This window comes from Xanthomonas sp. CFBP 8151, assembly GCF_011761885.1.
Lineage (GTDB): Bacteria > Pseudomonadota > Gammaproteobacteria > Xanthomonadales > Xanthomonadaceae > Xanthomonas > Xanthomonas arboricola_B.
Genome location: NZ_JAASQZ010000001.1, coordinates 1,497,334 through 1,555,004, shown reverse-complemented (window position 1 = coordinate 1,555,004; position 57,671 = coordinate 1,497,334). Strand labels below are relative to the sequence as shown.

Annotated in this window: 35 protein-coding genes and 1 pseudogene (2 of these 36 only partly in view); 18 read left to right on the top strand and 18 right to left on the bottom strand. The window is 66.6% G+C overall.

Going from position 1 to position 57,671, the window contains the following annotated elements:
• The 4 genes from FHT08_RS06520 to FHT08_RS06505 all read left to right on the top strand — a co-directional run.
• Nucleotides 1-613, top strand: the 3' end of a protein-coding gene (locus tag FHT08_RS06520; protein WP_166774606.1) for a glutamine synthetase family protein. It extends 767 nt beyond the left edge of the window; only the last 613 of its 1,380 coding nucleotides appear in the window; its start codon lies off the left edge, out of view; it ends in the stop codon at nt 611-613.
• Nucleotides 613-1,929 carry an FAD-binding oxidoreductase gene (locus FHT08_RS06515; protein ID WP_166774605.1) on the top strand — a complete coding sequence of 439 codons (1,317 nt, stop codon included), beginning with the start codon at nt 613-615 and terminating at the stop codon, nt 1,927-1,929. The genes FHT08_RS06520 and FHT08_RS06515 overlap by 1 nt, the downstream gene beginning before the upstream one ends.
• 96 nt (nt 1,930-2,025) lie before the next feature.
• Entirely contained in the window at nt 2,026-3,324 is a 1,299-nt protein-coding gene (locus FHT08_RS06510) for a diguanylate cyclase (RefSeq protein WP_166774604.1), read from the top strand.
• Nucleotides 3,325-3,506: 182 nt separating this feature from the next.
• The gene (locus FHT08_RS06505) at nt 3,507-3,968 is read left to right on the top strand and encodes a bacteriohemerythrin (RefSeq protein WP_166774603.1); all 462 of its coding nucleotides are present in this window, start codon (nt 3,507-3,509) and stop codon (nt 3,966-3,968) included.
• A gap of 234 nt (nt 3,969-4,202) precedes the next feature.
• On the opposite strand, the gene FHT08_RS06500 is transcribed toward FHT08_RS06505, so the two are convergent.
• The 5 genes from FHT08_RS06500 to FHT08_RS06480 form a co-directional block, all read right to left on the bottom strand.
• A complete protein-coding gene (locus FHT08_RS06500; RefSeq protein WP_166774602.1) occupies nt 4,203-5,495 on the bottom strand; it encodes an MFS transporter in 1,293 nt (430 codons plus the stop codon).
• A gap of 965 nt (nt 5,496-6,460) precedes the next feature.
• The gene (locus FHT08_RS06495; RefSeq protein WP_166774601.1) at nt 6,461-6,739 is read right to left on the bottom strand and encodes a hypothetical protein; all 279 of its coding nucleotides are present in this window, start codon (nt 6,737-6,739) and stop codon (nt 6,461-6,463) included.
• The gene (locus tag FHT08_RS06490; RefSeq protein WP_104604875.1) at nt 6,729-9,077 is read right to left on the bottom strand and encodes an FdhF/YdeP family oxidoreductase; all 2,349 of its coding nucleotides are present in this window, start codon (nt 9,075-9,077) and stop codon (nt 6,729-6,731) included. Before FHT08_RS06490 ends, FHT08_RS06495 begins: the two co-directional genes overlap by 11 nt.
• On the bottom strand, nt 9,074-9,919 hold the full coding sequence (gene fdhD / locus FHT08_RS06485) for a formate dehydrogenase accessory sulfurtransferase FdhD (RefSeq protein ID WP_104604877.1): 846 nt from the start codon (nt 9,917-9,919) through the stop codon (nt 9,074-9,076). Before fdhD ends, FHT08_RS06490 begins: the two co-directional genes overlap by 4 nt.
• Before the next feature lie 19 nt (nt 9,920-9,938).
• Entirely contained in the window at nt 9,939-11,618 is a 1,680-nt protein-coding gene (locus tag FHT08_RS06480) for an OFA family MFS transporter (protein ID WP_166774600.1), read from the bottom strand.
• 738 nt (nt 11,619-12,356) lie between these two features.
• Here FHT08_RS06480 and FHT08_RS06475 point away from each other — a divergent pair.
• The 5 genes and pseudogenes from FHT08_RS06475 (at nt 12,357) to FHT08_RS06455 (ending at nt 21,046) form a co-directional block, all read left to right on the top strand.
• Complete coding sequence (locus tag FHT08_RS06475) at nt 12,357-13,214, top strand: plasmid replication/partition related protein (RefSeq protein ID WP_104537029.1); 858 nt, start codon at nt 12,357-12,359, stop codon at nt 13,212-13,214.
• A gap of 256 nt (nt 13,215-13,470) precedes the next feature.
• Complete coding sequence (locus FHT08_RS06470; protein ID WP_166774599.1) at nt 13,471-14,775, top strand: DUF445 family protein; 1,305 nt, start codon at nt 13,471-13,473, stop codon at nt 14,773-14,775.
• A gap of 152 nt (nt 14,776-14,927) precedes the next feature.
• Nucleotides 14,928-19,022, top strand: coding sequence for a response regulator (locus FHT08_RS06465; protein ID WP_166774598.1), 4,095 nt, complete (start codon nt 14,928-14,930; stop codon nt 19,020-19,022).
• A 95-nt stretch (nt 19,023-19,117) separates the two neighbouring features.
• Nucleotides 19,118-19,399, top strand: a pseudogene (locus FHT08_RS06460) (response regulator); the annotation flags it as partial.
• 219 nt (nt 19,400-19,618) lie between these two features.
• Nucleotides 19,619-21,046: a DHA2 family efflux MFS transporter permease subunit gene (locus tag FHT08_RS06455; protein WP_166774597.1), complete on the top strand. Its 1,428-nt coding sequence runs from the start codon at nt 19,619-19,621 to the stop codon at nt 21,044-21,046.
• 288 nt (nt 21,047-21,334) lie between these two features.
• Here the strand turns inward: FHT08_RS06455 and FHT08_RS06450 are convergent, their stop codons facing one another.
• Nucleotides 21,335-26,344, bottom strand: coding sequence for an NAD-glutamate dehydrogenase domain-containing protein (locus FHT08_RS06450; RefSeq protein WP_104604889.1), 5,010 nt, complete (start codon nt 26,342-26,344; stop codon nt 21,335-21,337).
• 288 nt (nt 26,345-26,632) lie between these two features.
• On the opposite strand from FHT08_RS06450, the gene FHT08_RS06445 reads away from it, so the two are divergent.
• From FHT08_RS06445 to FHT08_RS06435, 3 genes are read left to right on the top strand one after another with little or no spacing between them, the layout of a single operon-like run.
• A complete protein-coding gene (locus FHT08_RS06445) occupies nt 26,633-27,292 on the top strand; it encodes a TetR/AcrR family transcriptional regulator (protein ID WP_104537024.1) in 660 nt (219 codons plus the stop codon).
• 14 nt (nt 27,293-27,306) lie between these two features.
• Nucleotides 27,307-28,614: an efflux RND transporter periplasmic adaptor subunit gene (locus FHT08_RS06440; protein ID WP_166774596.1), complete on the top strand. Its 1,308-nt coding sequence runs from the start codon at nt 27,307-27,309 to the stop codon at nt 28,612-28,614.
• 12 nt (nt 28,615-28,626) lie between these two features.
• Nucleotides 28,627-31,797, top strand: coding sequence for a multidrug efflux RND transporter permease subunit (locus FHT08_RS06435; RefSeq protein ID WP_166774595.1), 3,171 nt, complete (start codon nt 28,627-28,629; stop codon nt 31,795-31,797).
• A 315-nt stretch (nt 31,798-32,112) separates the two neighbouring features.
• Here the strand turns inward: FHT08_RS06435 and FHT08_RS06430 are convergent, their stop codons facing one another.
• Nucleotides 32,113-33,102 (bottom strand): LacI family DNA-binding transcriptional regulator, encoded by a 990-nt coding sequence (locus FHT08_RS06430; protein WP_166774594.1) that lies wholly within the window; start codon nt 33,100-33,102, stop codon nt 32,113-32,115.
• Nucleotides 33,103-33,262: 160 nt separating this feature from the next.
• On the opposite strand from FHT08_RS06430, the gene ptsP reads away from it, so the two are divergent.
• The 4 genes from ptsP to FHT08_RS06410 all read left to right on the top strand — a co-directional run bounded on the left by ptsP (nt 33,263) and on the right by FHT08_RS06410 (nt 40,045).
• Nucleotides 33,263-35,779, top strand: a complete 2,517-nt coding sequence (gene ptsP / locus FHT08_RS06425) for a phosphoenolpyruvate--protein phosphotransferase (protein WP_166774593.1) — start codon at nt 33,263-33,265, stop codon at nt 35,777-35,779.
• Complete coding sequence (pfkB, locus tag FHT08_RS06420) at nt 35,776-36,732, top strand: 1-phosphofructokinase (RefSeq protein ID WP_104537014.1); 957 nt, start codon at nt 35,776-35,778, stop codon at nt 36,730-36,732. Before ptsP ends, pfkB begins: the two co-directional genes overlap by 4 nt.
• A gap of 113 nt (nt 36,733-36,845) precedes the next feature.
• A complete protein-coding gene (locus FHT08_RS06415) occupies nt 36,846-38,582 on the top strand; it encodes a fructose-specific PTS transporter subunit EIIC (RefSeq protein WP_166774592.1) in 1,737 nt (578 codons plus the stop codon).
• Nucleotides 38,583-38,767: 185 nt separating this feature from the next.
• Nucleotides 38,768-40,045 (top strand): carbohydrate porin, encoded by a 1,278-nt coding sequence (locus tag FHT08_RS06410; RefSeq protein ID WP_166774591.1) that lies wholly within the window; start codon nt 38,768-38,770, stop codon nt 40,043-40,045.
• Nucleotides 40,046-40,642: 597 nt separating this feature from the next.
• Here the strand turns inward: FHT08_RS06410 and secF are convergent.
• From secF to FHT08_RS06380, 6 genes are all read right to left on the bottom strand, one after another.
• Entirely contained in the window at nt 40,643-41,611 is a 969-nt protein-coding gene (gene secF, locus FHT08_RS06405) for a protein translocase subunit SecF (RefSeq protein ID WP_104537010.1), read from the bottom strand.
• Nucleotides 41,612-41,724: 113 nt separating this feature from the next.
• Complete coding sequence (gene secD, locus FHT08_RS06400) at nt 41,725-43,569, bottom strand: protein translocase subunit SecD (RefSeq protein ID WP_166774590.1); 1,845 nt, start codon at nt 43,567-43,569, stop codon at nt 41,725-41,727.
• A 186-nt stretch (nt 43,570-43,755) separates the two neighbouring features.
• Nucleotides 43,756-44,109, bottom strand: a complete 354-nt coding sequence (gene yajC, locus FHT08_RS06395) for a preprotein translocase subunit YajC (RefSeq protein WP_104606451.1) — start codon at nt 44,107-44,109, stop codon at nt 43,756-43,758.
• 131 nt (nt 44,110-44,240) lie between these two features.
• Nucleotides 44,241-45,386, bottom strand: coding sequence for a tRNA guanosine(34) transglycosylase Tgt (gene tgt, locus FHT08_RS06390; protein WP_104537004.1), 1,146 nt, complete (start codon nt 45,384-45,386; stop codon nt 44,241-44,243).
• An 81-nt stretch (nt 45,387-45,467) separates the two neighbouring features.
• Complete coding sequence (gene queA / locus FHT08_RS06385) at nt 45,468-46,538, bottom strand: tRNA preQ1(34) S-adenosylmethionine ribosyltransferase-isomerase QueA (protein WP_166774589.1); 1,071 nt, start codon at nt 46,536-46,538, stop codon at nt 45,468-45,470.
• A gap of 188 nt (nt 46,539-46,726) precedes the next feature.
• The gene (locus tag FHT08_RS06380; RefSeq protein ID WP_016903291.1) at nt 46,727-47,158 is read right to left on the bottom strand and encodes an Lrp/AsnC family transcriptional regulator; all 432 of its coding nucleotides are present in this window, start codon (nt 47,156-47,158) and stop codon (nt 46,727-46,729) included.
• A 121-nt stretch (nt 47,159-47,279) separates the two neighbouring features.
• Between FHT08_RS06380 and FHT08_RS06375 the strand changes: the two genes are divergently transcribed.
• The gene (locus tag FHT08_RS06375; protein ID WP_166774588.1) at nt 47,280-48,776 is read left to right on the top strand and encodes an aminotransferase class III-fold pyridoxal phosphate-dependent enzyme; all 1,497 of its coding nucleotides are present in this window, start codon (nt 47,280-47,282) and stop codon (nt 48,774-48,776) included.
• A gap of 252 nt (nt 48,777-49,028) precedes the next feature.
• On the opposite strand, the gene FHT08_RS06370 is transcribed toward FHT08_RS06375, so the two are convergent.
• From FHT08_RS06370 to FHT08_RS06355, 4 genes are all read right to left on the bottom strand, one after another.
• Nucleotides 49,029-49,736: a glycosyltransferase gene (locus FHT08_RS06370; RefSeq protein ID WP_104536998.1), complete on the bottom strand. Its 708-nt coding sequence runs from the start codon at nt 49,734-49,736 to the stop codon at nt 49,029-49,031.
• 241 nt (nt 49,737-49,977) lie between these two features.
• Entirely contained in the window at nt 49,978-51,357 is a 1,380-nt protein-coding gene (locus FHT08_RS06365) for a metallophosphoesterase family protein (protein WP_166774587.1), read from the bottom strand.
• On the bottom strand, nt 51,354-52,490 hold the full coding sequence (locus FHT08_RS06360) for a phytase (protein ID WP_166774586.1): 1,137 nt from the start codon (nt 52,488-52,490) through the stop codon (nt 51,354-51,356). Before FHT08_RS06360 ends, FHT08_RS06365 begins: the two co-directional genes overlap by 4 nt.
• A complete protein-coding gene (locus FHT08_RS06355; protein ID WP_166774585.1) occupies nt 52,487-55,048 on the bottom strand; it encodes a TonB-dependent receptor in 2,562 nt (853 codons plus the stop codon). The genes FHT08_RS06360 and FHT08_RS06355 overlap by 4 nt, the downstream gene beginning before the upstream one ends.
• Nucleotides 55,049-55,199: 151 nt before the next feature.
• Between FHT08_RS06355 and upp the strand changes: the two genes are divergently transcribed.
• On the top strand, nt 55,200-55,832 hold the full coding sequence (upp, locus tag FHT08_RS06350) for a uracil phosphoribosyltransferase (RefSeq protein ID WP_024940024.1): 633 nt from the start codon (nt 55,200-55,202) through the stop codon (nt 55,830-55,832).
• Nucleotides 55,833-56,138: 306 nt separating this feature from the next.
• On the opposite strand, the gene FHT08_RS06345 is transcribed toward upp, so the two are convergent.
• A protein-coding gene (locus FHT08_RS06345; RefSeq protein WP_166774584.1) for a glycoside hydrolase family 9 protein crosses the window boundary here: on the bottom strand, nt 56,139-57,671 show its 3' portion. The gene runs 225 nt beyond the window's last position; only the last 1,533 of its 1,758 coding nucleotides appear in the window; the start codon falls outside the window, past its right edge; its stop codon occupies nt 56,139-56,141.

The following is a 57,671-nucleotide window of genomic DNA, read 5'->3' as shown; positions in this document are numbered from 1 at the left end:
CATGGCCAAGCCGTTTCCCGGCCAGGCCGGCAGCGGCCTGCACCTGCACGTGAGCCTGCTCGATATCGACGGGCACAATGTATTTGCCGGCAGCGTCGATGCACCCGCCAACCGCCTGCGCCATGCCATCGCCGGCCTGCAGCGGCACGCCGATGCCTCGCTGCTGCTGTTCGCGCCGCACGCCAACAGTTACCGCAGGTTCGTCAGCAACGCCTTCGTGCCGCTGGATGCGAGCTGGGGTTTCAACAACCGCACCGTGGCGCTGCGCATCCCGCATAGCGATGCCCGCAATATCCGCATCGAACATCGCATCGCCGGCGCCGATGCCAACCCGTACCTGGCCGCCGCTGCCGTGCTCGCCGCCCTGCTGGACGGCCTGCAACATCCCGGCGAGCCTAGCGCGCCAGTCACCGGCAATGCCTACGCGCAATCGGTCTTCCGGCCGCGTACCTGGCAGGCCGCGGTGGATGCATTCGGCGCCAGCGACTTTGTCGGCACGCAGTTCGGCAGCCAGTTCCAGCACGTGTTCGGACGGCAGAAACAACGCGAGCTGCTCGATTACCAGGCGCTGGTGCCGGATCTGGACTACGCCCGGTACCTGCGGATCGTGTGATGAACGGCGCGGCCACATCGCTACGGCCTGCCGATCCGCGGGGCAATGGCTATCCCGACAGCTGGTACGCTCGCAGCACGCCGGCCTTGCCGGAGCAACCGCACCTGCAGGGCGCCCAACGTGCCGATGTCTGCATCCTCGGCGCCGGCTACACCGGCCTCACCGCCGCGCTTGCCCTGGCCGAGGCCGGTTACCAGGTCATCGTGCTGGAAGCCAGGCGCGTCGGCTGGGGCGCCTCCGGACGCAATGGCGGCCAGGCCATCGTCGGCTACGGCTGCGAGCAGGAAACCCTGGAAGCGCTGGTCGGCGATGCCGACGCGCGGCTGCTGTTCGACTTCTCGCGCGACGGCATGCGCTTGCTGCGCGCGCGCATCGCACGCCACGCCATCGCCTGCGACTGGCGTGACGGCCACGCCCACGTGCCACTGAAACCGCGCCAGGTGCGGGCCCTGCAGCACGGCATCGTGCGCATGGCCGAGCGCTACGACTATCGGTTGGAATGGTGGGACCGCGCGCAGACGCGGCAAGTGCTGGACAGCCCGCTCTACCTGGGTGCGATGTTCGACCCGGCCAGCGGCCATCTGCATCCGCTGGCCTATGCACTGGGCCTGGCACGCGCAGCGCTGGCGGCAGGCGTACGCATCCACGAGGGCTCGGCGGTTACCCGGCTGGAACACGGCGAGCGCGTGACGATGCAGACCGACCAGGGCAGCGTCAGTGCCGAGTTCGGCGTGATCGCCGGAAACGCCCTGCTGCACGACGTTGCCACAGCGCTGGAACGCCGCATCATGCCGGTCGGCACCTATGTCGGCGCGACGCCGCCGTTGGGCCAGGCCCGCGCGCGCGCGCTGATCGCCAACGGCATGGCGGTCGCCGACACCAACCGGGCACTGGACTATTACCGGCTCAGCGCCGACCACCGGCTGCTGTTCGGCGGACGCGCCAGTTATTCCGCGCGTCCGCCGCCCGGCCTGGATCGGCTGATGACCCGACGCATGCACACGGTCTTCCCGCAGCTGCACGACGTGCCGCTGGAAACACTGTGGGGCGGCGACGTGGACATCTCGCGCAATCGCGCCCCGCATTGGGGCCGGCTGGCGTCCAACGTCTATTTCGCCCAGGGATTCTCCGGGCATGGCGTCGCCGCCACCGGCCTGGCCGGCCAGGTCATCGCCGAGGCCATCGCCGGCCAGAGCCGACGGCTGGATGTGTTCGCGCGCATTCGGCATCGGCCTTTTCCCGGTGGGCGCCTGCTGCGCACGCCGCTGCTGGTGGCCGCGATGAGCTGGTACCGGTTACGCGATGCGTTGTGGTGAACCAACTGCTGTCTTGGACACGTTGAGACGCGGCGCTCAAGTTTTGGCGAGCAGGGCCGTTAGCGGGTAGGACGGTTCGATCCGCACGGCCAGCCGATGCCCCCAGGTACCCTACATCGCAATAGTGAAAGCGCAGTCCTGCCGCAACGCGTGTTGCTGGTGGAGAATTCGCGCACCTTCACCAGCATGCTGCGCGAAGCCATCGAGCAACGCGTGGAGCTGCCGGTCACGGTCGTGTCGACCCTGGCAGAAGCCGCCCGTGTGCTCGACGAAGAAGACGGCTGGTTTCTGGTTCTGACCGGCCTGGTGTTGGTGGATGGCGACCGCGACAAGGTCGTGGAATTTTTCCTCTCGCGCAAACTGCCCACCGTGGTGGTCAGCGGCGTCTACGACGAGGATCTGCGCCAGCGCGTGCTGCAGAAGCAGATCATCGACTACGTCCTCAAGAACGCGCCCGGCAGCATCGAATATCTGGCGTGGCTGGTGCAGCGCCTGGAGCGCAACCGCCGCATCGCGGCGCTGGTGGTGGACGATTCCTTGTCCGCCCGCACCTATGCGGCCGCGTTGCTGTCGATGTACGGCTACCGCGTGGTGCTGGCAGCGGACGGTGCAGCCGGCCTGCAGGCGATCGAGCGCGATCCCGATATCCGCCTGACCATCGTCGACCAGGAAATGCCCGGCATGGAAGGGGTGGAATTCACCCGCAGGCTGCGTGCGGTCCGTTCGCGCGACAAGGTCGCCGTGATCGGCATCTCCGGCAACAGCGACTCGTCGCTGATCCCGCGCTTCCTGAAAAATGGCGCCAACGATTTCCTGCGCAAGCCGTTTTCGCGCGAAGAGTTCTTCTGCCGCGTGTCGCAGAATGTGGACCAGCTGGAATTGATTGGCACGCTGCAGGACCTGGCCACTCGCGATTTCCTGACCGGCTTGCCCAACCGGCGCTATTTCCTCGAACAAAGCCAGCGGGTGATCCCGACCTTGATGTCGCAGGACCAGACGGTCACTGCGGCAATGCTGGACATCGACCATTTCAAGCACATCAACGACACCTGGGGCCACGAAGCTGGCGACCAGGCGCTGCGGGCAGTGGCCGCATCAGTCTCCAGTCACGCGCGGCCACAGGATCTGGTGGCACGTTTCGGCGGCGAAGAATTCTGCCTGCTGGTCCCTGGGCTGGATGCCGACAACGCCGCCAGTTACTTCGAAACCCTGCGCGAACGCATCAGCGCGCTGCGCGTGCGGATCGGCGACGAAACCCTCAGCATGACGGTGAGCATCGGCGTGTGCATCGCCACCGAAGACGGCCAGTCGCTGCACCATCTGCTGGGCGAAGCGGACAAGTATCTGTACCTGGCCAAGGCCGGTGGTCGCAACCAGGTACGTCTGGCCAACTGACTGCCGCAGGCTCGCGCGCTGCACGGCTGGCAGCGTGCCCGATCCGGCGCTATCGCCGGCAACACCGCATCGCCCAGCAGCGCGGACGCCGCCCGCGCGCCGCGGCCGGATTTGATCCAGATCAACGCGCTGGCGAGCGCGCGCGCCTATCGTGCCCTCATCGTAGGGAACAAGGGCGAACGATGGCTTTGCTGGTCTGGCAGGACGACCTCAACACCGGGATCGAAGTCATCGATCACCAACACCGGCGCATCGTGGAAATGATCAATCATCTGCATGCAGCGCAAGCCAGCCTGCAACGCCTGGCAGTGGCCGAGGTGATCGACGAATTGATCGACTACACGCTGTCGCACTTTGCCTTCGAAGAAGAACTGATGGAGGAAGCCGGCTACCCCTTCAGCCTGGCGCACAAGCGCGTGCACGAGGTCTTCGGCAAACGCGTCGGCGATTACCGGCTGCGGTTCCAGGCCGGCGAAGACGTCAGCGACGAACTCCGCAGCATGCTCTCGCGCTGGTTGTTCAACCACATCCGCGGCGACGACCAGGCCTATGCGCCGCAGGTGATCGCGCATCTGGACCAGTTCGCGCGCAGCCACCAGCACGGCAACTGGCTGGGACGCACGCTCAGGCGCCTGTTCCGCTAGCGCTCACGCCGGCACAGGCGCGTGCTTGCGCGCGACAGGCAGTGCCGGTAGCGCTCCATCGCGCAGGCACGTTCCCATGGATCGGCAGACCGGCACCGCCAACACGACGGTGCGTCAATGCACGCACGACCTGGACCAGGGCCCGAGCACCTCGTTCCGCGCAGACGCAGGCAGTTTCGTGGAAGCGCACCCGGGCGCGATCTGCCGTAGCGATGACGCGGTCCGCGCGTGCCTTCAAACGCCAGCTCGGCGACGCGATCTGCGGGCCACTACCAACGCCAGCAGGCTCAGCACCGCCGCACCGCCCAGGTAGTGCCCCACCGCCTGCACACCGTAGCGCGCGGCCAGTTGCGTGGCCACGTACGGCGCCGGTGCCGCGCCCAGAATGCTGGCCAGGTTGAACGACAGCGAGGCACCGGTGTAGCGCACTTCGGTGGGATACAACTCGGCCAGCAACGTGCCGCATGGGCCGTAGGTCAGGCCCATGAAGAAGAATCCCAGCCCCAAAAATGCCAGTACCTGCAGCGGGTGATTGGCCTGAAACAGCGGCGCGAATGCCAACCCGAACGCGACGATCGCAACACTGGCCAGCATCATCGCCAGCGGCGCGCCATGTCGGTCGCCGAACCTGGCCGAGAGCGGGATACCGATTGCGAAAAACACGATACCGGCCATCTGCAACAACAAGAACTGCTCCTTGTCGTAGCCCAAGGCCTTGGTGCCGTAGCCCAGCGCGAACACCGTCATCAGGTAGAACAGCACGAAGGTGGCGAACGCGCCCAGCGTGCCGCTGATCAGCGCCGGCCAGTGCTGCGAGATCACCGTACCCAAGGGCAGGCGCACACGCGTTTTGTGGTCCAGGGTCTTCTGGAAATCCGGCGTCTCGGTGATGCTCAGGCGCACCCACAGGCCGGTCAGCACCAGCAACGCGCTGGCCAGAAACGGTACCCGCCAGCCCCATTGCATGAACTGCGCATCGTCGAGTACCGCACCCATGCCGAGAAAGGTGCCGGTGGACAGCAGAAAGCCCAGCGGCGCACCCAGCTGCGGAAACATGCCGTACCACACGCGCTTGCCGGGCGGTGCATTTTCGGTGGCAAGCAGCACGGCCCCGCCCCACTCGCCGCCCAGGCCCAGGCCCTGGCCAAAGCGGCACAGCGCCAGCAGCGCAGGGGCGAACACGCCGATCTGGGCGTAGCTGGGCAGCAAGCCGATCGCCACGGTGGACAGGCCCATCGTCAGCAGCGCGGCCACCAGGGTGGCCTTGCGTCCGATCCGGTCGCCGAAATGGCCGAACACCGCCGAGCCCACCGGGCGCGCGACAAAGGCCACCGCAAAGGTCGCCAGCGACTGCAGCATCGCCGCACTGCCATCGCCCGCCGGAAAGAACAGCGTGGGGAACACCAGCACCGCAGCGGTGGCGTAGATATAGAAATCGAAGAACTCGATGGTGGTGCCGATCAGACTGGCGAACAGCACGCGCGCAGGCGAATTGATGGGAGCAGCAAGCGGCGCGGCGGCAGTCATCGTTGATCGGTATCCAGACAAGACAAGACGGCCGATTCTGGCAGATTGCAGCAACGGTTTGCGCAGACCAATCGACCTGCAAAAAGTTACAACCGTGACTGCTTGCCTTTGCAGGTATGACAGCCTCATGTCTTTCGGAATCTCGGTTGCTTTGGAGTCGCCGGACAGTGTTGATAGATTATTTGTAGAGCGAATGATCTGCGGCTTGGTTGCAGAGCCCTCGTCCGCCCACCACCGCAGGACACGCCGCAAGTACGTCCTTGTAGGCTCTTACGCGGCATCCATGCCGCGTAAGGTCCCGCGACGGTGGGCGGACAAGGACCAGTCGAGATGGTCGGTGTGCGCAATTAAGAGCAGTGCGGGATACGCGTTGTTCGGATCACGTTGCGCCCGATCAGCTTCTGATGCAGGCCGAGCAACAGGCAGGCTTTCAACACGCGACCTGCAAACGTCTCATCTTCCCACCGCAAGCCGAGAAGTAAGCTTTGAGGAGAACAGCCGACCAACTCTCTGGTGCGGTGTCCTTGCCGGTTGCGGGACCCTTGGCGGCATGGATGCTGCCAAGGAGCCTCCACGGACGGATTCACGGCGTGTCCCGCAAGCGGTGAGGACACCGCACGCTCGACCAACCAGGCTTTTGACTCAAGCGTTCGACTGCCTCCACAACAGCGCCACGATTCAAGAGCTCGGCCGGTCTTGGAGTGGCTGATAGATTGCTTGCAGAGCGTCGGGTCTGCGGCTTTGCTGCAAGGCTCTTGCCCGCCCACCATCGCAGGACACGCCGCAAGTACGTCCTTGTAGCATCCATGCCGCGTAAGAGCCCCGCGACGGTGGGCGGGCAAGGAGCCATCGAGATCGTCGGTGTATGTGGTTGCGAGTAGCGCATGGCGCGTGTCGTTCGGATCACGGTGCGTCCGACCAGCTTCCGGTGGGAGTGAAGCAGCCGGGAAGAACCAGCAAGTTGCTCAGTCGCCTTGGGGCGTTTGCGTCATTGCATGTTGCGCATGTGCTGCCAGCCCGACATCCGTCAGCACCGCGAGTTGGCGCTCGCCGCGGTCTTCCACCCGGATCCAGCCCGGACCAGGCTGACCGTCCAGACTGGCACTGCCCAGCCACGCCAGGGTGCGCAGCAGCACACTCATGCGCACGCCCAGTTGCTTGCACAGGCGCGCCAGCGACACGCCTTCGGGCGTATCGGCCAACGTGTGAAGCAACAACGCGGTGAGCTGCGGATCAGCGGACAAGCACTGCTCCGATGTCGCGCGGCGCCACATCTGCGGTTTCGGCGCGATGCGGCAGCACGATTACCGGAATCGACTTGGACGTCGGCGTACGCGCTTCGTCGGCAAAGCTGGACAGCGGCACCAACGCATTGGTTTCCGGGTAATACGCCGCCAGACAGCCGCGCGGAATGTTGTAGTCCACCAGCAGGAAGCGGCGCGCCTGGCGATGCACGCCGTCCTCGCACAGACTCTCCAGATCCACCCAATCGCCAGGCTTCATGTTCAACGCGGCGATGTCCGCACCATTGATGAAGAGCACCCGGCGCTCGCCGAACACGCCGCGATAGCGGTCGTCCAACCCGTAGATGGTGGTGTTGTATTGATCGTGCGAGCGTGTGGTGGCCAGCGTAAACACCATCTGCCCGGCGTGGCTGCGGCGTGCGCGATGGATCGGGTTGTCGGTCGGCACCGCGTGCGGTTTGAACACCGCGCGCTTTTCGGGCGTCACCCATTGCCGATCGCGCGCGGTGTTGGACAGGCGGAATCCGCCCGGCACGCGCACGCGCTGGTTGAAGTCGGCAAAATCGGGGAACACCTGAGCGATCAGGTCGCGAATGCGGTCGTAATCGCCCACCAGCCAACGCCAGCGGATCGCACTGCGCGTACCCAGCGTCGCCTCGGCCAGGCGCGCCACGATCGCCGGTTCGGACAGCAGCTCCGGCGAGGCCGGCGGGTTGATGCCGGCCGACAGGTGCACCATGCTCATCGAATCTTCCACCGTCACGCCTTGCGAGCCGGCGTGCTGGATGTCGATTTCGGTACGGCCCAGGCACGGCAGGATGAGCGCAGCGCGCCCATGCACCAGATGGCTGCGATTGAGTTTAGTGGTGACGTGCACGGTCAATTGGCAATTGCGCAGCGCGCGATGCGTGGCATCCGTATCCGGCGTGGCGGCGGCAAAGTTGCCGCCCATCGCAAAGAACACCTTGCCGCGCCCGTCCAGCATCGCCTCGATCGCACCGACGGTGTCGAAACCGTCTTCGCGCGGCGGCGCAAACCCGAACAGCGTCTGCAACTTGTCCAGGAAGGCGGCCGGCGGTTTTTCGTAGATCATCATCGTACGGTCGCCCTGCACGTTGCTGTGTCCGCGCACCGGGCACACGCCCGCACCGGGACGGCCCAGATGGCCGCGCAGCAACAGCAGGTTGGTGATCATGTGGATGGTGGCCACCGAATGCTTGTGCTGGGTGATGCCCATGCCCCAACAGGCGATCACGCGCCCGGCGTTGAGATAGAGTTCGCCGGCCTTGCGCAATGCCGCCTCGTCCAGCCCGGACTCTTCGACGATGGTGTCCCAGGATTCGCCGTGCACCTCGGCAGCAAAGGCGTCGAAGTTGGCGGTGTGGGCGTCGATGAATTCTAGATCCAGCAGGCGTGGCGTGCCATCGCGCTGGGCCTGTGCATCCCGCTCGAGCACATGCTTGATGATGCCCTTGACCGCGGCCAGATCGCCGCCGATCTTGAGCTGAAAATAATCCGAGGCGATGCGGGTGGAGCCGTTGTGCAGCATCTCCAGCTTGTCCTGCGGGTCGGCGAACTTTTCCAGGCCGCGCTCGCGCAGCGGATTGAATACCGCGATCGCCGCGCCGCGCTTGGAGGCCTGACGCAACTCGCCGAGCATGCGCGGGTGATTGGTGCCCGGATTCTGACCGAAGATGAAGATCGCATCGGCCAGTTCGAAATCGTGCAGCGACACCGTGCCCTTACCTACGCCGATCTGCGAACGCAGCGCAATGCCGGACGGCTCATGGCACATGTTGGAGCAGTCGGGGAAGTTGTTGGTGCCGAACTCGCGCACGAACAGTTGATACAGAAACGCCGCTTCGTTGCTGGTGCGCCCGGACGTGTAGAAGATCGCCTCGTCCGGCGACGCCAGCCCGTTGAGGTGCGCGGCGATCTGCGCAAACGCCTCGTCCCAGCTCACCGGCACATAATGATCGGTGGCGGCGTCGTAACGCATCGGCTGGGTCAGACGGCCCTGCCCTTCCAGCCAGTAATCGCTGTACTGCGACAGCAGGCTGACGCTGTGCGAGGCAAACAGCTCCACCCCGGCGCGGCGCGCAGTGGACTCGGCCGCGACGGCTTTGGCGCCGTTCTCGCAAAACTCGAAGGTGGAGGTGTGATCGCGGTCGGGCCAGGCGCAGCCGGGGCAGTCGAAACCGTCCGGCTGGTTGGCATGCAGCAGGGTCTTGGCGCCCTGCACCGCGATGTCCTGTTCCATCAGGTGCTTGGCGACCGAGCGCAATGCGCCCCAGCCGCCGGCGGGGTTGTCGTATTGCTGGATGGTCTTCTTGCTCATGCGGGCTCTCCCACGACGGCGCCCAGGTCCAGGCGCTGCGGATGGCTGTAAACGACACAATCGTGATCGCGGGCAAACCCGATCAGGGTCAGTCCCGTACTATCGGCCAGGCTGATTGCCAGCGCGGTCGGTGCCGATATCGCTGCGAGCAGCGGAATCCGCGCCTGCGCGGCTTTCATGGCCATTTCGTAACTGGCGCGGCTGGTCACCACTGCAAACCCTCGCGATGCATCGACGCGCGCGTGCGCCAGGGCGCCGATCAGTTTGTCGAGCGCGTTATGCCGGCCTACGTCTTCGCGCACATAGCGCAATACACCTTGTGCGTCGGCCCAGCCGGCGGCATGCACCGCGCCGGTCTGCGCGGCGATCGGCTGCTGCGCATGCAGCGCGTCCAGTGCGCGGGCCAACGCCGCCACATCGATCTGCAGCGACGACTGCAGCAAGGGCGGCACACGCAGCACGGCCTCGATCGACTCGTTGCCGCACACTCCGCAACCGCTGCGGCCATCCAGATTGCGGCGCCGCCGGTCCAGTGCAGCGGCCCGGTCGGGCGGGATCTCGATCTGCAACCAGGCGCCTTCCAGAAACGTCTCCACCGCCACCACGCGCAAGTCCTGCGGATGCTCGACGATGCCCTCGCTCAGCGAGAACCCGAGTGCGAAATCCTCCAGGTCCTCCGGCGTGGCCATCATCACCGCGAACGGCACACCGTTGTAGTTGAACGCCACCGGCATTTCGGCCGCCACCAAGTCCTGCACCGTGGCGTTGCGGCCGCCGCGGTGGCGGACAACCGTGCGCACCACGCTGCCTGGGCGCACGGAACGGGAAGACGGAGTAGTCATCTCATCTCAGTGGAATAACTCAGTGGAACAACACGGAGGCTTTCTGCAGCGTGACCCAGATGCCCCAGCACATCGGCACACCGACCGCCAGCCAGGCCAGCGCGACCAGTGCCGGATTGCCGCCATGCCCGATACGCTCCATCTGCTCCGGCGGCAGCACCACCTTGCCGCCGTGGTCCGCCTTCTCGTGCGCCAGTCGCTTCTCGCGCGCCAGTTCGTCGGGCGTCATGAAGTGCCGCGCGGCCACCGGACGCACCAACAGGTTGCAGATCAGACCGAGCACCAACATGCCGGCGAGGATGTACATGGTGGTGTTGTAGACCTGTGACGGCGGGCTGCCTTGAGCCAGCTGGTACTCACGCATGTAGCCCACCACCACCGGACCAAGAATGCCGGCGGTGGCCCAGGCGGTCAGCAGGCGGCCGTGGATGGCGCCCACCATCTGGGTGCCGAACAGGTCGGCCAGATACGCCGGAACGGTGGCGAAACCGCCGCCGTACATCGACACGATGATGCAGAAGATGCCGGCGAACAGCGCGATTCCGCCCACGCCGCCGGCCGACGGCGCGGCCGCATACAGGCAGATGCCCAGCACGAAGAACAGCGTGTAGGTGTTCTTGCGGCCGAGCCTGTCGGACATGCTGGCCCAGAAGAAGCGGCCGCCGATGTTGAACAGGCTGAGCAGGCCGGTAAAGCCTGCCGCAATGGCCGCGATGCTGGTCAGCTGCGCCGCATTCAGGCTGCCGAAGCCGACCTCCACCCCGATCAACCGGCCGCCGAAGACTTCCTGCAGCATCGGCGAGGACATGCCGATCACGCCGATACCGGCCGACACGTTCAGGCACAGCACGCCCCACAGCAGCCAGAACTGCGGGATGCCCCAGACCCTGCTCACGTGCACGTGATGGGCAGTGATCATGGCGTTGTTGCTGGCCACCGGCGCGGTCCAGCCGGCCGGCGCCCAGCCGCTCGGCGGCACGCGGTAGCCGAACGCGCCAGCCATCATGAAGACGAAGTACAGCGCCGCCATCACCAGGAAGGTTTCCATCACGCCCACCGAGGTCGGCGTGGCGAAGTGGCGCATCAGCGCATCGGCCAGGGGGCTGCCGATCATCGCGCCGCCACCGAAGCCCATGATCGCCATGCCGGTCGCCATGCCGCGACGGTCCGGGAACCACTTGATCAGCGTCGACACCGGCGAAATGTAGCCCAGGCCCAGACCGATGCCGCCGATCACGCCCGAGCCCAGCCACAGCATCCAGATCTGGTGGAAGTGGATGCCGGCCGCCGAAATCACCAGCCCACCGCACCAGCACAGCGCCGAGACCACACCGGCCTTGCGCGGGCCGGCGCGTTCCAGCCAACCGCCCCAGATCGCCGCCGAGCAGCCCAGCAGCACGAAGAACAGCGTGTACATCCACTGCAGCTCGCTGATCTTCCAGTCGCAGGTGGTGGCGACCATGCGCGCGAACAGGCCCATGTCGGCCGGGCAGGCGATCGCCTCGGTGATGCCCAGCGCCTTGGACAGCGGCAACCAGAACACGCTGAAGCCGTAGGCCATGCCGATACACAGGTGGATCGCCAGTGCCGCCGGCGGTACCAACCAACGATTGAAGCCCGGACGCGCAACGATGCGCTCCTTGGACAGCAGGCCGGCGTCTGCGCCGTTGGCGCTCGCAACGGTGGACTCTTGTGTCATTCCCGTTCCCCAAAGAAGTATGAAGAAGTGTGTCCGGCGCGCCTGACAAGACGACTGTGCGCAGCAGGCTCCATGGTCCCGACTACGATTGATGGCTGCGATCGATCGACGTGTTGCGATAAGGGCAGCAGCGGCTACCAGGCGTCCCTGGCACTGTTCTGCGCATCATCGGCGATCGCTGAATCTTTGCAATGCTTTGGCGCGCCCCGCAGCCGGTCGAAAAAACCCGTCAACGCACGCGTCACCAGGCGTTTCGAGAGCTTAGCGGCCGACGCTGCGACTAATTGACTAGTCCATGCCGACCGGCATGTGCAGCTCCGCACATCGTGGTCGCCGTCGCACTTCGCCGGGGCGAGGGCCGACGCGCCGAGGCCGTACAGTCGAATGATCCCCAGCGACGAGGTCCGCCATGCACGACCCCCACCTCACGATGCCGCGTACGCGCTGCAGGCACCTACGCAACTGGACGCGTTCTGGATGCCGTTCACCGCCAACCGCCCGATTTGATCACCGCTGCCAAGAAGCTGACCAGTGGCACGGTGCCGATGGGTGCGGTGCTGGTGGCCGATGCGATCCACGATGCCTTCATGCATGGGCCGCAGAACGATCCTGCGCAGCACCGCCCGACGACGAGCGCACAGGCGCCCGCGCGTAACGCCCGCGCGCAGCGCGGTCAAGCGCGCAAAGCCGCAGCAGGCTCACTACAATGCCGGCCCCGCACTTCCCCGCAGTTGCCGCATGAACATCGTCGTCAAAGAAGAACTCCAGGCCTACATCGACCCGCTGACGCCCGACGAGCACGAGGCACTGGAACGCAGCCTGCTGGCCGAGGGCTGCCGCGATGCGCTGGTGCTGTGGGGCGATGTGCTGGTGGATGGCCACAACCGCTACGGCATCTGCCGGAAGCACGACCTGCCGTTCCAGACCGTGCAGAACCCGCGCTTCCAGTCGATGCAGGACGTGCACCTGTGGATGATCGAGCAGCACCTGGGCCGGCGCAGCGTGTCGGACTTCCAGCGTGGCGTGCTGGCGCTGCGCAAGCGCGAGATCCTGGCTGCGCGCCAGCGCAGCCAGCGCGATGCCGACGCCGCGACCGAAGCGCCGGCGCTTGCCGACGATGACCAGGCGGCCAACGGCATCGACCAGGGCCCCGCGCAGGCCGCCGTGGACAGCGACAGCCCGCCATGGGAAGAGATCTCCACTCCGGTCAGCCGCGCCGAGCTGGCGCGCGAGGCGCGCCTGAGCAACAACCAGGTGGTGATGATCGAGCGCATCCACAAACAGGCCGCCCCGGAAGTGGTGCAAGCCGTCAAGGCCGGCGAGATTTCGATCAGCGCTGCCGCTGCCGTGGCCACCTTGTCCGAGGACGAGCAACGCGCCGCCGCACAGGCCGGCAAGGCCGAGCTCAAACAGGCTGCCAGGCGCGTGCGCGACGCCAAGCGCAAACCCAAGCCCGACCAGGCCGAAGGCGGCGAAGCCGAGCGCCGCGATGTGAAAGCCCTGCAACGCCGCGTCACCGAACTGGAAAACGAAAACGCCGCACTGCAGGCCAAGGTGACCGCGCTGCAATCGCAGCTGGAGCGCCTGCGCGGCTGAGTGCCAGACGGTGCATCACCGTAGGAGCGCACCCGGGCGCGACGCGGCTGTCCCGGTAACGCCATCGCGCTCAGGCGCGCTCCTACAGAATCGATCGGCCGCCAACGGCAACCGCGATCGCTGCAACCACCCGTAGGAGCGCACGCGGGCGCGACGCGGCTGTCCCGGTAACCCCGTCGCGCTCAGGCGCGCTGCTACCGGGCCATCACGTCCGCCGTGGACATGCCCTGATCCGGTGACTGGGTACACTGCGCAGATGGAACCAAGCGTCAGCACTCCCCGTCCCGTCGATCCCCGTCGTGCCCAGCTGCAGCGCATGAAGCTGTTGGCGGTGGCCCTGTTGCTGGCCATGTTCGCCGGCTTCGTCGTCAGTCACCTGATGGGCGAACAAGGCGTCTGGGCCTGGGTTTCGGCATTCTGCGAAGCGGCCACCGTCGGCGCACTAGCCGACTGGTTCGCGGTGGTGGCCTTGTTCCGCCGCCCGATGGGCCTGCCGATTCCGCATACCGCCATCCTGCCACGCGGCAAGGACCGCCTCGCCGATGGCCTGGCGGTCTTCGTACGCGACCAGTTCCTCGCACCCGATGCGTTGATGGAAAAACTGCGTGTGTTCGACCCGGCCAGCCGCCTGGGCGAATGGCTGGCCAAACCCGAACAGGCCCGCATGCTCGCGCAGATGGCGCGCAGCTGGATGCTGCAGGCGCTGGAGCTGCTGGACGAGGCCGCAGTGCGCCGCGCGATCCAGCGCTTCGTGGTCGACCGGCTGCGCAAGTGGAATGCCGCCGCCACCGTCGGCGATGTCATGGCGCTGCTCACCACCGATGGCCGGCATCAGAAATTGCTGGACGAGGTGCTGTTGCGCCTGGGCCAGTGGTTGGATCAGGAACAGGTCAAAACGCGCGCCTCGGCATTGATCGTGCGCTATGCGCGGCGGGAGTGGCCCAAGCTGGTCGGCACGGTGAACTGGATCAAACCGATCGAAGAGATCGGCGACAGCCTGGCCGACCGTATGGCGCGTGCGGCGATCGAGGAGTTGCAGGACATCCTCAAGACGCCCGAGCATCCAATCAGGCTCGACTATGAAGCATGGCTGCAACGCTACATCGCGCGTCTGCGCGACGAGCCGGCAATGGCCGAGCGCGTGGAAGAACTCAAGCAGCGCGCGATCGAACATCCGGCCTTGCAGGACTACGTGCAAGGTCTGTGGGGCGAGATTCGCGATGCGTTGCGCAACGACCTGGCACGTGAGGAATCGTCGATGGCTGCGCACCTGGAGCGCTCCATGCAATCGCTCGGCCAGGCCCTGTCGCAGGATCCCTCGCTACGTGAAGCGCTCAACCAGCACATGCTGCAGGCTGCCGACAAACTCACCACGCGCTTGCGCGCATCGGTGACCGACCACATTGCATCGACGATGAAAAGTTGGGACGAACGTCACCTCGTCGAACAATTGGAATTGGGTGTTGGACGCGATCTGCAATACATTCGGTTCAACGGAACGTTGGTAGGTGGACTGATCGGGCTTGCTCTTCACGCATTATCGATCTGGCTGGCGTTCTGATGCATTGGCAATGACGTTGATCGCCCACCGGAAACACGTGCAGACACCGGGGAAACTGCACGCGTTCTGATGATCGTCAGGCGCCACCACGAGGCCGGCCTTGCTGTCGGCCAGCACACTGGGCACGCAACAGGCAAGGCAAAGGAACAGAAATGCCGAATGGCCGCTGGGATCTGCGCAGAAAATACGGGCGCCGTGCGTTGATTGGTGCCCTGCTGATTCTCGCCGCAGGCCTGATTGCCGCCATTTCCGCCGGCCTGTCGCTGCACCGGCATAACGAACTGGAGCGCGAACAGCGTTTCAGCTATGTCGTGCGCACGCTGGCACGCAACATCAGCGAGCGCATGTATTCCTTCGAACACGGGCTGCGCGGCGCGCGTGGTGCGGTGATCGGCGCCGGTAAAGAGATCATCAGTCGCGATCGCTTCATCTTGTACAGCCGCTCGCGCGATTACGCGCGCGAGTTTCCCGGCGTGCTGGGCTACGGCTACATCCATCGCGTCGCGCGTGCCGACGAAGAGGCCTTCCTGCAGGCCGCCCGCGCCGACGGCGCACCGGATATCAAGCGTCGGCCGCTGGAACCCTGGGACGGCGAGCGCTACATCGTGCTGTATTTCGAGCCGGAGTCCTCGGGCAACCGTCCGATCGGCCTGGATGTCGCCTCCGAACCACGTCGCCGCGCGGCCGCACTGCAGGCCGCACGCAGCGGTATGCCGATCATGACCTCGCCGATCTCGCTGTCTGGTTATCGCATTCCCAGCGAAAGCGGATTTCTGGTGCTGCTGGCGGTCTATCGCGAAGGCATGCCGCTACAGACACCGCAACAGCGCCTGGCCGCAACCAGCGGGTGGGTGTATGCGCCCTTCAGCGTCGAGCAGATGGTGGAAAGCACCTTGGGCGAGCGCGACGACGTGGCGCTGGATCTGTCCGACAGGAACGAGCCGACGCACAACTTCTTCCGCAGTGGCACCCCGTCCAGCGACAGCGCGCGTCGCCCGCCGGCAATCCAGCAGCTGCAGATCTACGGCCGCACCTGGATCATCACCGCCCACCCCACCGCCAGCTTCCTGGCGTCGCTCAACCAAACCTCGCCGTGGCTGATCGGCGGTCTGGTGCTGGGCGTGTCGGTGCTGTTTGCGGCATTGCTGGTGCTGTATTTCAGCAACGGACTACGCCGCGAGGAAGTACTGCGCAAACAGATGGAGCTGGCGGCACTGGTCAGCCATTCCAGCGAAGCCATCGTGGCCGAAACCCCGGACGGGGACATTACCCACTGGAATCCCGCTGCCGAGGCGATGTTCGGCTATCGCGCAGACGAGGCGATCGGCCAGAACCTGACGATGCTGCTGTCGCCGCAGCCGTATGCGATTCCCGACATCGAGCACGCCGATGAACAGCATTCGGTCGACACCTCGGCGGCCCAGAGCATGGGCCATCGCGATGGGCATCTGGTCCATGTGCTGGCCAGCAAGGCCCCTATCATCGAAAGCGACGCCACCCTGAGCGGGCATTCGCATTTCTTTCGCGACATCTCCGAGCGGGTGCGTTCGCACCAGCGCATCGTCGATCTCAATGCATCGCTCGAACATCAGGTCGCCGAACGCACCAGCGAACTGATGAAATTCTCCGCGCTGCATCGGGCGATCCTGGCCCACGCCGGCTTTGCCATCATCGCCACCGACTCCGGCGGATTTGTCACGCTGTTCAATCGCGCCGCGGAAAAATTGCTGGGATACAAGGCCGACGATGTGATCGGCCGCCGCAAGGCCGGCCAGTTCATCGAACCGGAGCAACTGCAGGAGCGCGCGCACCTGCTTTCCGAGCAGACCGGCGCGCCGGTGGCGCACACCCTGGAGGCGATCGCTGCGCTGACCAGCCTGGGCCGAAGCGACACTAGCGAATGGACCTACGTCAGCCAGGAAGGCCGCCGCCTGCCGGTGCTGCTGACCCTGAGCACCCTGCGCGACGATAACGATCAGGTGATCGGCTACCTGGGCATGGCGGTGGATCTGACGGAGCAGAAACTGCACGAGAAACAGCTGCGTCTGGCGATGGACGCGGCCAAGAGCGCCAACCAGTCCAAGTCCGATTTCCTGGCCAACATGAGCCATGAGATCCGCACGCCGATGAACGCGATCCTGGGCATGCTGTACCTGCTGCAGCGCAGCGAACTGCCCGGTGCCGCGCAGGACATGGTAACCAAGATCGACCGCTCCGCGCGCTCGTTGCTGGAAATCATCAACGACATCCTGGACTTCTCCAAGATCGAGGCCGGGCGCATCGATCTGGAACGCGCACCGTTCGACCTCAATCAACTGTTCGACAACATCGCCGACCTGATGCGTTCCTCGCTCAGCACCAAACCGGTGGAAATGATCGTCGAACCGCTGCCGCGCGACTGCCGCTGGTTGCTCGGCGATGCGCTGCGCATCAACCAGGTGCTGGTCAATCTGGTCGGCAACGCGATCAAGTTCACCGAAGAAGGCGAAGTGGTGCTCTCGGTACGGCGCTTCCCCAGCGGCGATCCGAACAAGCTCAAGCTGCTGTTCTCGGTGCGCGATACCGGCATCGGCATCTCCAAGGAAAAGCAGAGTCTGATCTTCTCCCCGTTCCTGCAGGCCGACACCTCCACCAGCCGGCGTTACGGCGGCAGCGGCCTGGGCCTGACCATCAGCCGGCGCCTGATTGAACTGATGGGCGGCGAGCTGGAAGTGGAGAGCGTGCCCGGCCGCGGCAGCGAATTCTATTTCGTGGTGACGCTGGAAAAGGCGGCCCCGCCCCCGGCCCAGCGCGACCTGCCGGCATTGCCGCCCGAAGCGATGCCGCGGGTGTTGATCGCCGACGACCACGATGCGGCGCTCAACAACCTGGTCCGCATCGCCACCGAACTCGGCTGGCGCGTGGACGCGGTCGCCAGCGGCCAGGCCGCCTTGCAGGCGATCGAACAGGCCAGCGAGCCCTACGACATCTTCCTGCTCGACTGGCGCATGCCCGATATCGACGGCGTGGCGATCGCGCGGCAGATCCGCGCGCGCGCCGTGCCCGGCCCGCATCCGGTGATCGTCATGGTCACCGCGTACGAGCGTCGCCTGCTCGAACAGCATCCCGAACAACAGGACCTGGATGCGGTCATGACCAAGCCGGTGACCAGTGCGGCGTTGCACCGGCTGGTGGAGCAACTGGTCGACGAACGCGCCGGCGCACGCCCCGCCGCGCCCACGTTCGTGGCGCGTCGACTGGAAGGCGCGCATCTGCTGCTGGTGGACGACAGCGAGATCAACTGCGAAGTGGCCCAGCGCATTCTCGAAGGCGAAGGCGCCATGGTCACGGTCGCCCACGATGGCGAGCAGGCCATCAATACGCTCAGGCGCGCCCCTGAGTTGTTCCAGCTGGTGTTGATGGATGTGCAGATGCCGGTGGTCGATGGCTATGAAGCCACGCGACGGCTGCGGCAGATTCCGGCGCTGGCCAGCCTGCCGGTGATCGCGCTGACTGCCGGCGCCTTCCGCCCGCAACAGGAGAAGGCGCTGGAGGCGGGCATGAACGGTTTCATCGCCAAGCCGTTCAATGTGGAGGAACTGGTCACCGCTATCGGCCACTTCCTGCAGCCCGGTGCGCGGCGCATTCCATCGCCACCGCACGACACCGACGGACATGGCGGCCCCGAGTGGGACCACACCGACCCGGATATGTTGGATGCAGCGCGTGCACGCAGCCTGTGGCGCGAGCGCGAACCGTACGAGCGCTATCTGCTCAAACTGTTGCGCGACAACCCCGACCCGGCCTGGACCGCAGCCGAGCATCTGCGCCGCAACGAGCTGCCGGCGATCGGTGCGCTGGCGCACAAGTTGCGCGGCGCGGCCGGCTCGCTGGCGTTGCCGGGCCTGGCCGGTGCCGCCAGTGACCTGGAAACCCGCATCGAGCAAGGCCACGACATCACCTCGGCGCTGATCGCCCTCAAGGACACCATGCAGCGCACCGCCGCCGCGATCCGCACCTTCCTGCAACACGACGACAGCAACCAAGACGCAAGCGATGCCGATGTCACGCTGGACACGGACAGCGTGCAGATTCTGGAAGCGGCGCTGGGCAGCGACGATGCCGACAGGATCGACCACGCGCTGCTGATCTGCGCGCCGCGTCTGCCGCGCAATCTGCAGGAGGAACTGCAGCGCGCGGTGGAAGATTTCGACTTCCGTCGCGCCGAGGCCACGTTGCGCGACTGGCAAGCCACCCACCTGCGCTGACCGGTCACGACGTCGGTTGGCAAGGAGCCTCCATGCCGCAGCGTCCCCTGCTGTGCGTCGACGACGAATCCAGCAACCTGGCCACCCTGCGCTAGCTGCTGCGCGACGAGTTCCCGCTGGTGTTCGCCAAATCCGGCGGTGAAGCGCTGGAGGCGGTGCTCCGCCACGCGCCATCGTTGATCCTGCTGGATGTCGAGCTGCCCGACATGGACGGGTATGCAGTGGCGCGCACGCTCAAGCAGCAGCCCGCCAGCATAGCCATCCCGATTCTGTTCGTGACCTCGCGCAGCAGCGAGCACGACGAACGCACAGGCCTGGAAGCAGGCGCGGCCGATTACGTCAGCAAGCCCTACCCGCCCGCGCTGTTCAAGGCCAGAGCGAGCATTCCGCCCCACTCGCAGGCCGCACGGCCCCGCTCGCGCGGGCCGGCAGTGTTATCGGCTCCGTGATGCGTACGCAGTGTTGCCTGGCGCGCGCTTGAACCCCGCGTCGCAGCGGCGGACAATGCACATGTTGCGCCGCACAACACCGTGCGACGCGGGCCGGTCCGATCGCCATCTGCGCGCCACCGATGCGGCCCCGCAACCGAGAGCCCGATGTCCTCCAGCGTGTCCGAGGCCGGCGTCACGCCGCCGCGTTATCCCGATTACCGCATCATCTCGCTGATCCTGGCCTGCGCCATCTTCATGGAGCAGATGGATGCCACCGTGCTGGCGACCGCGCTGCCGACCCTGGCACGCGACTTCGGCGTTGCCGCACCGGCGATGAGCATCGCCATGACCAGCTATCTACTGGCGCTGGCGGTGCTGATCCCGGCCAGCGGTGCGATCGCCGACCGCTTCGGCCTGCGCCGGGTGTTCGGCGCATCGATCTGGGTGTTCGTCGGCGGCTCGATCCTGTGTTCGCTGGCCGACAGCCTGCCCACCATGGTCGCCGCGCGCGTGCTGCAAGGCGCCGGCGGCGCGATGATGGCTCCGCTCGGTCGGCTGATCCTGTTGCGCACCGTGGAGCGTCGTCACTTGGTGTCGGCGATGGCCTGGACGCTGGTGCCGGCCTTTATCGGCCCGATGCTGGGCCCGCCGCTGGGCGGATTTTTCGTCTCGTATTTGGATTGGCGCTGGATCTTCTACATCAACGTGCCGATCGGCATCGCCGGCTTTGTGCTGGTGCGCCGTTTCATCCCCGACATTCCCAGCGAATCGGCCCCGGCACGCTTCGATCTGCGCGGTTTCGTGCTGTGCGGCACCGCGTTGGGTTGCCTGTTGTTCGGCCTGGAAATGGTCAGCCAGCAGGACGGCATCGGCACGGCGAGCTGGCTGCTGGCCATCGGCGGCAGCGCTGCACTGGGGTATCTGTGGCATGCACGCCACCACCCCGCTCCGCTGCTGGATCTGAGTCTGCTGCGGATCGATTCGTTCCGCTTGTCGGTGATCGGCGGGGCGCTGATGCGTATCACCCAGGGCGCGCATCCGTTCCTGCTGCCGCTGCTGTTCCAGATCGGCTTCGGCATGAGCGCTGCGCACAGCGGGCGCCTGATCCTGGCCACCGCGCTCGGCGCACTGCTGATGCGTAGCATCACTCCACAGTTGCTGCGCCGCTTCGGCTATCGCAACAGCCTGATCGGCAACGGCGTACTCGCCAGCCTGGGCTACATGGTGTGTGCGTTGTTCCGGCCCGACTGGCCGCCGGCGCTGATGTTCGGCCTGCTGCTGTGCTGCGGCGCCTTCATGTCGTTCCAGTTCGCCGCCTACAACACCATCGCCTACGAAAACGTCCCCGCATCGCGCATGAGCCGCGCCAGCAGCCTGTACACCACCCTGCAGCAACTGATGCTCTCGGTCGGCGTGTGCGCCGGCGCGATGATCCTCAAGCTGGCCATGCTGGCCGGCAGTCATCTGCAACCGCAGCAACGCGATTTCTCGCTGGCGTTCTGCGTGGTCAGCCTGATCTCGCTCAGCGCCACCTGGTGGCATGTGCGTTTCGACAAGGATGCCGGGCAGGAGATGAGCGGGCACCGCGCCTAGGCATTGGGCCCGCCCGCCTGCGCCCGACATGACTTGTCCGCCATGCCACTCGCATCCAGACATACTCACAAGAAAAGCAACGCGTGTGCTGTCGCTGATCGGATTTGGGCCTGGCGATTGGTCGATAGTCGGACGACGCATTGAGTTCGCGAATGTACGACGCAATTTCGCATGTAAACAAGGCGACCCTTGCGCCGCCTTGTGCATGGGCAGACTACTACGTAACTGCATCAGCGCAACCAAGGTGATGGCGAATCACTCGCTCCGCCATCACCTCGCTGCACATGGTTACAAGCCGTGCGCAGCCAGCTGCCCCAACCGCTGCACTGCGACCGACACGGTCGGGTAGTCCAGCGTCTTCTGCTCGGCCACATCGGCCAGCATGGCCAGGGTGAAGCGCAGGCTGGAATCGTCGCGCGCCAGCCAGGTGGCCACCTTGTCCTCGGCACTGCTGCCGGACATGGTCAGCACCTGCGCCACCAGTGCGCGCTGATGTGCGGCCAGTTCGTCGCGCAGCACGCCGCGTGCCACTGCGTGCCAGCGGCCGTTGACCTCCAGCGCGTCGATCTGCTCGAACAACCACGGTAGGCGCAGCGCTTCGCCCAGGCGGAAATGCACCTTGGACACCTCCACCGGCTTGAGCTTGCGGGTGCGCGCGGTTTCGATGATGTCGAAGGCCGGTTCCAGGTAACGCAACTCGCACAGCTGTTGCGCCAGCTGCGGCGGCAGGCCCTTGTCCTGCCATTCCTGCACGCTGGCTTCGTACTGCGGGCGCTGCGCATCCGACAGCACGCCGGAGGCGATACGGATGTCGTTGAACGGGCCGTGGTAACGCTCCACCGCCGCGGTGATGCCCGGCATCTGACCTGGACGCAACAGCAGCCAACGCACGAACGAGCGTTGCAGGCGCCAGATCACTTCCAGCGCATCGATCTGCACCGACTCGGGCACCTTGCCGTCCAATGCGTCGATCTGCGTCCACAGTGCGCGCGCATCCAGGGTCTCGCGGCTGATGGTGTAGGCCTTGGCGACCTCGGCGATGCTGCGGCCGGTGTCTTCCTGCATGCGCATCAGGAAGGTGGCGCCCATGCGGTTGATGGTGGTGTTGGTCACCGCGGTGGCGATGATTTCGCGCTTGAGGCGGTGGCGCTCCATCGCATCGGCGTATTTCTTCTGCAGCGGCTGCGGGAAGTAGCGCTGCAGTTCCTTGGACAGATACGGGTCTTCCGGAATGTCCGATTCCAGCAGCTGCTGGAACGCCACCAGCTTGGAGTACGACAGCAGCACCGACAGCTCCGGTCGCGACAGGCCCTGCCCGCGCGCCTTGCGTGCGGACAGTTCGGCATCGGAGGGCAGGAACTCGATCTGACGATCGAGCAGGCCCTGCAATTCCAGCGTGCGGATGAAGTGCTGCTTGGAGCCCAGACGCTTGACGCTCATCCGCTCCATCAGGCTGATCGCCTGGTTCTGGCGGTAGTTGTCCCACAACACCAGGTCGGCCACTTCGTCGGTCATCGAGGCGAGTAGCGTGTTGCGCGCGTCGTAGGTGAGCTTCTTGGCCTGCACCATGTCGTTGAGCAGGATCTTGATGTTCACCTCGTGATCGGAGGTGTCCACGCCGGCCGAGTTGTCGATGAAGTCGGTGTTGAGCAGCACCCCGGCCTGCGCGGCCTCGATGCGGCCGAGCTGGGTCAGGCCGAGGTTGCCGCCCTCGCCCACCACCTTGCAGCGCAATTCGCCGCCATTGACGCGCAGGCCATTGTTGGCGCGGTCGCCCACATCGGCGTGCGACTCGCTGGACGCCTTGACGTAGGTGCCGATGCCGCCATTCCAGAACAGGTCCACCGGCGCCTTGAGGATGGCGTTCATCAGCTCGTTGGGCGAGAGCTGCTTGACGCTGGATTCCAACCCCAGGACCTCGCGCACCGGCGCGCTGATGTCGATGGATTTGAGCGTGCGCGGATAGATGCCGCCGCCGGCGCTGATCAGCTTGGCCTCGTAGTCGGCCCAGCTGGAACGCGGCAGCTTGAACAGGCGCTCGCGCTCGGCGAACGAGGCGGCGGCATCGGGATTGGGATCCAGGAAGATGTGCCGATGATCGAACGCAGCCAGCAGACGGATATGGCGCGACAACAGCATGCCGTTGCCGAACACGTCGCCGGACATGTCGCCGATGCCGACCACGCTGAAATCCTGGCTCTGGCAGTCGCGCCCCATCGCACGGAAGTGGCGCTTGACCGACTCCCACGCACCGCGCGCGGTGATGCCCATGCCCTTGTGGTCGTAGCCGACCGAGCCGCCGGAGGCGAACGCATCGCCCAGCCAGAAGCCGTGGTCCAGCGCCAACCCGTTGGCGATGTCGGAGAACGTGGCAGTGCCCTTGTCGGCCGCGACTACGAGATACGGGTCGTCCAGGTCGTGACGCACCACCTGCGGCGGCGGCACGATCTTGCCGCCGACGATGTTGTCGGTGATGTCGAGCAGGCTCTGGATGAACAGCTTGTAGCAGGCGATGCCTTCGGCCTGGATCGCGTCACGGTCGCCGCCGACCGGCGAGCGCTTGACGTAGAAACCGCCCTTGGCGCCGACCGGCACGATGACGGTGTTCTTGACCATCTGCGCCTTGACCAGACCCAGCACCTCGGTGCGGAAATCCTCGCGCCGGTCCGACCAGCGCAGGCCACCACGCGCCACCGCGCCGAAGCGCAGGTGCACGCCTTCCACACGCGGGCTGTAGACGAAGATCTCGCGGTACGGGCGCGGCTTGGGCAGATCCGGCACGATCGAGGAATCCAGCTTGAAGCTGATGCAATGGCCGTGCTTGCCGCTCTTGTCGGCCTGGTAATAGTTGGTGCGTAGCGTCGCATCGATCACGCCGATGAAGCTGCGCAGGATGCGGTCCTCGTCCAGGCTGGAGACGCGATCCATCAACTTCAGCAGCGTGGCGCGCGCGGCTTCCTGCTGCGCATCGCGATCGCTGCCACGCGCCTGCAGCACCGGCTCCAGCGCCTTGAGCGTGGCCTCGTCGCCAGCTGCCAGCACCGACAACTCCTCGCGCAGGCGTTCCTGCCCGGCGAAGATCTGCGCCTTGGTCTCGTTGCCGGTGGACGGATCGAAGCGCGCCTCGAACAGTTCCACCAGCAAGCGCGCCAGCAGCGGATAACGGGTAAACGTCGCCTCGACGTAGGCCTGCGAAAACGGCACCGCGGTCTGCAGCAGGTACTTGCAATAGCCGCGCAGCAGCGCGACCTGGCGCCAGTGCAGGCCGGCGGCCAGGATCAGGCGATTGAAGCCGTCGTTCTCGGCATCGCCGTTCCAGATCCGCTCGAAGGCTTCGCCGAAACCGGCGTCGGCGTTGGCCGCATTGATCTTGCCGGAGGTCGATTCGACCTCGAAATCCTGAATGTAGACCGGCGTCTCGCCGACCTGCAGCCGGTATGGCCGCTCGGAGATCACGCGCAGGCCCATGTTTTCCATCATCGGCATTGCATCGGACAACGGAATGTCGTCGAGCTGGCGATACAGCTTCAGGCGCAGGCCTTCGCCGGCGTCCAGTCGCATGCCGTCGTCGCGACGGATTTCCTGCAGGCTCAGATGCAGATCGTCCGGGCCGTCCAGTGCGGCCAGATGTTCGACGTCGGACACCGCCGATTCAATCGACGAGTCCTCGATATAACCGGCCGGCAACGCACGCCCGAAGTTGGCGGCCATGCGCAGGCCATTGACCTCGCCATGCCGTGCCACCAGCGCCTCGCGCAGGGCATCGCGCCAGTTGCGCAGCAGATGCGCCAGCCGCGACTCGAGTTCGGTGGTATTGAATTCCAGCGCCTCGCCGCTCTTGGGCCGTACGATCAGGTGCAGCTGCGCCAGTGGCGACTCGCCCAACACCACGCTGGAATCGATGTATTCGCCGTGCAGCGCATCCTTGAGCAAGGCCTCGATGCGCAGCCGTACATCGGTGTTGAAGCGCTCGCGCGGGATGTACACCAGCGCGGAGATGAAGCGGCTGTACTTGTCGCGGCGCAGGAACATGCGGCTGCGCACGCGCTCCTGCAGGCCGAGGATGCCGATCGCGGTGCGATACAGCTCTTCCTCGTTGGACTGGAACAGCTCCTCGCGCGGCAGCGTCTCGAGGATGTGCCGCAGTGCCTTGCCGCTGTGGCTGCTCGGGGTCAGCCCGGACTTGCTCATCACGTATTCGTGGCGCTGGCGCACCAGCGGAATCTCCCACGGGCGGCGGTTGTAGGCGCTGGAGGTGAATAGGCCCAGGAAGCGCTGCTCGCCGACGATGCGGCCCTTGGCATCGAATTCCAGGATGCCGATGTAATCCATGTAGCCGACCCGATGCACGCGCGAGCGCGCGTTGGTCTTGGTCAGGATCAACGCATCCTTGAGCTTGGCCGAGGTGTTCAGGCCGTGCGCCGCCAGCGTGGTCACCGGGCGCGCCGGCGAGGTGTCGTGGCCGCGCATCAGGCCCAGGCCGGTTTCTTCCACCGGCGCCAGCACATCCTGGCCGTCCTGCTTCTCCACGCGGTATTCGCGATAGCCGAAGAAGGTGAAGTGGTCGGCCGCCGCCCAGCGCAGGAACTCCTGCGCCTCGTGGCGGCTGATGTCGTCCATCGGCAGGCGGCGGGTGGCCAGGTCGTCGGCCAGCATCACCATCTTCTCGCGCATCGACGCCCAGTCGTGCACGATCGCGCGCACTTCGGCCAGCACCTTGCGCACCGCCGCTTCCACCTTGGGCATGTCGTCGGCGGGCTGGCGGTCGATCTCCAGCACCATCATCGACTCGCTCTTGCCCTCGCCCACTGCGGTCAGCTTGCCGGCCTTGTCGCGCGCAATGCGCAGCACCGGATGGCCGAGCACGTGCACGCCGATGCCCAGATCCGACAGCGTCATGCTCACCGAGTCGACCAGGAACGGCATGTCGTCGTTGACGATCTGCAGCAGCGTGTGCGGCGACTCGTAGCCGTGGCTCTTCAGGGTCGGGTTGAACACCCGCACATTGACCGTACCGGCCTTGCGCGTGCGCGCAAATTCAAGCATGTCCGACGCCAGGGCCGCCCACTGCTCGGGCGGGTGGTTGGGGAACTCGTCCTCTTCCATGCGCCGGTAGAAGTCGGCTGCGAACAGCTGCACCTCGGACTGGCGGGCAGCCGGGTAGCGCTTGCGCAACGCGGCGAAGACCGGCTCCAGGGTGACCGCCTGCGGCGCGGCGGCAAGCACGGGGACGGCATGGTCGGCGACTGGTTTGACCGACGTCGTGGACGATTTCGAAGCAGCTTTCTTGGCTGTCATGAGAGCGCTGGGGTGCTCGGTGGAAAACCTGAATTGTACCGGCGCCGGATGAAGACGCCTTGCTGCATAGCGCAAATTTCCGGCCAGCCGCCGACCGGGTGCAGCGTCAACGCACCCTCCCCGACTGGCATTCTGCCGGCGTCGCCGGATTGGCCCCTGCACAAGCGCACGCCGGACCGCCACACCCGGCAAAGTCCGGCCGGGCGCCCGGGGCATAAGGCGTGCATCGACATGACCGCGAGCGTCAAGTCTGTTTAAAAACTAAACTGGACGGTATAGTCTACCGCCATGACCCCCCGTTCCCACCGTGCTGCCCGGCGCTCGGACTGCGATCGCCGCATCCATACAGCTGTGCATACGCTGCTTGCCGAGCGCGGCATGCGGCTGAGCATGGACGCGGTGGCCGCGCGTGCCGGCTGCTCCAAGCAGACCCTCTACAGTTACTACGGTTGTAAAGAAAACCTGCTGCGCGACGTGCTTCAGGACCATGTGCATCTGGCAACGGTGCCGCTGGGCACCGACTCGGGCGAGTTGCGCGAGGATCTGCTGGCCTTCGCGCTGGCCCACCTTGACCGCCTGAACCGCCCCGATGTGTTACAGACCTGCCGGTTGGTGGAGGCCGAATCGCATCGGTTCCCAGATCAGTCGCAGCAGATCTTCCAGGACGGAGTCGTCGGCATGCAGCAGCGCCTGGCGCAGCGCTTCCAACAAGCGATGCAAGCCGGCCAGCTGCGCCATGACGATCCGCACTGTATGGCCGAACTGCTGTTGAGCATGATCGTCGGTCTGGATTTCGACCGGCAACGTTTTCAGGTTCCCCACCGCGCCGGCCTCCCCGCCAGGCAGCAGTGGGCGCAGTTCGCTGTCGACACCTTCCTGCGTGCATTTGCCGCGGTTGCTGCCACGCCTTCGCTGTCCCCGCTTTCCTTTCTCACTTCAAGACCCTAACGGAGTTCCTCCTGATGATCGCCCCGCTTCGCACATTCGGCCTGGCCTGTGCCATCACCCTGGCGCTGGCTGCCTGCAGCAAGCCCGAACAACAGCAGGCGCCGCCGCCGCCGGAAGTGTCGGTGCTGGAGATGAAGCCGCAGACCCTGCCGCTGGAACGCGACCTGGTCGGCCGCCTGTCGGCATTCCGCTCGGCCGACGTGCGCGCACGTGTCGACGGCGTGCTGCTCAAGCGCCTGTACACCGAAGGCACCGACGTCAAGGAAGGCCAGCCGTTGTTCGAGATCGACCCGGCCCCGCTGAAGGCCACGCTGCTGCAGGCGCAAGGCCAGCTGGCCGCCGCCCAGGCGACCTACGCCAACGCCCAGGTCGCCGCCAAGCGTGCGCGCAGCCTGGCCCCGCAGCAGTACGTGTCGCGTGCCGACATCGACAACGCCGAAGCCACCGAGCGCTCTTCCGGCGCCAGCGTGCAACAGGCGCGCGGCCAGGTCGAGTCCGCCCGCATCCAGCTCGGCTTTGCCAGCGTGACCTCGCCGATCACCGGCCGCGCCGGCATCCAGCGCGTGACCGAAGGTGCGCTGGTGGGCTCGGGTGAGGCGACCCTGCTGACCACGGTCGATCAGATCGACCCGCTGTATGTGAACTTTGCGATGAGCAGCGAAGAACTGGCCGCCCTGCGCCAGGCCCAGAGCAGCGGCAACGTGCAGCTCAGCGGCGATGGCAAGTCCACCATCAACGTGGAACTGGGCAACGGCACGCAATACCCGCACCCGGGTACGCTGGATGTGTCGGCAGTGACGGTGGACCCGAGCACCGGTGCGGTGTCGCTGCGCGCGACCCTGCCCAATCCGGAACAGGCCCTGCTGCCGGGTGCGTTCGTGACCTTCAAGGCCAGCCTGGGCCAGCGCAACAACGCCTACCTGCTACCGCAGCAGGCCGTGCAGCGCGATGCCACCGGCGCCTATGCGCTGGTGCTGGGCAAGGACGGCAAGGTGGTGCGCAAGAATCTCACTGTCGATGGCCAGCAGAAGGGCCAGTGGATCGTCACCGCGGGCATGACCCCGGGCGACCAGGTGATCGTCGACGGCGTGCAGAAGGCGAAGGAAGGCCAGCCGGCCAAGGGCGTGCCGTGGGATCCGAACAAGCCGGCGCAGGGCGGCCAGCCGGGCGCACCGGGCGCAGCTCCGGCCGCCGCCCAGGGTGGCGGCGCACAGGCCGCACCGGCAGCCGACAAGGCCGATGCAGCGGCACCGGCCGCGCAGGAACCGTCCAAGCCGGACGCTGCGGCGCAGCCGTCCGACTCCCAGTCCAAGCAGCAGTAACGGAACCCGGACATGCCTAAGTTTTTCATCGAACACCCGATCTTTGCCTGGGTGGTGGCGATCCTGATCTCGCTTGCGGGCGTGATTTCGATCCTGAATCTGGGTATCGAGTCGTACCCCACGATCGCCCCGCCGCAGGTCACCGTTACCGCCAACTTCCCCGGCGCCAGCGCCGATACCGCCGAAAAAGCGGTGACCCAGGTCATCGAGCAGCAGCTCACCGGTATCGATCACCTGCTGTACTTCAACTCGTCCTCGGCCGCCAACGGCCGCGTGACCATCACGCTGACCTTCGAAACCGGCACCGACGCGGATATCGCGCAGGTGCAGGTGCAGAACAAGGTGTCGCTGGCCACGCCGCGCCTGCCCTCGGAAGTCACCCAGCAGGGTGTGGTGGTGGCCAAGGCCAACGCCGGCTTCCTGATGGTGGCCGCGTTGCGCTCGGACAACCCGTCGATCAACCGCGATGCGCTCAACGACATCGTCGGCTCGCGTGTGCTCGAGCAGATCTCGCGCGTGCCCGGCGTGGGCAGCACCAACCAGTTCGGCGCCGAGTACGCGATGAACATCTGGTTGAACCCGGAGAAGCTGCAGGGCTACAACCTGTCGGCGACCCAGGTGCTGACCGCGGTGCGTAACCAGAACGTGCAATTCGCGGCCGGTTCGGTGGGCGCCGACCCGACCCCGGAAGGCATCAGCTTCACCGCCACGGTCTCGGCCGAGGGCCGCTTCAGCTCGCCGGACCAGTTCGAGAACATCATCCTGCGCACCGACAACAACGGCGCCACGGTGCGGTTGAAGGATGTCGCACGGGTCACCGTAGGGCCGAGCAACTACGGCTTCGACACCCAGTACAACGGCAAGCCCACCGGTGCCTTCGGTATCCAGCTGTTGCCGGGCGCCAACGCCCTGAACGTGTCCGAGGCGGTCGGTGCCAAGCTCGACGAACTGCAGCCGACCTTCCCGCAGGGCGTGACCTGGTTTGCACCGTACGAATCGACCACCTTCGTGCGCATCTCCATCGAGGAAGTGATCCACACGCTGGTGGAAGCCATCGTGCTGGTGTTCCTGGTAATGCTGCTGTTCCTGCAGAACTTCCGCGCCACCGTGATTCCGACGCTGGTGATTCCGGTCGCGCTGCTGGGGACGTTCTTCGGCATGTACATGATCGGCTTCACCATCAATCAGCTGACGCTGTTTGCGATGGTGCTGGCGATCGGCATCGTGGTCGACGACGCGATCGTGGTGATCGAGAACGTCGAACGCATCATGAGCGAGGAACACCTGGAGCCGAAGGCGGCCACGCAGAAGGCGATGACCCAGATCACCGGCGCAGTGGTGGCCATCACCGTGGTGCTGGCGGCGGTGTTCATCCCCTCCTCGCTGCAACCCGGCGCTTCGGGCGCGATCTACAAGCAGTTCGCGCTGACCATCGCCATGTCGATGGGGTTCTCCGCGTTCCTGGCGTTGAGCTTCACCCCGGCGCTATGCGGCGCGTTCCTCAAGTCGACCCATTCGACCAAGAAGAACTGGATCTACCGCACCTTCGACAAGTACTACGACAAGCTGGCGCATCGCTATGTCGGCGTGGTCGGCCACACCCTCAAGCGCTCGCCGCCGTGGATGATCGTGTTCGTGGTGCTGGTGGTGCTGTGCGGCTTCCTGTTCACCCGCATGCCGGGCAGCTTCCTGCCGGAAGAAGATCAGGGCTTTGCGGTGGCCATCGTGCAGCTGCCGCCGGGCGCGACCAAGATCCGCACCAACGAGGCCTTTGCGCAGATGCGCGCGGTCCTGGAGAAGCAACCGGCCGTGGAAGGCATGCTGCAGATTGCCGGCTTCAGCTTCCTGGGCTCGGGCGAAAACGTCGGCATGGGCTTCATCCGGCTCAAGCCGTGGGACGAGCGCGACGTCACCGCCGGAGAGTTGATCCAGCAGCTCAACGGTGCCTTCTACGGCATCAAGGGCGCGCAGATCTTCGTGGTCAACCTGCCCACCGTGCAGGGCCTGGGCCAGTTCGGCGGTTTCGACATGTGGCTGCAGGACCGCTCCGGCGCAGGCCAGGAAGCCCTCACCCAGGCGCGCAACATCGTGCTCGGCAAGGCGGCGGAAAAGCAGGACACCCTGGTGGGCGTGCGTCCGAACGGCCTGGAAAACTCGCCGCAGCTGCAGTTGCATGTGGACCGTGTGCAGGCGCAGTCGATGGGGCTGGACGTCAGCGACATCTACAGCTCGATCCAGCTGATGCTGGCGCCGGTCTACGTCAACGACTACTTCGCCGAAGGCCGCATCAAGCGCGTCAACATCCGTGCCGACGATCAGTTCCGTACCGGCCCGGAGTCGCTGCGCAGCTTCTTCAGCCCGAGCGCCACGGCCACCGGTGCCGATGGTCAGCCGGGGATGATTCCGCTGAGCAATGTGGTCAAGGCCGACTGGACCTACGCCTCGCCGGCACTGAACCGCTACAACGGCTATTCGGCGGTGAACCTGGTCGGTAACCCGGCGCCGGGCGGCAGCTCCGGCCAGGCGATGAGCGCGATGGAAGAGATCGTCAACAACGATCTGCCGCCGGGCTTCGGCTTCGACTGGAGCGGCATGTCGTACCAGGAAATCATCGCCGGTAACGCTGCCACGCTGCTGCTCGCGTTGTCGGTGGTGGTGGTGTTCCTGTGCCTGGCCGCACTTTACGAGAGCTGGTCGATTCCGGTGGCAGTGCTGATGGTGGTGCCGATCGGCGTGCTGGGCGCGATCACCTTCTCGATGCTGCGCGGCCTGCCGAACGATCTGTATTTCAAGATCGGCATGATCACGGTGATCGGCCTGGCGGCCAAGAACGCGATCCTGATCGTGGAGTTTGCGGTGGAGCAGCGTGCGGCAGGCAAGACGCTGCGCGAGGCGACGCTGGAGGCGGCGCATCTGCGCTTCCGCCCGATCCTGATGACCTCGTTCGCCTTCATCCTGGGCGTGCTGCCGCTGGCCATTTCCACCGGTGCCGGTGCCAACTCGCGTCACTCCATCGGTACCGGCGTGATCGGCGGCATGGTGTTCGCCACCGTGCTCGGCGTGATCTTCATCCCGCTGTTCTTCGTGGTGGTGCGCCGCATGCTGGGCGACAAGCTGGATGAACAGTCCAAGCAATACCTGCTCGCGCAGAACGACTCGGGCCCGCATCGTCCGGATCGCTGATCCCGGATACGGCGCAGAACGAAAAGCCCCGGCAATGCCGGGGCTTTTTTGTTCGCGCGCCCGTGATCTCCCGTAGGAGCGCACCCGGGCGCGACAAGCCTTACCGGTAACGCCCCTCGCGCCCAGGTGCGCTCCTACGACATGGCAGGGATTGGGGGCATGGCGTGCTTGGGCGAGGCCTGCACCACGTACCGGCTGGCACCCGCACAGCATGATCCGCGACAGCCGCCACGCCATCGTAGGAGCGCACCTGGGCGCGATGGGCCTCACCGGTAACGCCCCTCGCGCCCGGGTGCGCTCCTACGACGAGGGCGGTTAGATGCGCGGGCGCGCGCCAGTGGAGCCGCGCACCACGCAGCGCCCGGTCATCACCATGCGACGGATCGGCAGCTGCGGGCTGGCCAGGCGTTCGAGCAGCAGCGACATCGCCGCGCGCCCCATGTCCTCGACCGGTTGTTCGACCACGGTGATGCCCGGCTCGACCAAGTCGGTCCAACGCTCGTTGTCGAAGCCGGCCAGGGCCAGGTCGTCGGGGATGCGCAGACTGGCGGTGCGTGCGGCCTTGAGCGCACCCATCAACAGCAGGCTGTTACTGGTGACGATGGCGTCGGGCCGGTCTGCGCTGGCCAGCCATTGGCCGACTTCGGCAATCGCCGCTTCGGCGGTGGGCGCCACTTCGCGGTAGGCCGGCGCCAGCCCTGGCGCAGCCATCGCGGCCAGATAACCGTTGCGGCGCTCGGTCGCGGTGGTACTGGTGCCGAACAACCCGCCGATGCGCCGATACCCCTGCGCCTGCAGATGCGCGACCAGTTCGCCCATGGCCGCGGCGTTATCCAGCACCACGCTGTCGTAGCGGCTGCCGGGCCCGGCGCGGTCCACCAGCACGGTCGGATAATCCAGCACCAGTTCGTGCATGCGCCCGACCGTATTGCGGGTCGGCGCAAAGATCAGCCCGGTGATGCGTTCTTCCTGCATCAATTGCAGGTACAGCGCCTCGCGCTCGGGGTCTTCGTCGGTATTGCACAGGGTCACGCGCATGCCGGCGCGATAGGCCACATCTTCCACCGCGCGGATCAGCGCGGTGAAGTACGGGTTGCGGATGTCGGCGACGATCACCCCCAGGATGCCGGACTGCTGGGACCGCAGGCGCCGTGCCATCAGATTGGGCCGGTAGCCGGTCTGTCGCACCGCCGCCTCGACCTTGGCGCGTACCTCCTCGCTGACCGGGCCGGTGCCCAGCGCGCGCGAGACCGTCGATTTGGAAACCCCGGCCACCCGGGCCACGTCATTGATGCTGATACTCACTGGGACCGTTCCCGCTCCATTTGCGCACCCGATGCCGGGCGCTGTCTCTGATTCGATGCTAACCCGAAAGCATTACAACGTTTTTGTGCAGCGCACATTGACCTGGAACGTGGGAACGTTCCCACTATACTGCCCAGCCCGTCCCTACCCGGAGTCCGTCTTGTCCTCTCCGTCGCCAGCCCCCGTCACTCCCGAACTCGTGCGCCTGCGTGCGCATGCCCGCGACAAGGACGACGCCATTGCGCAGGCCGCCCAGTTACTGGTCGCCGCCGGCTGCGTGGCGCCGGGCTACGACGCCAGCATGCGGCGCCGCGAAGGGCTGGCGAATACCTTCCTCGGCCACGGCCTGGCGATCCCGCACGGCGTCGGCGAAGACCGCCACCTGGTTCGCCGCGACGGCATCGCCGTGCTGCAGTTGCCCGAGGGCGTGGAGTGGAACCCGGGCCAGACCACCCGGCTGGTGGTCGGCATCGCCGCCCAGTCCGACACCCACATCACCCTGCTGCGCCGGCTGACCCGCCTGATCCAGGACCCGGCCCAGCTGGAAGCGCTGTTCACCACCGACGACCCGGGCGTGATCGTGGCGGCCTTGACCGGCGACCGCGCGCCCGACACCAGCGCCGCACCGGCCACCGACCTGGCCGAAACATTCGAGTGGACCATCGCCTACCCCAGCGGCCTGCACGCCCGCCCGGCCACCCGTTGGGCCGAGACGGCGCGCGGTTTCTCGGCACGCGCCCAGGTGCGCGCCGGCGACCAGGCCGCCGATGCCAAGAGCCTGGTGGGCCTGCTGCAGCTGGGCCTGCGTGCCGGCGACAGCATCACCGTCTCGGCCGAAGGCAGCGATGCGGGTGCGCTGCTCAAGCGCCTGCGCGCAGTGATGGACAGCCTGACCGCGCAGGAAAAGGCCGATGCCGAACGCGCCGCGCAACGCCGCGCCGCGCCGGTGGTCGGCTGGACGCCGCCGCAGGCGCAGCCGGCCATCGTCGGCATCGGCGCAAGCCCGGGCGTGGCGATCGGCATCGTGCACCGGCTGCGTGCGGCGCAGACCGAGGTCGCCGATCAACCGGTCGGGCTGGGCGATGGCGGCGCGCTGCTGCACGACGCGCTGACCCGCACCCGCCAGCAGCTCGCGGCGATCCAGGACGATACCCAGCGCCGGCTCGGTGCCTCGGACGCGGCGATCTTCAAGGCCCAGGCCGAGCTGCTCAACGACACCGACCTGATCACCCGCACCTGCCAGCTGATGGTCGAAGGCCATGGCGTGGCGTGGTCGTGGCATCAGGCGGTGGAACAGATCGCCTCGGGCCTGGCCGCACTGGGCAACCCGGTGCTGGCCGGGCGCGCGGCCGACCTGCGCGATGTCGGCCGCCGCGTGCTGGCCCAGCTCGACCCGGCCGCCGCCGGCGCCGGCCTGGCCGACCTGCCGGAGCAGCCCTGCATCCTGCTGGCCGGCGACCTGTCGCCGTCGGACACAGCCAACCTGGACACCGCGCGCGTACTCGGCCTGGCCACCGCGCAAGGCGGGCCGACCTCGCATACCGCGATCCTGTCGCGCACGCTCGGCCTGCCGGCGCTGGTCGCGGCCGGCGGCCAGTTGCTGGATATCGAAGACGGCGTCACCGCCATCATCGATGGCAGCAGCGGGCGGCTGTACATCGACCCGTCCGCGCTGGATCTGGACGCGGCCCGTACGCACATCGCCGAGCAGCAGGCCATCCGCGAACGCGAAGCCGCGCAACGCGCATTGCCTGCCGACACCAGCGACGGCCACCACATCGACATCGGCGCCAACGTCAACCTGCCCGACCAGGTCGCGATGGCGCTGACCCAGGGCGCCGAAGGCGTCGGCCTGATGCGAACCGAGTTCCTGTTCCTGGAAAGCGGCAGCACGCCCAGCGAGGACGAGCAGCACGCAACGTATCTGGCGATGGCGCAGGCGCTGGATGGCCGCCCGCTGATCGTGCGCGCACTGGACATCGGCGGCGACAAGCAGGTGGCGCATCTGGAGCTGCCGCATGAGGAAAACCCGTTCCTGGGCGTGCGCGGCGCGCGCCTGCTGCTGCGTCGCCCCGACCTGCTCGAGCCGCAGCTGCGTGCGCTGTATCGCGCCGCCAAGGACGGGGCGCGGCTGTCGATCATGTTCCCGATGATCACCTCGGTGCCGGAGCTGATCACCCTGCGCGCCATCTGCGCGCGCATCCGCACCGAACTCGACGCGCCCGAGGTGCCGATCGGCATCATGATCGAGGTGCCCGCCGCCGCCGCGCAGGCCGACGTGCTGGCGCGCCATGCGGATTTCTTCTCGATCGGCACCAACGACCTCACCCAGTACGTGCTGGCGATCGACCGCCAGAACCCGGAGCTGGCCGCCGAAGCCGACAGCCTGCATCCGGCGGTGCTGCGCATGATCCGCAGCACGATCGAAGGCGCGCGCAAACACCAGCGCTGGGTGGGCGTGTGCGGCGGCTTGGCCGGCGATCCGTTCGGCGCCAGCCTGCTGGCCGGCCTGGGCGTGCAGGAACTGTCGATGACGCCCAACGACATCCCGGCGGTCAAGGCACGCCTGCGCGGCGCCGCACTGAGCCAGCTGCAGCAGTTGGCCGAGCAGGCGCTGAACTGCGAAACCGCAGAGCAGGTACGTGCACTGGAAGCGCAGCGCGAGGGCCAGGCATGAACCTGCACGCCATCACGGTGACGCTGAACCCGGCGATCGACCAGACCATCCAGCTCGACAGCCTGCAGCCTGGCGCGGTGCATCGCGCCAGCAGCGTGCGCAACGATGCCGGCGGCAAGGGCATCAACGTGGCCGCCTGTCTGGCCGACTGGGGCAGCCAGGTCGCCGCGCTCGGCGTGCTCGGGGTCGGCAATGCCGGCGTGTTCGAGGCGCTGTTCCGCGAGCGCGGCATTGCCGATCATTGCCAACGCGTGGCCGGCGAGACCCGCACCAATCTCAAGCTGGTCGAAGCGCGCAGCAACGACACCACCGACATCAACCTGCCCGGCCTGCGCCTGGGCCCGCCGCATCTGCAGGGCGTGGCCGATCACCTCGCCCCGCTGCTGCGCCCCGGCCTGCCGGTGGTGCTGTCGGGCAGCCTGCCGGCCGGCCTGCCGGACGACAGCTGGGCGCAGTTGCAGGCCCAGGCCAGCGCCGCCGGTGCGCGCGTGCTGTTGGACACCAGTGGCGCGCCGCTGGTGGCCGCGCTCGGTGCCGCACGCCAGGCGCTGCCGTACGCGGTCAAGCCGAACCGGCACGAGCTGGAGGCCTGGACCGGCCGCCCGCTGAGCGACCGCGCCGCCCTCAGCGCCGCCGCGCACGAACTGATCGCACGCGGCATCCAGCTGGTGGTCATTTCGATGGGCACCGAAGGCGCGCTGTTCGTGCAGCGCGACCAGCGCCTGATCGCGCGTCCGCCGCGCCTGGCGCAGGGCAGCAGCGTGGGCGCCGGTGACGCGATGGTGGCCGGTCTGGCCGCCGCGCTGCTTGGCGACTCCCCCGATCTGGAAAGTTGCGCACGGCTGGCGACCGCGTTCTCGGTCAGCCGGCTGGAAAGCGGCGATGCGCGCCGGCTGAACCCGCAGCAGGTACGCAAGCTCGCCGGCGAGATCGTCATCGACCCGCTCTCGTAGCACCACCGCCGGCGCGAACGCTGGCAGCGCCAGCGCAGCGCGCCGGTGTTTTGCGCAAGACACCACGTATCCCGCCGGCACTTGCCGGCGACCGAACAACGCAGGAGATTTGCATGTCCTCTTCCATCGTGGTCATCGCCGCTGGCGACCGCAGCACCGAAGCCGTCCTGGCGGCCGAAGCGCTGCGCCGTGCGGCCACCGCAGCCGGGCGCAGCGTGACGATCGAAATCCGCAGCGACCAGGGCGTGCTCGGCGCATTGCCGGGCGACCTGGCCAGCGCCGCCAGCCAAGTGCTGGTGATCGGCGACGCCGATGCCGACACCGCCCGCTTCGGCGACGCGCAGCTGCTGCGGCTGAGCCTGGGCGCGGTACTGGACGACCCGGCCGCCGCAGTGAACCAGCTCGCCGCACCGGCAGCCGCAAATGCATCGGCTGCCGCAGGCAGCGCGGGCAACGGCAGCAAGCGCATCGTCGCGATCACCTCCTGCCCCACCGGCATCGCGCACACCTTCATGGCCGCCGAAGGCCTGCAGCAGGCCGCGAAGAAACTCGGCTACCAGATCCGCGTGGAAACCCAGGGCTCGGTCGGCGCACAGGACGCCCTGACCGACGCGGAAATCCGCGATGCCGACCTGGTGCTGATCGCCGCCGATCGCGAGGTCGACCTGGCCCGTTTCGGCGGCAAGCGCCTGTTCAAGAGTGGCACCAAGCCGGCCATCAACGATGGCCCGGCCTTGATCCAGAAAGCGCTGGCCGAAGCCGGCGTGCACGGCGGCGCGGCGCCGGTGGCGGGCGCCGCCAAGGCCGAAAACACCGGCAACGGCCGCACCGGCGCCTACAAGCACCTGATGACCGGCGTGTCGTTCATGTTGCCTTTCGTCACCGCTGGCGGCCTGTTGATCGCGCTGGCATTCGCACTCGGCGGCATCTATGCCGGCGACGATGCCCACCAGGGCACGCTGGCCTGGTCGCTGTTCCAGATCGGCGCCAAGGCCGGCTTCACCCTGATGGTGCCCGCGCTGGCCGGCTATATCGCCTACTCCATCGCCGACCGCCCCGGCATCGCGCCCGGCATGATTGGCGGCCTGGTCGCGGCCAACCTCAATGCCGGCTTCCTCGGCGGGATCATTGCCGGCTTCATCGCCGGCTACGGCGTGGCCGCGCTCAACCGCTACATCCGCCTGCCGCGCAACCTGGAAGGGCTCAAGCCGGTGCTGATCCTGCCGGTGCTGGGCACGCTGCTGGTCGGCCTGGCGATGATGTACGTGTTCGGCCAACCGGTGGCGGACCTGCTGGCCTGGCTCACCGCCTGGTTGCGCGGCATGCAGGGCAGCAGCGCGCTGCTGCTGGGCCTGTTGCTCGGCGGCATGATGGCCTTCGACATGGGCGGGCCGGTCAACAAGGCCGCCTATGCGTTCTCCACCGGCCTGATCGCCAGCCAGGTCTACACCCCGATGGCGGCCGCCATGGTCGCCGGCATGACCCCGCCGCTGGGCATCGCGCTGGCCACCTGGGTGTTCCGCAACCGTTTCACCGTGGAAGAGCGCGGCTCGGCCACGGCCGCCGGCGTGCTCGGGCTGGCCTTCGTCACCGAAGGCGCCATCCCGTATGCCGCGCGCGACCCGCTGCGCACCATCCCGGCGCTGGTGATCGGCTCGGCCGTGGCCGGTGCGATCTCGATGACCGCCGGTGCCGAGTTGAAGGCACCGCACGGCGGCATCTTCGTGCTGCTGATCCCCAACGCGGTGACCCACCTGCTGAATTACGTGCTGGCCCTGGTGGTCGGCGTGCTGGTCACCGCGGTGGCACTGCGCCTGCTCAAGAAGCCGGTGGCCGACGTGGTCGCCTGACCTTCGGCCACCCCGCCACTGGCGCTTGCCGCCCGCGCATGCGCCACGCCTGATCGCCGCCCCTCTCCACCCCTGACTGGTTTCACCGCTGCGCTGCGCACCTTCGTGCGCCGCCGGCGGCTTGCCCATCCCCTAGCTGTCGCGTTCGCCACCCGGCCACGCCTTCCTTCGTTCGGAGTCCTGCCATGACCGTCCTCGCCCCCCGCCATGCCCGTCCCCGCCTGCTGTGCCTGTCGCTGGCACTGGCGCTGACCCCGCTCGCCCACGCGCAGGATGCCGCCGATGCCTTCAAGCTCAAGCTGGGTTACACCGGCGAAGCCGCCTCGATGATCGATGGCGGCCGCAAGAACGGCGACGCCTACGCCGGCCAGCTGATGGTCGGCACCGATGTCGACATGGACCGCCTGTTCGGCTGGGGCGGCGCCACCGTCAAGCTGTACGTCACCAACCGCCACGGCACCAACCTGGCCAACAGCAGCATCGGCAACAGCACCTCGGTGCAGGAAATCTACGGCGGCCAGGGCACCCGGCTGGCCAACTTCACCCTGCTGCAGAAACTGTTCGACGACCGCCTGGAACTGGAAGCCGGCCGCAGCGTGGCCAACATCCACTTCCTCGGCTCGGACCTGTGCCAGTACTTCCAGGGCAACTCGGCCTGCGGCAATCCCACCTTCGTGTTCCGCACCAGCAACTTCACCTACTGGCCGGTGTCCAGTTGGGCCGCGCATGCCACCGCCTGGGTCACGCCCAAGGTCTACGTGCATGTGGGCGCCTACGAGGTGAACCCGGTGCAGGCCCAGGACGGCCAGCACGGCCTGAAGTGGAGCACCGACGACACCACCGGCGTGGTGGTGCCTTACGCGGTCGGCTACAAGAACAAGGGCGGCGACGGCAGCATGGCTGCGATATACGAACTGGGCGGCTGGCAGGACAACTCCGACTACACCGACCCGCTGCGCGACCGCAACGGCAACCCGGCAGTGCTCAGCGGCTTGGGCTACGAGAACAAGCAGGGCCGCTCGGGCATCTTCGCGCGTTTCGAACAACAGGTCACCAACCCGGATCCGTCCGGCGCCCGCGGCCTGACCGTGTTCGGCGCCATCCTCAAGAGCACCGGCGGCCAGGCGATCGAGGACCACTTCGTGCAACTGGGCCTGGTGCAGAAAGGCACCTTCGCCAGCCGCCCGCAGGACAACATTGCGTTTGTGATCACCCAGCAGAAGTACAGCGACGAGGCGATCGAAAACCTGCGCCTGGCGCGCGCCTCGGCCGGCGGCACCGGCACCCCGGCCGACAACCAGATCATGATGGAGCTGAGCTACGGCATCCAGGTCACCAAGCGCCTGCGCATCGCCCCGAACCTGCATTACGTGATCAACCCCGACCAGTTCAACGAACCCACCCGCACCAGCGATCTGAAGAACGCGCTGATCGCAGGCATGCGGATCGACTGGAATCTGTGAGTCCGCGAGGATCCGGGCGCGCGTTGCAGGACGGTGCAGCGCACTCACCTGGCCCGGTAGGAGCGCGCCCGAACGCGATGAGGCATTCCCGATAAAGCCCGGTCGCGCTCTGGCGCGCTCCTACGACGCATTGCAGTGCATGGGGTGACCTGGGTCCGGCGGATTCGGCCAGCGCGCTCGCCCGGCTTGGTAGGAGCGCACCCGGGCGCGATGAGGCATTCCCGATAAACCCGCGTCGCGCTCTGGCGCGCTCCTACGACATATCGCACTGCACGGGGCGACCCGGGTCCGGCGGATTCAGCCAGCGCGCTCGTCCGGCTTGGTAGGAGCGCACCCGGGCGCGATCAGGCGTTATCGATAAAGCCCAGTCGCGCTCTGGCGCGCTCCTACGACGCATTGCATTGCATCGGCTGACTGCGTCCGGCGGATTTACGCCCAACCCGGTAGGAGCGCACCCGGGCGCGATGAGGCGTTATCGATAAAGCCCGGTCGCGCTCTGGCGCGCTCCTACGACGCTATTGCGCTGCCCTGCGCGATGCGCCAAAACGACAAAACCGCGCACTGCGCGGTTTTGTCGTGATCGAAGATCGAGGGCGATCAGGGACGACGCGCCAGCGCCTCCACGTCCTTGGCCTTGGGCAGCAGATCCTGCTTGGTGACGGCAAACGGCCCGATGCTCAGCATCGGCACTGCCACGATCACTGAGGAGATCACCACGATCACCGCGCCGATCATGTGCGTCTCGGCCAGGCCTTCCATCGACTCGCCGCCGTAGATGTACAGGGCCAGCGCCGACAGGAAGAACATCACCGCGGTGATCACCGTGCGCGACAGCGTCTGGTTGATCGAGCGGTTCAGCACTTCCAGCGGCTCCACCCGCAACGCGCGGAAATTTTCGCGTACGCGGTCGAACACCACGATGATGTCGTTGATCGCAAAGCCCATCACCGACAACAGGCCGGCCAGCACGGTCAGGTCGAACTCGCGGCCGGTCAGCGACACGAAGGCCACCGTGACCAGCAGGTCGAACAGGGCGGTCAGGCTGGCGACCACCGCGAACTTCCACTCGAAGCGGAAGGCGATGTAGATCAGAAAGCCCACCAGCATGAACACGGTGGCGTACACGCCGTTCAAGGCCAGGTCCTTGCCGACCTGCGGGCCGACGAACTCGCCCGGCTGCACGGTGGCGGGGTTCTGCGCGGTGCTGACCGCCTTGCGCACTTCTTCGGCGACGCTGCTTGCGGCATCGTCGCGGTTGTTGTGCTGCTCGCGCGCCTGCAGGCGGATCATCACTTCGTTGCCGCCGCGCGCGTTCTGCACCTGGGCGTTCTCGAAGCCGGCCTTGGCCAGTTGCTCGCGCACCTGATCCACGTCCACGGTCTTCTGGAACGAGGTCTGCACCAGCGTGCCGCCGGTGAATTCCAGTGCGTAGTTGAAGCCCTTGCCGACGATGACGCCGACCGAGGCCACCGCGATCACCAGCATCAGGATCAGCACCGGCTTGCGCAGGCGCATGAAGTCGATCTTGGTGTCGTTGGGAATGAGATGGAGCGGGAACAATTTCATGGAAAAGATCTTCCGTTTAGACGTTGCGCACCGTCAGGATGCGCAACGCTTGCGAAGGGATTCATCCCCCGCCCCCGGCAGCGCGCTGCAGGGGGCAAGGCCGGACTCGCATCTCAGATGGCGACGGTCTTCAGCTTCTTGCGGCGGCCGTAGATCAGCACCGCCAGCACACGCGATACGGTGATCGCGGTGAACATCGAGGCGAAGATACCGATCATCATGGTCAGCGCGAAGCCCTTCAACGGACCGGTGCCGAACGCGTACAAGGCCACCGCCACGATCAGACCGGTGAGGTTGGCGTCCAGGATGGTGCCGCCGGCCTTCTCATACCCCGCGGCAATCGCCGATTTGGCCGGCACGCCCAGTCGCAGCTCCTCGCGGATACGCTCGTTGATCAGCACGTTGGCGTCCACCGACAGGCCCACCGACAGGGCAAGACCGGCAAACCCGGGCAGCGTCATGGTGGCGCCGAACAGGGACATCACCGCCACCACGATCAGCAGGTTGAACAGCAGCGCCACCGAGGTGATCGCGCCGAACACGCGGTAGTAGACGGTGAAGAACACCAGCGTGAACAGGAACGAGTAGATCACCGCGGTGACGCCCCGCTCCACGTTCTCCGCGCCCAGGCTCGGGCCGATCACGTACTCCTCGACGAAATCCATCGGTGCGGCCAGCGAACCGGATTTCAGCAGCTTGGCCAGGTTCTCGGCCTCCACCTTCTCCAGGCCGGTGGTCTGGAAGTTCTTGCCGAACACGCCGGCGATGCGGGTCGGCGACAGCGCCTCTTCCTTGACCCGCACGCTGCGCACTTCCTTGCCGTCGACCATGCTGACGGTGGGAATGCGCTCGATGTAGACCACCGACATCAGCTTGCCGACGTTGGCGCTGGTGTAGTCGAGCATGCGCTGGCCGGCGACGTTGTTGAGCGTCACCGCCACCGCCGGCATGCCGTTCTGGTCGGTGCTGACGCTGGCGCTGACCATCTGGTCGCCGGTCACCAGCGCGCGCTTGTTGAGCAGCACCGGCGCGCCGGTGTCGCGCACGCGGTAGACCTTGGCTTCGGGCGGGATGCTGCCGCTGCGCACCGCGTCTTCGGCATTGCCTTCGACCACGGCGCGGAATTCCAGCGAGGCGGTGGCGCCGATCAGGCGCTTGGCCTCGGCGGTGTCCTGCAGGCCGGGCAGTTCGACCACGATGCGGTCCTCGCCCTGGCGCTGGATGGTCGGTTCGGACACGCCCAGCGCGTTGACGCGGTTGCGCAAGGTGGTGAGGTTCTGCTCGATCGCGCCGCTGGCGATCTGCTTGAGTTCGGCCTCCGGCACCTTGACCGCGATGTTCTGGCCGCTGACCTCGTAGGTCAGGGTCGGCTGCGACTTGGCCAGCGCGGTACGCGCGGCGTCGACGCTGGCGCCTTCGCTCAGGCTGACCTGGATGCTGTTGTCGCCGCGGCGCTCGACCGAGCGATAGGCGATACGGCCGTCGCGCAAGGTGGTGCGGATGTCTTCGGCAAAGCCGTCCAGGCGCTTTTCCAGCGCAGCCTTCTGATCCACCTGCATGGCGAAGTGCACGCCGCCGACCAGGTCCAGGCCCAGCACCATCGGCCGGCCGCCCAGCTTGGCAAGCCAGTCCGGCACGGTCGAGGCCAGATTCAGCGCCACCGTGTAGTTCTCGCCCAGTTGCTGGCGCAGCACGTCGTTGGCGCGGGTCTGTGCCTGCAGGTTGGGCAGGCGCACCATCAGGCTGTCGCCTTCCGGGGTGACGGCCTTCGGCGTGATGCCGGCGGCCTTGAGGTCGGCGTCGATACGGCTGCGCAAGGCGTCGTCGAGCTTGGCACCGCGGCTGGCGGTGATCTGCACGGACGGGTCCTTCTGGTAGATGTTGGGCAGCGCGTACAACGCGCTGACCGCCAGCACCAGCAGGATCAGGAAATACTTCCAGCGAGGAAATTCGAGCATTGCGACAGTCCCGCGCGACGCCATCCCGGCGACGCGCCTAGCAGTGAGAACGACTTCAAGCGGCCAACACAATGTCGCCAGCGGTCGTCAGGTGGATGCGGCGGTGCGCGCGGAGCGGCGCGGTCAGCGCCGGTTCGCGGCACCGACTGCGCCCACCTGACAGTGAGCGCAGCGGTTGGTTGCCACTTAGTTGGCAGACTTCAGCGTGCCCTTGGGCAGCACGTGGCCCACGGCGCTCTTCTGCACACGGATACGCACGTTGTCGGCCACTTCCACGGTGATGAAGTTGTCGCCGATCTCGGTGATCACGCCCGCCACGCCGCCGGAGGTGATGACTTCGTCGCCGCGCGCCAGCTTGTCCAGCAGCGACTTGTGCTCCTTCTGGCGCTTCATCTGCGGGCGGATCATCAAAAAGTACATGACCGCGATCAGGATGATCGGCAGCGCGAAGGTGGACAGGCTTCCCATCGGGCCGGGCGCCGGCGCGCCACCGGTGGCCTGCGCCTGGGCGACGGGGATCAGGAAATCGAGCAGATTCATTGAGTGCATCCTAGTTTGGTGCCAGCGCGCCAACCGGCCGCTCGCGATTCAGGTACCGCCGGAGCGGAACAGCCGGGAATTATGCCACGCAGGTTCCAAACCGTCCGCGCAAGGGGCGCGGACGGCCGGTCTCAGCTGGTTTCCCCCGGCAACGGCGGCGTGCTGGCGCCGCGTGCCGCATAGAAGGACCGCCGGAACTGCGCAAAGGTTCCCGAGGCGATCGCCGCACGCAGGTCGGCCATCAATTTCTCGTAGTACCAGAGGTTGTGCAGGGTGCCCAGCATCGGCGCCAGCATCTCGTTGCAGCGGTCCAGGTGGCGCAGGTAGGAGCGCGTGTAGCCGCTGCTGCAGGCATGGCAGCCGCAGCCCGGCTCGATGGTGTCCAGGTCGCGCTCGTACTTGGCGTTGCGGATGCGCACGGTGCCGAAGGAGGTGAAGTAATGCCCGTTGCGCGCGTTGCGGGTCGGCATCACGCAGTCGAACATGTCCACGCCACGTGCCACGCCTTCGACCAGATCCTCCGGCCGGCCCACCCCCATCAGATAGCGCGGGCGCTCGGCCGGCAGGCGCGGATGCAGGTGTTCCAGCATCGCGTTGCGCTCATGCTCCGGCTCGCCTACCGCCAGCCCGCCGATGGCGTAGCCGTCGAACCCGATGCCCTGCAGCCCGTCCAGCGAGCGGCTGCGCAGGTCCGGATGCACCCCGCCCTGCACGATGCCGAACAGCGCCGCGTCGTTGCCCAGCCCGTCATGCGCCTGCCGCGAGCGTTGCGCCCAGCGCAGGCTCAGCTCCATCGAGCGCCGCGCCACCTCTTCGGTGGCCGGGTACGGCGTGCATTCGTCGAAGATCATTACGATGTCCGAATCGAGCACCTTCTGGATCTGCATGCTCTCTTCCGGGCCCAGGAACACCCGCGCACCATCGGTGGGCGAGGCGAAGGTCACGCCCTGCTCGGTGATCTTGCGGCGATGCGCCAGCGAAAACACCTGGAACCCGCCCGAATCGGTGAGGATCGGCCCGTCCCAGCGCGCAAACCCGTGCAACCCGCCGTGATCGCCAATCACATCCAGGCCCGGGCGCAGATACAGGTGGAAGGTATTGCCCAGGATGATCTCCGCACCCAGCGCGCGGATCTGCTCGGGCAGGATGCCCTTGACCGAGCCATAGGTGCCCACCGGCATGAACGCCGGCGTCTCGACGGTGCCACGCGGAAAGGTCAGACGCCCACGGCGGGCATGGCCGTCGGTGGCTTGGAGCTGGAACTGGAGTCGGGACATTGAAGGGCCGGGATTGGGGATTCGGGATTTGGGAATCGGACGAGCGGTTGGCAGGTGGCTGATCGTTCGGCGGATGCCGCCCTACGATTCCCCATTCCCGATTCCCGATTCCCTGCCCCACAGCAGCATCGCATCGCCGTACGAAAAGAAGCGATAGCGCTGTTCGATGGCGTGCTGATAGGCGGCGAAGATGCGCTCGCGGCCGGCGAAGGCGGAGACCATCATCAGCAGCGTGCTTTCGGGCAGGTGGAAGTTGGTGACCATCGCATCGACGCTGCGGATGCGGTAGCCGGGCAGGATGAAGATCTGGGTTTCGCCGGCAAACGGCAGCAGTTCGCCCTCGGGCGCGGCATCGGTGGTGCGCCAGGCACTTTCCAGCGAGCGCACCACCGTGGTTCCCACCGCAATCACCCGGCCGCCGCGCGCGCGGGTGCGGCGCACCTGCTCGACCAGCGCGGCGCCGACATTGAGCCATTCGGTATGCATCACATGCTGATCGAGCGCATCCACGCGTACCGGCTGGAAGGTGCCGGCGCCCACATGCAGGGTGACATGGCCGAACTCCACCCCGCGCGCGCGCAACCGTGCCAGCAGCGCCTCGTCAAAATGCAGCCCGGCGGTGGGGGCGGCCACCGCGCCGACTTCACGCGCGAACACGGTCTGGTAGCGCTCGCGGTCTTCCACTCCCGGCTCACGGCGGATGTACGGCGGCAGCGGCAGGCGCCCGGCTTCCAGCAGCCAGTGCTCCAGCGGCGTGGGAATGTCGAAGCGCAGCAGATAGAACTCGCCGTCGCGGCCCAGCACCTCGGCCTGGCCGCCGGCGTCCAGCGCGATCCAGCTGCCGGCCTTGGGCGACTTGCTGGCGCCGATCTGCACCCGCGCCTGGCGCTCGCCGAGCAGGCGCTCGATCAGGATTTCCACCCGCCCGCCACTGGCCTTCTGCCCGAACAGCCGCGCCGGGATCACCCGGGTATCGTTGAAGATCAGCAGATCGCCCGGCTGCAGCAGCTCGGGCAGATCCCGCACCTGCCGGTCGACCAGCGCCTGCGGCGACGGCGGCACCACCAGCAAGCGGCTGGCAGCGCGCTCGGCCAACGGCGCCTGGGCGATCAGCTCGTCGGGCAGCGAATAGTTGAAATCGGACTTCTTCAAGGCCGCAGGATGTGTTGGCTGAGGAGCCGGATATTGTAACTGCGGCGGGGGAATGGAGAATCGGGAATCGGGAATCGTAAAAGCGGGCCGCTTTGCGCAGTAAGGGCTCCGGTCACCGGATCAAGCTCTCCCCATTCCCCATTCCCCATTCCCCATTCCCCATTCCCGATTCCCGATTCCCGATTCCCTCACCGCTCAAACTTCGTTGACAAAATGATCGACGTCGTCGTGCGCTCCACGCCGTCGATCGCGCCGATGGCGTCGGTGAGTACGTCCATCTCGTTGACGCCGCCGACCACGCCCAGGGCGATCAGGTCGTAGGCGCCGCTGACCGAATGCAGCAGGCGCACCTGCGGGATGTCGCGCAGCGCCTTGACCACGGCAGGCATCTTCTTGGGCAGCACGGTGATCAGGATGTGCGCGCGGATGCGGCCCTGTTCGTAGGCGTCGTGGGTGCGCACGGTGTAGCCGCTGATCACGCCGTCGCGTTCGAGCTTTTCGATCCGGCTCTGCACGGTGGTACGCGACAGCCCGAGCCGGCGCGCGATCTGCGCGGTGGAGGCGCGCGCGTCCTCGCGCAGCAGCGACAGCAGGCGTTCGTCTGAGGGGGTGATTTTCACTTTTGCCCAATTGGTTCGTCGATTCGACGAAAATACCCGACTTCCTGCCCGGATTCACGCTGCCAAACGCCGATCTCATGCCGATAATAGGAAGGGAACGCCACCTTGCAGGAGATGCGCCATGTCCGTCCTCGCCCCGCTCGCCCCGCTGCGTGCCCATGCCGGCCGCCGCCTGACCGATGGCCTGGACGATGCCAGCATCGCGCGTCTGGCCGCCAACCACCCGGATCTGGCACACGCCATCGACGCCGCGGCCACCGAGTACGCGCTGGTGCGCGCGGAGGCCGCCGACCTGCTGGACCTGGACGAAGACGCCCAGATCAGTGCGGTGCAGGACGGCTTCATCAACTTCTACGCCGACGATGCGGTGACCCCATATGTGGCGCTGGCTGCGCGCGGCCCCTGGGTGATCACGCTCAAGGGCGCGGTGCTGTACGACGCTGGCGGCTACGGCATGCTCGGCTTCGGCCACACGCCTGCGCCGGTGCTGCAGGCGATGGCGCGTCCGCAGGTGATGGCCAACGTGATGACGCCCAGCCTGGCGCAACGCCGGCTCGACCGCGCCCTGCGTGCGGAGATCGGCCAGACCCGCGGCGGCTGTCCGTTCGCACGTTTCATGTGTCTCAACTCCGGTTCCGAGGCGGTCGGCCTGGCCGCGCGCATCGTCGACACCAATGCCAAGCTGCACACCGACCCGGGCGCGCGCCATGCCGGTGCCGGCATCAAGCGCGTGGTGGTCAAGGGCAGCTTCCATGGCCGTACCGACCGACCCGGTCTGTATTCCGATTCCAGCCGCAAGACCTACACCAAGTACCTGGCCAGCTACCGCGACGAAGACTCGGTGATCGCGATCGCGCCGTACGACGTGGCGGCGCTGCAGCGCGCCTTCGACGAGGCCGCGCGCAATCACTGGTTCATCGAGGCGGTGTTCCTGGAGCCGGTGATGGGCGAAGGCGACCCGGGCCGCGCATTGCCGGCCGCGTTCTACGCCGCGGCGCGCGAACTGACCCGCCTGCACGGCAGCCTGCTGCTGGTGGATTCGATCCAGGCCGGCCTGCGCGCGCACGGCGTGCTGTCGGTGGTGGACTACCCCGGCTTCGAGCAGCTCGACCCACCCGACCTGGAGACCTATTCCAAGGCGCTCAACGCCGCGCAGTATCCGCTGTCGGTGCTGGCGGTGACCGAACACGCCGCGCAGGTATACCGCAAGGGCACCTATGGCAACACCATGACCACCAATCCGCGTGCGCTGGATGTCGCCTGCGCCACGCTGGCGTTGTTCACCCCGCAGGTGCGCGAGAACATCCGCGCCCGCGGCGCGCAGGCGATCGCCAAGCTGCAGGCACTGCAGTCCGAGCTGGGTGGCTTGATCACCAAGGTGCAGGGCACCGGCTTGCTGTTCTCCTGCGAGCTGGCGCCGCAGTTCAAGTGCTATGGCGCCGGTTCCACCGAAGAGTGGCTGCGCCATCGCGGCGTCAACGTGATCCATGGCGGCGAAAATTCGCTGCGCTTCACCCCGCACTTTGCGATGGACGAAGACGAGCTGGATCTGCTGGTCGGGTTGATTGCGCGTGCGCTGAAGGAAGGTCCGCGCCAGGCTCAGGCCGAGGCAGCCTGAGAGCCACCAACAGGACGTGGCGAGCCCTCAGGTGGGCGCGGACGGCACGCGGTAACTTCGGTATTCGAGCGGTACACGCCGATTCCGAGCGCCCGCCGCGCCCACCGGTCGGTGAGCGCCGTGGTTTTGTGAGCCCCTTGAAGTCAAGGCGACGCAGGCACTACTTGCGCGCCTAGGACAGCCGCGCAAACGCCCCAGAAGCTCACCGCGCGCCCTTGGCGTCACGCGCGACGGCGCGGTGCCCGGGTCCGGTCAGATCGGAACAGCGCTCAGCTTGCGCCGCAGGTAATTGGTCACGGCCCGGCGTGGCGACTTGCCGCGCCAGGACGCCCAGCACAGATGCGAGCCCACCGCGACGGTACCGCCACGGTGACCGAGGCCGAACCAGGTGCGATCCGGATGGAACGCATCGCGCGCCGGGAACACGATGCCGGCAAACTCGCCGGCGTGCGCGTTGTAGAAGCGCGTCAAGCCGCGCGGGCCGGAGATCATCGGAATCTGCCGATGGTCTTCCAGCCTCTCAGGCGCATGCGCGGTGAAAATGTGCTCGATGAACGCGCGCCAGAACGGATGTCCCGCCTCCGAGCCGAACACGGCGTTGCCGATCTTGAACTGCTCGTTGCCGGGCGCGCCTTCTTCGATCGGCAGTACGCATTGCTGTGCCAGTACGTCCGCGCCAAGCGGGCGCAGCAGCTTGTAGTCGGTGTCGAAATAGAAACCGCCGTAGCTGTGCATGTAGGCGCAGCGGGCGATGTCGGCCTTCATCACACCGAAGCGTATCGCCTCGTAGCGGTCGGCGAATTCCGGGAACGCGCGACGCATCAGTGCGGAGTTGTCGGCGTCGTCCCAGACATGGCAGGTCCAGCCCTGCAATAGCCGCTGCAGACGGGCCTGGATCTTGCGCTCTTCCCAAAGCAGGTGCTTGGTCGGCGCAGTGAGATGGAACACGTGGGGAATCATGGGGGGCTTCTCGGGGCTGGGGGAAACCAGACCTCCACCGAAGCACCGCAGCGAAGCCGGCTACCCGGATGGAGCTCCGGTCAGCCACAACAGTAGTCCCATTATTAGTGTGACGTAATTCACAACTTTAAATGGTTACGCCTGCCGTCGATTTGCAGAATCGCTGCAGAACCGAAGCTTGCTCACAGTGACGTCCCCGGCACGGTTGGCCCCGCCAACGACGTCGCGTCTGTCACCTCCCTCATTCCCAACACCGGTCTGCGCGTCCCTTCAGGGTTGCGCTGCGCGGGCAATCGCGCGGCGCGATGCGTCCGGCTTGCTGCTCCACCAGCCGCTTGCCGCCATCGCTTCCGCGCTCCAGCTCGAACGCATCGTAGAGACGTCCGGTGGCGGTGCGCGACTCGTAACGCAACTTCCGGTTGTCGATGCGAAGCACCTGGTAGAGCTGGGTGTCTTCGCCAACCGGACGCATGCTCTTGCGCGCCATGTCCGAGAGCCGGTACTGCTTGGGCCCGGCCACCGAAACCACGAACACCGGCGTCGCCTGCCCTGCCGCATCGCCGCGCCGGCCGTAGGTGTGGTCGTGGCCCTGCAGCACCAGATCGACCTTGTGGCGGCGGATCACCGGCAGCACCTGCTCGACCAGCTTCTGGTTCTCGCGATCGGCGCGCGGGGAAAAGAACGGCTGGTGGATCAGCACGATCGACCACGGATGCGGGTTGTCGGCCAGCACCTTGTCCAGCCACTGCGCCTGTGCCGGGCCGGTACCCAGATCCAGCACCGAGGTGCCGTCCAGCACGGCGATGCGCACGCCCTGATAGTCGAACCAGTAGCTGGTGCGCGCCGCAGCCGACGGCCCGTTGTGCGGCAGGGCGAAGGTCACCGGCCAATGGTTGCCGAGCGTGCGCGTGGCCTGCGGGCTGTCCTCGCCTTCTTCGTGGTACTCGTGATTGCCCGGCGCCGGCGCTACTGCGGTGCCTTCCAGCAACCAGCGCCCGGCTTCGAACCACTCGGCCCATTCGTTGTCGTCCTGGCCGTCCTTGCCGCTGACCAGGTCGCCGGCGAACAGGGCCAGCCGCGCGTCCGGTGCCGAGCGCCAGGCCTGGCGGATCACCCGCGAGACCAGGCTGAGGTTCTTGTTCTGGGTGTCGCCGAAATACAGCAGCGTCAGCGGCGTGTCGGGGCTGGCGGCGGTGCGGAAATGATTCCACGCACCCCAGGTGCGGTTGCCCTGCACGCGGTAGGCGTACAGCGTGTCCGGCGTCAGCCCGTCGATATCGGCGCGGTGGTGATGCGAGCTGCCGTTTTCGCTGGCCAGCGTGGCAGTGCTGGCGCGGATGCGCCGCGGCGTACCCACGTCGGGCGAGTCGCCGGCGACCACCAGTTCCAGCCACGGCTGGTCGACACTGGCATCGGTACGCCAGGCCACCGCGAAACCGGTTGCCGCCGCCTGCGCGGGCGTGGCGACGATGCGGTCCGGAAAGCCATCGGCAACATAGTGGCTGGAGCCCGCCGAAACCTGCGTATTCGGTTCGGCGGCGCGCTCGGCGGCGAACGATCGCGTGCCCGCCATCGCCACCAGCAACAGCGCTGCAGTCAGCGCCGCACGTGCAGCGCTCATGGCGCGCACTCCTTCAGGCGCAGCGTGCGTGCGATATCGCGCCAGTCGAATGCCGCCACCGCCTGGTCGTCATGCAGTGCGTAGAACACCCCGCCCGGAAAGCGCGCATCGCCGCGTTGATCCAGCCACACGCCGTCTGTATTGGCGGTCACCCGGCCAGCGAAGGCACCGACATGCGCCAGGCTCTGGCGATCGAATACCTGGAACACGCTGCGGTCCTTGAACTGATCGGTGGCGATCCAGTAGCCGCTGCCGTCCTTGCATGCAAACAGCGTCATGCCTTCGGCCTGCGCCTTGAACAAACCGCTGCCGACATTGCGGCCGCGATAGCGTCCGTCCATGCCGTACTCGCGCAACTGCGTGCCCACGGCGACATCTTCTTCGGCAATCATCAGGCGCGCATGGGCTTCATCGCCGAACACCGACTCGGCGATCCGCACCGCGCCCGCTTCGCTGGTATCGCCGAAGCTCTGCGTCAGCCGCGCCTGCCAGCCCTGCCCCGCAGCGCTCAATTGATAGCGACGAAAGCGTTGACCGAGTTCGGCCAGCGGCGGCGGCACATCCTTGTTGGCCGGCGACATGTAGTTGTCGCTGACCACCACCTCGTAGCCGCCCTCGTGCTTGCGCACCCACAGGCCGTAGGGCTCGCGCAGTTCGTCCTGGCCGAAGCTGGTCAGCGGCTTGAAGTCGGGCAGCGAGAACACCTGCACGCGACGATTGTCGCGCTCGACCACGAACACCAGATCGTCGACCACCGAAATCCCGTTCGGGCGATCCAGCTTGCCCAGCGCCTTGCCCTTGCCGCCGACCACGCGCAGGCGCTTGCCGCTATCGCCATCGAACACCACCAGCGCATGCGTGGCCTTGGCGGTGGCGATCAACCAGCGGCCGCCATCGGGCGCACTCCAGCTGGCCGGCGAATCCAGATTGTCGGCCGGGGTCAGCGCGGTGATGAAGGCTTCCGGCACCACTTGGTGCGCCACCTCGGCCTCGCTGAGCAAGGGGTCTTTCAGCAATGCTTCGTCGGCTTCGCGGTCGACCGGTGCGCTGGCGCAGGCGGTCAGCGCCAGCGCGGTGGCAAGCAGCGTGGTGTGGAGTAACGTTGTGTGGAGCCGCGTGCGTGGTGCGATCACAGCGCCACCTTCAGGCCGAGCGCATAGGTGCGGCCGTATTCCTCGTTCTGCAGTGTGCGCGAGGGCACGCCCTGGTACAGTTCCAGCGGTTCGTCCAGCAGGTTCTGCGCTTCCAGATACAGGCTGACGTGGCTGTTGAATTGGTAGTTCATGCTGAAATCCAGCTGGGTATGCGGGGCGACATAGATATCGTACGCGCGGCTTTGGCCGATGGTGTCCAGGTATTGACTGCGGTACACCGCCGCAACCCGCGCACTGAAGCCGTATTTTTCGTAGCCCAGGTGGCCGCTGTAGATGCGCTTGGACGAGCGCGGCAAGGTGAAGTCCTCGCCGGCGCGATCGCTCAGGCCGGGATCGAAATCGCTGTCCAGCACGGTGGCGCTGGCGCCGACCAGCAGGCCGTTCCAGCCGTCGGGCAGGAAGTCCAGCGCCTGCTGCCAGTTGAATTCGGCGCCACGCACCTTGGCGGTGTCGCCGTTGATCGAGCGCGTGACCTGCAGATCGGGGAACTCGGCATCGTTGGTGCTGATGGTCTGCACGATGTAGTCGTCGATCGACTTGTCGAACACGCCCAGCGAGATCAGGCCGGTGCTGCCGATGTATTTTTCGAACGACAGGTCCAGGTTGCTGGAGCGATACGGATCGAGATCGGGGTTGCCGACGTTCACCTCGTTGTCGCCACGATTGATGCTCACGCGCGGGGAGACATCGCCGAACGCAGGCCGCGACAAGGTCTTGTTGGCGGCAAACCGCAGCACCCAGTCGTTGCCGGTGTCGTAGCGCAGATGCAGGCCAGGCAGCACGTTGGTGTAGCTACTGGAGGCTTCGCGCGGCGTCACCGTGGCAGTGCGGCCGTTCTCGGCCACGTCGACCTGATTGCCGGTGGCGTCGAACTGGGTGTTTTCCACACGTACACCGGCAATCGCGCGCAGCGCGCCGATGTCCCAGGTGCCCATCACATAGGTCGCGAACACATCTTCGGTGGCCTTGTAGTCGTCCTGCAGCGAGGTCTGCAGATTGCCGCCCACATCCTGAGGGCGCGCACTGTACAGATTGCCGGAGGTGTTCCAGTAACGGCGCATGCCGTCCGAGCCGATGCTTTCGCCCAAGGTACCGCCGCGGTGTTCCGGTGCGGCGGTGGTCCAGTCGCTCAGATCGATCGCCGGACCGCGACGCAGCTCGCTTTCGTCCACATTGACATCGCGCTCGCGCCAGCGGCCGAGCACACCCATCTTCAGGCTGGAATGCTCGCCGTCGAAGCGCACGTTGATCTGCGCGCTGCGCTCGCTGTCGTCCACCCGCTTGGGCGCAAGCACGAAGCGGTCGAACACGAAATCGTCGTTGCTCTGCCAGCCGTTGTCGGAAAAGCCCAGGCGCGGAATGCCGCTGTTCTGGTCGACCGTGGCCGACAGATCGTCGCCGTCATAGTTGAAGCGCGCTTCCATCTCGTCGTTCACGCGCTCGGTGGTCTTGGTGTAGCCCAGCTTGTAGTCCACCGTGGCCGCGCTCAGACGGTTTTCACCGCCCACGCTCAAGGCCATGGTGTCCTCCTTCTTGGTGCGATAGCGCACGCGCTTGGAGATGGAATCGGCCGGCAGGTCGGCCACCTCATAGGTGCCGTCGCCATTGGGGCTGACCTGCCCATCGGCCAGGCCGAAGATGGTGCGCTGGCGCGTTTCGGCATCGTCGAAGCGGCTGTACAGCGTGCGCAGGTAATAGCGGTTGTCCGCGTCGGGGCGCCAGTCCAGATTGAGGTTGGCGCCCATGCGGGTGCGCTCGATGAAGTACTTGCGGCGCTGCACCTCGCCGGCGAACAGATCGTCGGCCGCACCGCCGTCGAAACTGTCGTAGGCCACCTCGGTATTGTCGGATTCGAATTTGCGGTCCTGGTAGTTCACACCCACCGCGACGCCGAACGTGCCGTCGAAGATATCGCTGTAGTTGAACGCGCCCTTCGGGCTGGTCTTGCCCGACAGCGACTGGTGGCTGCCTTCGATCGAGCCGCGCAGGGTGCGGCCATCGCGATCGAACGCGGAGGTGGACTCGACCTGGATCGCACCGCCTATGGAATCGCCCGGCATGTCCGGCGTCGGCGACTTGACCACCTTCAGGCGTTCGGTGGAGTCGGACGGAATCACGTCCAGCGGTGCCGAGCGCGTGCCGTCTTCCGGCGTGCCCATGGTCATGCCGTCGATGGTGACGCTGTTGAGCGCCGAATCCAGGCCGCGAATCACCACGAAGCGGCCTTCGCCCTGATCGCGGGTGACGCTGACGCCGGGCAGGCGCTGCAAGGATTCTGCAACATTCTTGTCGGGGTAGCGGCCCATCGCATCGGAGGCCACCGCATCCTGGATCGCATCGGAGCCACGCTTGAGATCGACTGCGCGCACCTGCGATTCCACTTGCGGGCGCACTTCCAGGCGTTCCAGATCGATGGCCGCCGCGCCGGATGCACCGGTGGCAGCAGCCGCACCCTCGGCCGCCTGCGCAAGCGGGCTCCACGCGGCCGCCGCCAACGTCAGCGTGATCGCCAGGCACAGCGGAGTCTTGTTCAACACGGGTGCTTCCCCAATCGGTTAAGAATGGGTGGGCACACTATGTCTACGACGTTTCACTGACATGACATATGCAAGCGCGATCACGCGCAATGTGTGGCGACGCTGCCGCTGGCTGCGGCACACTGTGGGTCTCTCCCGCCTGTCGCTGCCCATGAAAATCGTCGAAGTGCGCCACCCCCTCGTCCAGCACAAGATCGGTCTGCTGCGCGATGCCGCCTTGAGCACCAAGGGCTTCCGCGAACTGGTCACCGAGCTGGGCACCCTGCTGGCCTACGAGGCCACCGCCAATCTGGACACCGAATCGCACGTGCAACCCGGCTGGGCCGGCCCGGTGACCGTGCAGCGGATTGCCGGCGCAAAAATCACCCTGGTGCCGATCCTGCGCGCCGGGTTGGGCATGCTGCCCGGCGTGCTGGCGCTGATCCCGGCCGCGCGCGTGAGCGTGGTCGGCCTGCAGCGCGACGAAGAAACCCTGCAGCCGGTGCCCTACTTCGAACGCCTCACCGGCCGCCTGGAAGAGCGCGATGCACTGATCCTGGACCCGATGCTGGCCACCGGCGGCACGCTGATCGCCACCATCGACATGCTCAAGCGCGCCGGCGCGCGGCGGATCAAGGGCATCTTCCTGGTCGCCGCACCGGAAGGCCTCAAGGCACTGGAAGCAGTGCATCCGGACGTGGAGGTCTACACCGCCGCGATCGACGACCACCTCAACGACAAGGGCTACATCCTGCCCGGCCTGGGCGATGCAGGCGACCGCATCTTCGGGACGCGGGTGGAGTGAGCTGCGGTGGCTTGAAGCCCCTCTGCCTGCGGGGCGAGAAGACACCGCTTGCGCGCCATTGGCGCGCGTGCCTTGAAGCGCCCGCGCCGCAAGCGCGAGCCGGGGGCGCGCAGTGGGGATTGGGGTGAAGGTCCGTCGAGCGAAGCAGTCGGGGAGTCACTTCTGACGGCGTGTAGCGACGCGTTTGTCATTGCCCGCATTGGTAGCTCCCCTGAGGCGCACCCTCATCCGGCGCTGCGCGCCACCTTCTCCCGGTGGGAAAAGGAACGGCGGCGGCATCGAGCATTGCGTTGAAAAACGCCCGCCCTACCGCGTCGACGCCTGGATCGCCGCACTCACATACACCAGCGGCGCGTTCCAGTTGATCGCCACCTCGTTGCTGGCATAGCTGCAGGTGTCGTCCAGGTACGACAGCGCCGGCAGCCTGGAGTGGTACGCCACCTTGCAGTCCTTGGCGTCCTGCTGGCCCGGTTGCGGACCACCGGCCAGCCAGCCCGGCACCGGGGCGTCGATGCCGTCGGCTTCGGAAGGGCGATGGTGGATATGCAGCGGGCTACGCAGCCCGACGCCGGTGACGAACGACAGGCCCAACGGATTGCGCCCCAGCATGTAATCCAGCTGCGACTGCGCGGCATCCAGATACGGCCGCTGCCTGGTCAGCCGATAGCCCTGCATCAGCATCATCGCGCGGTTGAGCACCACCGCATTGCTGCCCCACACGAAGTCGGTGTCGGTCATCGCCAGACGCCAGGGCGAGGCCTGCCACTCATCGGCAAGACGCTGCGCCAGGTCGGTAATCTCGCGGGTAATGCGTGCGTGATCGGCATGCGGGGTGAGCCGGTCGCGATGTTCGGCCAGCGACATCCAGGCCAGGCCGCCGACGTTGCTCCAGCCCGGCACGCTCGCCGGTACGTTGCGCGCAATCATTGCGTCGTAGAAGCCGTCCTCGCGCGTGCTCACGTACAGCTCGGCCGCGGCCCAGGCGAATTCGTCATCCACCTGCGCATCGTCGTAGCCGCCGGTGCGTACGTCATCGGGCTGGCGATAGATCACATTCGGGTGTTGCTGCGCCCACGCCCAGGCACTGCGCGCGGCGTTCAACATGCGCGCCGATGCGCCCGGGTACTGCTTGTCGAACGGCGCATAGACGCGGCTGGCTGCCGCCATCACTGCGGCGAAATCCAGCGTGGCGGCGGTGGCCTTCATCACCACATAGCGTTGCTGTTTAGCCTGGTCCGGCATCACCAATCCGTCGAACTGCTTGTCGGTGAGCTTGTGGTACACGCCGCCATCGGCCGGGTCCTGCATGGCCAGCATCCATTCCAGATTCCACCAGGTCTCCTGCAGGATGCCGGGCACGCCGGGCGCGTCGTCGGGAATGGTCAGGGCCTGCGCCTTGAACAGCGCCGGGTACTGCTCGTAGGCGGCCAGCAAGGTGTAGGTGCTGATGCCGGAATTGACGATGTACTTGTTGTAGTCGCCGGCGTCGTACCAGCCCTTGGGCGCACTGATCACGCTGTCGGCCGGGCGCGTTGCCGATGCCGCCGAAGGATGGATGCGCACCTGCGTATCCGGATGCCCGGCCGCACGCGCATAGCGCCCGGCGAACTGCGCCGGCAGCGCGGTACTGGCGCGATTGAAATAGAACGCCTTGAGCGATGCGTCGAGCACGGGCCGATACGCGCTGGCCGCGATCGGGAACGGATCGGACGCCGGCTGCCCGTCGATCTTCAACCGGTAGGTACCCGGCGCGTGCAGGCTGGAGAAATCCGCCACCCGCGCCTGCTGCCCGGCCGGCGTCCACAGCGCGGCGGCCTGCAGCCTGCCCTCCAGCACCTG

Bases quoted from the DNA above. Each gene is read 5' to 3' on its own strand.
- FHT08_RS06475 (WP_104537029.1), top strand. From the start codon at position 12,357: ATGAACATCGTCGTCAAAGAAGAACTCCAGGCCTACATCGACCCGCTG.
- FHT08_RS06510 (WP_166774604.1), top strand. From the start codon at position 2,026: ATGCCCCCAGGTACCCTACATCGCAATAGTGAAAGCGCAGTCCTGCCG.
- yajC (WP_104606451.1), bottom strand. From the start codon at position 44,109: ATGAATCTGCTCGATTTCCTGATCCCCGTCGCCCAGGCGCAGGCCACC.
- FHT08_RS06375 (WP_166774588.1), top strand. From the start codon at position 47,280: ATGTCCGTCCTCGCCCCGCTCGCCCCGCTGCGTGCCCATGCCGGCCGC.
- FHT08_RS06435 (WP_166774595.1), top strand. From the start codon at position 28,627: ATGCCTAAGTTTTTCATCGAACACCCGATCTTTGCCTGGGTGGTGGCG.
- FHT08_RS06365 (WP_166774587.1), bottom strand. From the start codon at position 51,357: ATGAGCGCTGCACGTGCGGCGCTGACTGCAGCGCTGTTGCTGGTGGCG.
- FHT08_RS06480 (WP_166774600.1), bottom strand. From the start codon at position 11,618: ATGACACAAGAGTCCACCGTTGCGAGCGCCAACGGCGCAGACGCCGGC.
- upp (WP_024940024.1), top strand. From the start codon at position 55,200: ATGAAAATCGTCGAAGTGCGCCACCCCCTCGTCCAGCACAAGATCGGT.
- FHT08_RS06410 (WP_166774591.1), top strand. From the start codon at position 38,768: ATGACCGTCCTCGCCCCCCGCCATGCCCGTCCCCGCCTGCTGTGCCTG.
- FHT08_RS06455 (WP_166774597.1), top strand. From the start codon at position 19,619: ATGTCCTCCAGCGTGTCCGAGGCCGGCGTCACGCCGCCGCGTTATCCC.
- pfkB (WP_104537014.1), top strand. From the start codon at position 35,776: ATGAACCTGCACGCCATCACGGTGACGCTGAACCCGGCGATCGACCAG.
- secF (WP_104537010.1), bottom strand. From the start codon at position 41,611: ATGAAATTGTTCCCGCTCCATCTCATTCCCAACGACACCAAGATCGAC.
- fdhD (WP_104604877.1), bottom strand. From the start codon at position 9,919: ATGACTACTCCGTCTTCCCGTTCCGTGCGCCCAGGCAGCGTGGTGCGC.
- FHT08_RS06440 (WP_166774596.1), top strand. From the start codon at position 27,307: ATGATCGCCCCGCTTCGCACATTCGGCCTGGCCTGTGCCATCACCCTG.
- FHT08_RS06470 (WP_166774599.1), top strand. From the start codon at position 13,471: ATGGAACCAAGCGTCAGCACTCCCCGTCCCGTCGATCCCCGTCGTGCC.
- FHT08_RS06490 (WP_104604875.1), bottom strand. From the start codon at position 9,077: ATGAGCAAGAAGACCATCCAGCAATACGACAACCCCGCCGGCGGCTGG.
- FHT08_RS06450 (WP_104604889.1), bottom strand. From the start codon at position 26,344: ATGACAGCCAAGAAAGCTGCTTCGAAATCGTCCACGACGTCGGTCAAA.
- tgt (WP_104537004.1), bottom strand. From the start codon at position 45,386: ATGTCCCGACTCCAGTTCCAGCTCCAAGCCACCGACGGCCATGCCCGC.
- FHT08_RS06515 (WP_166774605.1), top strand. From the start codon at position 613: ATGAACGGCGCGGCCACATCGCTACGGCCTGCCGATCCGCGGGGCAAT.
- FHT08_RS06415 (WP_166774592.1), top strand. From the start codon at position 36,846: ATGTCCTCTTCCATCGTGGTCATCGCCGCTGGCGACCGCAGCACCGAA.
- FHT08_RS06370 (WP_104536998.1), bottom strand. From the start codon at position 49,736: ATGATTCCCCACGTGTTCCATCTCACTGCGCCGACCAAGCACCTGCTT.
- FHT08_RS06505 (WP_166774603.1), top strand. From the start codon at position 3,507: ATGGCTTTGCTGGTCTGGCAGGACGACCTCAACACCGGGATCGAAGTC.
- FHT08_RS06445 (WP_104537024.1), top strand. From the start codon at position 26,633: ATGACCCCCCGTTCCCACCGTGCTGCCCGGCGCTCGGACTGCGATCGC.
- FHT08_RS06500 (WP_166774602.1), bottom strand. From the start codon at position 5,495: ATGACTGCCGCCGCGCCGCTTGCTGCTCCCATCAATTCGCCTGCGCGC.
- secD (WP_166774590.1), bottom strand. From the start codon at position 43,569: ATGCTCGAATTTCCTCGCTGGAAGTATTTCCTGATCCTGCTGGTGCTG.
- FHT08_RS06465 (WP_166774598.1), top strand. From the start codon at position 14,928: ATGCCGAATGGCCGCTGGGATCTGCGCAGAAAATACGGGCGCCGTGCG.